This is a genomic window from Pauljensenia sp. UMB6358 (assembly GCF_030216865.1).
Classification (GTDB): domain Bacteria; phylum Actinomycetota; class Actinomycetes; order Actinomycetales; family Actinomycetaceae; genus Pauljensenia; species Pauljensenia turicensis_A.
The window spans coordinates 1-57,671 of record NZ_JASOMS010000005.1; the positions used below are offsets into that span (position 1 = coordinate 1).

The 57,671-nt window shown below is 58.1% G+C and carries 52 protein-coding genes and 3 tRNA genes (1 of these 55 running past the window's edge); 17 read left to right on the top strand and 38 right to left on the bottom strand.

All coding sequences use genetic code 11. The features are described 5' to 3' along the window. Positions 1-229: 229 nt before the first annotated feature. The 3 genes from QP381_RS04635 to QP381_RS04645 all read right to left on the bottom strand — a co-directional run bounded on the left by QP381_RS04635 (position 230) and on the right by QP381_RS04645 (position 2,985). On the bottom strand, positions 230-1,678 hold the full coding sequence (locus tag QP381_RS04635) for an NCS2 family permease (RefSeq protein WP_285067991.1): 1,449 nt from the start codon (positions 1,676-1,678) through the stop codon (positions 230-232). Positions 1,679-1,754: 76 nt separating this feature from the next. Beyond that, positions 1,755-2,615 carry a DUF3027 domain-containing protein gene (locus QP381_RS04640; protein ID WP_285067992.1) on the bottom strand — a complete coding sequence of 287 codons (861 nt, stop codon included), beginning with the start codon at positions 2,613-2,615 and terminating at the stop codon, positions 1,755-1,757. After that, positions 2,608-2,985 carry a cold-shock protein gene (locus QP381_RS04645; RefSeq protein ID WP_285067993.1) on the bottom strand — a complete coding sequence of 126 codons (378 nt, stop codon included), beginning with the start codon at positions 2,983-2,985 and terminating at the stop codon, positions 2,608-2,610. The genes QP381_RS04640 and QP381_RS04645 overlap by 8 nt, the downstream gene beginning before the upstream one ends. Before the next feature lie 164 nt (positions 2,986-3,149). On the opposite strand from QP381_RS04645, the gene QP381_RS04650 reads away from it, so the two are divergent. Together QP381_RS04650 and QP381_RS04655 are read left to right on the top strand one after the other, a co-directional pair. Beyond that, positions 3,150-5,207, top strand: coding sequence for a TPM domain-containing protein (locus QP381_RS04650; protein WP_285067994.1), 2,058 nt, complete (start codon positions 3,150-3,152; stop codon positions 5,205-5,207). 172 nt (positions 5,208-5,379) lie between these two features. Beyond that, positions 5,380-6,096 carry a PspA/IM30 family protein gene (locus QP381_RS04655; RefSeq protein WP_006680841.1) on the top strand — a complete coding sequence of 239 codons (717 nt, stop codon included), beginning with the start codon at positions 5,380-5,382 and terminating at the stop codon, positions 6,094-6,096. Between the two features lie 170 nt (positions 6,097-6,266). Here QP381_RS04655 and QP381_RS04660 read toward each other — a convergent pair whose 3' ends face one another. The 3 genes from QP381_RS04660 to QP381_RS04670 form a co-directional block, all read right to left on the bottom strand. Further along, entirely contained in the window at positions 6,267-6,845 is a 579-nt protein-coding gene (locus QP381_RS04660; RefSeq protein ID WP_006680840.1) for an NYN domain-containing protein, read from the bottom strand. A gap of 107 nt (positions 6,846-6,952) precedes the next feature. Further along, the gene (glpK, locus tag QP381_RS04665) at positions 6,953-8,479 is read right to left on the bottom strand and encodes a glycerol kinase GlpK (RefSeq protein WP_006680839.1); all 1,527 of its coding nucleotides are present in this window, start codon (positions 8,477-8,479) and stop codon (positions 6,953-6,955) included. Between the two features lie 107 nt (positions 8,480-8,586). Next, the gene (locus tag QP381_RS04670; RefSeq protein ID WP_285067995.1) at positions 8,587-9,369 is read right to left on the bottom strand and encodes an MIP/aquaporin family protein; all 783 of its coding nucleotides are present in this window, start codon (positions 9,367-9,369) and stop codon (positions 8,587-8,589) included. Between the two features lie 433 nt (positions 9,370-9,802). Here QP381_RS04670 and QP381_RS04675 point away from each other — a divergent pair, with 433 nt between their 5' ends. Further along, the gene (locus tag QP381_RS04675) at positions 9,803-10,753 is read left to right on the top strand and encodes a sugar-binding transcriptional regulator (RefSeq protein WP_040318513.1); all 951 of its coding nucleotides are present in this window, start codon (positions 9,803-9,805) and stop codon (positions 10,751-10,753) included. 171 nt (positions 10,754-10,924) lie between these two features. On the opposite strand, the gene QP381_RS04680 is transcribed toward QP381_RS04675, so the two are convergent. The 6 genes from QP381_RS04680 to QP381_RS04705 all read right to left on the bottom strand — a co-directional run bounded on the left by QP381_RS04680 (position 10,925) and on the right by QP381_RS04705 (position 17,391). Continuing rightward, the gene (locus tag QP381_RS04680; protein ID WP_285067996.1) at positions 10,925-12,517 is read right to left on the bottom strand and encodes a lysine--tRNA ligase; all 1,593 of its coding nucleotides are present in this window, start codon (positions 12,515-12,517) and stop codon (positions 10,925-10,927) included. A 190-nt stretch (positions 12,518-12,707) separates the two neighbouring features. Then, complete coding sequence (gene panD / locus QP381_RS04685) at positions 12,708-13,130, bottom strand: aspartate 1-decarboxylase (RefSeq protein WP_442953402.1); 423 nt, start codon at positions 13,128-13,130, stop codon at positions 12,708-12,710. 4 nt (positions 13,131-13,134) lie between these two features. Next, complete coding sequence (panC, locus tag QP381_RS04690; protein ID WP_285067998.1) at positions 13,135-14,067, bottom strand: pantoate--beta-alanine ligase; 933 nt, start codon at positions 14,065-14,067, stop codon at positions 13,135-13,137. Positions 14,068-14,181: 114 nt separating this feature from the next. Then, positions 14,182-15,093 (bottom strand): Rossmann-like and DUF2520 domain-containing protein, encoded by a 912-nt coding sequence (locus QP381_RS04695; RefSeq protein ID WP_103632694.1) that lies wholly within the window; start codon positions 15,091-15,093, stop codon positions 14,182-14,184. A 145-nt stretch (positions 15,094-15,238) separates the two neighbouring features. After that, a complete protein-coding gene (locus QP381_RS04700; RefSeq protein WP_006680832.1) occupies positions 15,239-16,912 on the bottom strand; it encodes a PH domain-containing protein in 1,674 nt (557 codons plus the stop codon). Continuing rightward, positions 16,909-17,391 (bottom strand): PH domain-containing protein, encoded by a 483-nt coding sequence (locus QP381_RS04705; RefSeq protein ID WP_006680831.1) that lies wholly within the window; start codon positions 17,389-17,391, stop codon positions 16,909-16,911. The genes QP381_RS04700 and QP381_RS04705 overlap by 4 nt, the downstream gene beginning before the upstream one ends. Before the next feature lie 177 nt (positions 17,392-17,568). Here QP381_RS04705 and QP381_RS04710 point away from each other — a divergent pair, with 177 nt between their 5' ends. From QP381_RS04710 to QP381_RS04725, 4 genes are all read left to right on the top strand, one after another. Then, positions 17,569-18,279, top strand: a complete 711-nt coding sequence (locus tag QP381_RS04710) for a response regulator transcription factor (protein WP_040318511.1) — start codon at positions 17,569-17,571, stop codon at positions 18,277-18,279. A 7-nt stretch (positions 18,280-18,286) separates the two neighbouring features. Next, positions 18,287-19,819 (top strand): sensor histidine kinase, encoded by a 1,533-nt coding sequence (locus QP381_RS04715; RefSeq protein ID WP_285067999.1) that lies wholly within the window; start codon positions 18,287-18,289, stop codon positions 19,817-19,819. 167 nt (positions 19,820-19,986) lie between these two features. Further along, complete coding sequence (locus QP381_RS04720; protein ID WP_219585637.1) at positions 19,987-20,943, top strand: HD domain-containing protein; 957 nt, start codon at positions 19,987-19,989, stop codon at positions 20,941-20,943. A gap of 141 nt (positions 20,944-21,084) precedes the next feature. Next, positions 21,085-21,378, top strand: coding sequence for a WXG100 family type VII secretion target (locus QP381_RS04725; protein ID WP_006680827.1), 294 nt, complete (start codon positions 21,085-21,087; stop codon positions 21,376-21,378). Positions 21,379-21,594: 216 nt separating this feature from the next. Here QP381_RS04725 and groL read toward each other — a convergent pair whose 3' ends face one another. Both groL and QP381_RS04735 read right to left on the bottom strand, forming a co-directional pair. After that, entirely contained in the window at positions 21,595-23,220 is a 1,626-nt protein-coding gene (groL, locus tag QP381_RS04730) for a chaperonin GroEL (RefSeq protein WP_040318364.1), read from the bottom strand. A gap of 278 nt (positions 23,221-23,498) precedes the next feature. Further along, positions 23,499-24,101, bottom strand: a complete 603-nt coding sequence (locus QP381_RS04735) for a LytR C-terminal domain-containing protein (RefSeq protein WP_285068000.1) — start codon at positions 24,099-24,101, stop codon at positions 23,499-23,501. Between the two features lie 117 nt (positions 24,102-24,218). Between QP381_RS04735 and QP381_RS04740 the strand changes: the two genes are divergently transcribed. From QP381_RS04740 to QP381_RS04775, 8 genes are all read left to right on the top strand, one after another. Further along, the gene (locus QP381_RS04740; protein WP_006680824.1) at positions 24,219-24,920 is read left to right on the top strand and encodes a uracil-DNA glycosylase; all 702 of its coding nucleotides are present in this window, start codon (positions 24,219-24,221) and stop codon (positions 24,918-24,920) included. A 115-nt stretch (positions 24,921-25,035) separates the two neighbouring features. Beyond that, positions 25,036-25,842 carry a phosphate ABC transporter substrate-binding protein gene (locus QP381_RS04745; protein ID WP_006680823.1) on the top strand — a complete coding sequence of 269 codons (807 nt, stop codon included), beginning with the start codon at positions 25,036-25,038 and terminating at the stop codon, positions 25,840-25,842. Next, entirely contained in the window at positions 25,839-26,705 is an 867-nt protein-coding gene (gene pstC / locus QP381_RS04750) for a phosphate ABC transporter permease subunit PstC (protein ID WP_006680822.1), read from the top strand. Before QP381_RS04745 ends, pstC begins: the two co-directional genes overlap by 4 nt. Positions 26,706-26,709: 4 nt before the next feature. Further along, positions 26,710-27,567, top strand: a complete 858-nt coding sequence (gene pstA / locus QP381_RS04755) for a phosphate ABC transporter permease PstA (RefSeq protein ID WP_006680821.1) — start codon at positions 26,710-26,712, stop codon at positions 27,565-27,567. Continuing rightward, complete coding sequence (gene pstB, locus QP381_RS04760; RefSeq protein WP_006680820.1) at positions 27,564-28,319, top strand: phosphate ABC transporter ATP-binding protein PstB; 756 nt, start codon at positions 27,564-27,566, stop codon at positions 28,317-28,319. The genes pstA and pstB overlap by 4 nt, the downstream gene beginning before the upstream one ends. Positions 28,320-28,328: 9 nt before the next feature. Next, the gene (phoU, locus tag QP381_RS04765; protein WP_006680819.1) at positions 28,329-28,976 is read left to right on the top strand and encodes a phosphate signaling complex protein PhoU; all 648 of its coding nucleotides are present in this window, start codon (positions 28,329-28,331) and stop codon (positions 28,974-28,976) included. Next, positions 28,977-29,651 (top strand): response regulator transcription factor, encoded by a 675-nt coding sequence (locus QP381_RS04770; protein ID WP_006680818.1) that lies wholly within the window; start codon positions 28,977-28,979, stop codon positions 29,649-29,651. Then, a complete protein-coding gene (locus QP381_RS04775) occupies positions 29,633-31,312 on the top strand; it encodes a sensor histidine kinase (RefSeq protein WP_006680817.1) in 1,680 nt (559 codons plus the stop codon). The genes QP381_RS04770 and QP381_RS04775 overlap by 19 nt, the downstream gene beginning before the upstream one ends. 112 nt (positions 31,313-31,424) lie before the next feature. On the opposite strand, the gene rpmG is transcribed toward QP381_RS04775, so the two are convergent. From rpmG to QP381_RS04795, 4 genes are all read right to left on the bottom strand, one after another. Then, positions 31,425-31,595 carry a 50S ribosomal protein L33 gene (gene rpmG / locus QP381_RS04780; RefSeq protein ID WP_006680816.1) on the bottom strand — a complete coding sequence of 57 codons (171 nt, stop codon included), beginning with the start codon at positions 31,593-31,595 and terminating at the stop codon, positions 31,425-31,427. A 49-nt stretch (positions 31,596-31,644) separates the two neighbouring features. Further along, a tRNA-Met gene (locus QP381_RS04785) sits at positions 31,645-31,721 on the bottom strand. Between the two features lie 28 nt (positions 31,722-31,749). Then, positions 31,750-31,822: transfer RNA gene (locus QP381_RS04790), tRNA-Thr, on the bottom strand. A 91-nt stretch (positions 31,823-31,913) separates the two neighbouring features. Beyond that, positions 31,914-31,997, bottom strand: a tRNA-Tyr gene (locus QP381_RS04795). A gap of 122 nt (positions 31,998-32,119) precedes the next feature. Between QP381_RS04795 and QP381_RS04800 the strand changes: the two genes are divergently transcribed. Next, positions 32,120-32,623 (top strand): YajQ family cyclic di-GMP-binding protein, encoded by a 504-nt coding sequence (locus QP381_RS04800; RefSeq protein WP_006680815.1) that lies wholly within the window; start codon positions 32,120-32,122, stop codon positions 32,621-32,623. Positions 32,624-32,774: 151 nt separating this feature from the next. Here the strand turns inward: QP381_RS04800 and htpX are convergent, their stop codons facing one another. From htpX to QP381_RS04895, 19 genes are all read right to left on the bottom strand, one after another. Beyond that, on the bottom strand, positions 32,775-33,650 hold the full coding sequence (htpX, locus tag QP381_RS04805; RefSeq protein ID WP_006680814.1) for a zinc metalloprotease HtpX: 876 nt from the start codon (positions 33,648-33,650) through the stop codon (positions 32,775-32,777). A 167-nt stretch (positions 33,651-33,817) separates the two neighbouring features. Then, positions 33,818-35,317, bottom strand: coding sequence for an FAD-dependent oxidoreductase (locus QP381_RS04810; protein ID WP_285068001.1), 1,500 nt, complete (start codon positions 35,315-35,317; stop codon positions 33,818-33,820). 352 nt (positions 35,318-35,669) lie between these two features. Then, entirely contained in the window at positions 35,670-36,677 is a 1,008-nt protein-coding gene (locus QP381_RS04815; protein WP_285068002.1) for a polyprenyl synthetase family protein, read from the bottom strand. Next, positions 36,674-38,242, bottom strand: coding sequence for an NADH-quinone oxidoreductase subunit NuoN (nuoN, locus tag QP381_RS04820; RefSeq protein WP_006680811.1), 1,569 nt, complete (start codon positions 38,240-38,242; stop codon positions 36,674-36,676). Before nuoN ends, QP381_RS04815 begins: the two co-directional genes overlap by 4 nt. After that, positions 38,239-39,783, bottom strand: a complete 1,545-nt coding sequence (locus tag QP381_RS04825) for a complex I subunit 4 family protein (protein ID WP_285068031.1) — start codon at positions 39,781-39,783, stop codon at positions 38,239-38,241. Before QP381_RS04825 ends, nuoN begins: the two co-directional genes overlap by 4 nt. A 24-nt stretch (positions 39,784-39,807) precedes the next feature. Continuing rightward, the gene (gene nuoL / locus QP381_RS04830) at positions 39,808-41,793 is read right to left on the bottom strand and encodes an NADH-quinone oxidoreductase subunit L (RefSeq protein ID WP_285068003.1); all 1,986 of its coding nucleotides are present in this window, start codon (positions 41,791-41,793) and stop codon (positions 39,808-39,810) included. Between the two features lie 14 nt (positions 41,794-41,807). After that, positions 41,808-42,107 (bottom strand): NADH-quinone oxidoreductase subunit NuoK, encoded by a 300-nt coding sequence (gene nuoK / locus QP381_RS04835; protein WP_006680808.1) that lies wholly within the window; start codon positions 42,105-42,107, stop codon positions 41,808-41,810. Continuing rightward, the gene (locus QP381_RS04840) at positions 42,104-43,081 is read right to left on the bottom strand and encodes an NADH-quinone oxidoreductase subunit J (RefSeq protein ID WP_006680807.1); all 978 of its coding nucleotides are present in this window, start codon (positions 43,079-43,081) and stop codon (positions 42,104-42,106) included. The genes nuoK and QP381_RS04840 overlap by 4 nt, the downstream gene beginning before the upstream one ends. Then, positions 43,078-43,740: an NADH-quinone oxidoreductase subunit NuoI gene (gene nuoI, locus QP381_RS04845; protein WP_006680806.1), complete on the bottom strand. Its 663-nt coding sequence runs from the start codon at positions 43,738-43,740 to the stop codon at positions 43,078-43,080. Before nuoI ends, QP381_RS04840 begins: the two co-directional genes overlap by 4 nt. Then, on the bottom strand, positions 43,733-45,043 hold the full coding sequence (gene nuoH, locus QP381_RS04850) for an NADH-quinone oxidoreductase subunit NuoH (RefSeq protein ID WP_179370154.1): 1,311 nt from the start codon (positions 45,041-45,043) through the stop codon (positions 43,733-43,735). The genes nuoI and nuoH overlap by 8 nt, the downstream gene beginning before the upstream one ends. Then, a complete protein-coding gene (locus tag QP381_RS04855) occupies positions 45,040-47,604 on the bottom strand; it encodes an NADH-quinone oxidoreductase subunit G (protein ID WP_285068004.1) in 2,565 nt (854 codons plus the stop codon). The genes nuoH and QP381_RS04855 overlap by 4 nt, the downstream gene beginning before the upstream one ends. Next, positions 47,601-48,902: an NADH-quinone oxidoreductase subunit NuoF gene (nuoF, locus tag QP381_RS04860; protein ID WP_103632680.1), complete on the bottom strand. Its 1,302-nt coding sequence runs from the start codon at positions 48,900-48,902 to the stop codon at positions 47,601-47,603. Before nuoF ends, QP381_RS04855 begins: the two co-directional genes overlap by 4 nt. Continuing rightward, on the bottom strand, positions 48,899-49,600 hold the full coding sequence (gene nuoE / locus QP381_RS04865; protein WP_006680802.1) for an NADH-quinone oxidoreductase subunit NuoE: 702 nt from the start codon (positions 49,598-49,600) through the stop codon (positions 48,899-48,901). Before nuoE ends, nuoF begins: the two co-directional genes overlap by 4 nt. Then, entirely contained in the window at positions 49,597-50,946 is a 1,350-nt protein-coding gene (locus QP381_RS04870) for an NADH-quinone oxidoreductase subunit D (RefSeq protein WP_006680801.1), read from the bottom strand. Before QP381_RS04870 ends, nuoE begins: the two co-directional genes overlap by 4 nt. Beyond that, the gene (locus QP381_RS04875) at positions 50,946-51,662 is read right to left on the bottom strand and encodes an NADH-quinone oxidoreductase subunit C (RefSeq protein WP_006680800.1); all 717 of its coding nucleotides are present in this window, start codon (positions 51,660-51,662) and stop codon (positions 50,946-50,948) included. Before QP381_RS04875 ends, QP381_RS04870 begins: the two co-directional genes overlap by 1 nt. Then, positions 51,659-52,213, bottom strand: coding sequence for an NADH-quinone oxidoreductase subunit B (locus QP381_RS04880; protein WP_006680799.1), 555 nt, complete (start codon positions 52,211-52,213; stop codon positions 51,659-51,661). Before QP381_RS04880 ends, QP381_RS04875 begins: the two co-directional genes overlap by 4 nt. A 17-nt stretch (positions 52,214-52,230) precedes the next feature. Continuing rightward, positions 52,231-52,590: an NADH-quinone oxidoreductase subunit A gene (gene ndhC / locus QP381_RS04885; protein WP_006680798.1), complete on the bottom strand. Its 360-nt coding sequence runs from the start codon at positions 52,588-52,590 to the stop codon at positions 52,231-52,233. Between the two features lie 34 nt (positions 52,591-52,624). Next, positions 52,625-53,905, bottom strand: a complete 1,281-nt coding sequence (locus QP381_RS04890; RefSeq protein ID WP_006680797.1) for a geranylgeranyl reductase family protein — start codon at positions 53,903-53,905, stop codon at positions 52,625-52,627. A 248-nt stretch (positions 53,906-54,153) separates the two neighbouring features. After that, positions 54,154-54,873 carry a class I SAM-dependent methyltransferase gene (locus QP381_RS04895; RefSeq protein WP_285068005.1) on the bottom strand — a complete coding sequence of 240 codons (720 nt, stop codon included), beginning with the start codon at positions 54,871-54,873 and terminating at the stop codon, positions 54,154-54,156. 229 nt (positions 54,874-55,102) lie between these two features. On the opposite strand from QP381_RS04895, the gene QP381_RS04900 reads away from it, so the two are divergent. After that, a complete protein-coding gene (locus QP381_RS04900; RefSeq protein WP_285068006.1) occupies positions 55,103-56,356 on the top strand; it encodes an isochorismate synthase in 1,254 nt (417 codons plus the stop codon). 427 nt (positions 56,357-56,783) lie between these two features. Here the strand turns inward: QP381_RS04900 and QP381_RS04905 are convergent, their stop codons facing one another. Beyond that, on the bottom strand, positions 56,784-57,671 hold the 3' portion of the coding sequence (locus QP381_RS04905) for an InlB B-repeat-containing protein (protein ID WP_285068007.1). It continues 3,408 nt past the right edge of the window; 888 of the gene's 4,296 nt are visible here — the last part of the coding sequence; the start codon falls outside the window, past its right edge; it ends in the stop codon at positions 56,784-56,786.

The following is a 57,671-nucleotide window of genomic DNA, read 5'->3' on the forward strand; positions in this document are numbered from 1 at the left end:
GGGCCGTTGGAGCATCACTGCATCGACGGCCCCGCTGGCTTATCACGCACCGACGAACGCCCTCGCGACCTCGAGGAATGAACTGCTCCCCTTTAGTTGGACTGAGAAATCAGACACCGACTAATGGGGAGCAGTTCAATGCACCGTGGGGTCTTTCCATTCGGACGATTGGTGATCAGTCAAGCAGAGCATCACACCTCTGCGCATCACACGATCTGTTGCGAGGAGATCAGACTCCCAGCAGAGCCTGGATCGGCCCAAGCAGGAAGTAGACGACGAAGAGGATCGAAGCCAGCCACATGAGCGGGTGGACCTTCTTCGCACGGCCAAGAACAACCTGGATGACGGTGTGAGTAATGAAGCCAACGCCGATACCGACGGAGACGGAGTAGCCGAAGGGCATGAAGGCGATGGTCATGAACGACGGAAGAGCGATTTCCGGGGCCTGCCAATCGATCTCGGTAACCTGGGTCATCATCAGGAAACCAACGAAGACCAGAGCGGTCGAAGCGGCTTCGGTGGGGACGAGCTCCATGAGCGGTGCAAGGAAGGTCGAGAGAAGGAAGAGGATACCGGTGACGACAGATGCAAGACCTGTGCGCGCGCCTTCAGCGACACCCGCTGCGGACTCAACGTAGGAGGTGTTCGAGGAAACGCCACCGAAACCACCGGCGGCGGCGGCGAGGGAGTCGATCACCAGGATTTCACGAGTCTTCGGTGGGTTGCCCTGTTCGTCGAGCAGATTGCCTTGGGCGCCGACGGCGACCATGGTACCCATCGTGTCGAAGAAGTCAGCCAGCATGAGCGAGAAGATCAGCAAGGCGACGGAAACAATGCCTACCTTACCGAATGCGCCGAACATGTCGACCTTGCCGAGCGTGTTGAACACGGGGACGGCAACAGGTGAACCGTCGAGAGCCGGAATGGTCTGGCCCCAACCGGTAGCGTTCTCATCCGATTTCATACCAAGGTGAAGAACGGCTTCGACGATGACGGCCAGAATCGTCGAAGAGACGATCGAGATGAAGACGGCACCCTTGACCTGACGGATGTAGAGGACGAAGGTCAGGAACAGGCCGAAGACGAAGACCAGGGTCGGCCAGCCCTGCAGGGAGCCGTTGATGCCCAGCTGAACCGGGGTGGCGCCTGCACGGACGATACCGGCGTCAACCAGACCGATAAGAGTGATGAAGAGGCCTAGACCAACGGTCAGAGCGGTCTTCAGCTGATGAGGAACAGCCTTGAACACTGCCTCACGGAAGCCGGTGAGAACCAGGAGCAGGATGATGATGCCTTCCCATGCGACAAGACCCATGGCCTCTGCATAGCTCAGGCCCATGCCTATAACCATGGTGAAAGCAACGACGGCATTGAGGCCCAGACCGGCAGCAAGTGCCAGCGGATAGTTGGCGACAACACCCATGAGGATGGTCATAACGCCTGCAACAAGCGCGGTACCTGCCGCAACACCCTGGGCAGTAATAGAGCCATCCTCCGGCAGTGCTGCCCCGAGGATGGCTGGATTCACGACAAGAATGTAGGCCATGGCGAAGAACGTGACGACACCGCCACGAATTTCCTGACCGATCGAAGATCCGCGTTCGCTGATCTTGAAGAACGAATCAATTGAACCTTTGGCCGCTGATTGGGATGAAGCGGCAGTCTGTTGTGTGCTCACGAACTCATCGTGCCAACGTGCGAAACTTACAGGCAAGAATCGTGTCGGGCGCCACAACACAATGTGGACACCGTGCCTACGGGGTCACATTCGCAGGCATTTTCTCGGTGTCCAGTGCACCGTCGTCAATACGCGACGGGCGAACCGACCACTGGGTTCCCTGCTTGGCAACATCAGTTTCCGAGTGCGCGCCGCAGGTGTGATCGAGGCTGACCACGCGACCATCATCGGGAGCCCATTCGTTGGCGCATACACCGAACACCGTGCGCATCGAACCCGACAGTTTCACCAAGAAACCACAGGTTGAGCACGAGTTACGTGGCGGGCGAGATGACTTCGGTCCCTGCTCAGACTTGTACCAGCGATCAACGGCAGCACTACGGCCTTCTTCGGACAGGACGCGCTTGCGACCCAAGCCGATTTCCTTCAGCTCCGGGTAGTCAATGTCCTCGCCGACATCTTGGAAGGACTGCTCAAGGCGGGCATCTTCTGCCTGGTAGGGGAGGATATCGTCGCGCGACAGATCGCCTGGACGCAGGCGGTCTTCCCACGGGATCCACTGCGGAGCAAGCAACGCACCATCGCGAGGAAGCATGTCGACCTCACACACGGTCGCGTGACGCGAACGCGGAATGCGCGCAACCGTCACTGCCCACGCCCAACCGACATAGCCGTCGTCGGTGGAAGCGAAATAGTGGGTTCCGATGCGCTCTGAGTCCATGACGAACCCAAGGTGTTCACCGATGGGACGCGGGTGGGCAACAGCCTTCGCGGATTCACGAGCAACGTCGACTGCTTGGGCAAGAACCGCGTCCTTCTTCGGGGTACGCACCGCTCCCTTATGCGTTGAAGGCGAGCGCGACGAAGTTTTCACCGTTGTGTCAGTGGCGGGCGTCTGGGGTGCAGGCACAGTATCGCCAGCGTGTGTGTCAGGCATCGAAATCCTCGGCTACTGCTTTAAGAACCTTCGCGATCTGAGGCGCGTTCTCGGGGTACTTTCCGCGACGCAAGCTGGTCGAGGAAGCATCGAGCAGTTTGATGAGGTCCTCAATCACGGGGACCATGGCTTCAGGCTTGCGGTGGCGCGCCGCCGCAAGCGACTTCTTTGGGGCCAGGATGCGAACAGTCAGTGCCTGTGGACCCTTGCGTCCGTCAGCGACACCGTACTCGACGCGCGTCCCCGGCTTCACCGTTTCAATTCCTTCGGGGAGCGCAGAAACGTGCAGGAATACTTCCATACCGTCGTCACCACCGATGAAGCCGAAGCCACGATCAGCATCGAAGAACTTCACCTTGCCAGTAGGCATGTTGCTCCCCTTTCCTTTAGGAATCATTCGTTTTCATTCGTCCTGTCATTCTAATGCGCCCGCCACCTTAATGCGCTACATGCTTTCAACGCCAAATGAATACGGGGCGGGTAACATCGAATTATTGAACGCTTGCAGGTCGGCTCAAAGGTCAGGAGATCCCCATGTCGTTCCGTTCCGCTGTTTCGCATGCGTGCGCCAGCGCCGTTGTCGGTATCGCCCTGATTGCAAGCCTTGGCGCGCCAGCACTTGCCACATCCCCTGTCACTATTTCAACGTCGGTGACCGACCCCTCGGGTTGGCTCAGTGACTCTCACGTTTCGGAAATATCCTCTTCCGCGGACGAGGCCGGGGCTGCTGGTTTGCAGGTTTATTTCGTGACGGTTCCCGATTTTTCGGGTGCTGAGCCAATTGAATGGTGCAAGACTTCGGGTTTGAACTCCGGATTGTCACATCAGTCGATCATCTACGCGATTGCCTATGAAGAGCGCATGTTCGCAACGTGTGGCAACGCTGATCAGCAACTTGTCACCGATTCGGATATCACTCGCGCAACGTCGGCCGCAAAGAAAGTTCTTGCCACATCGAATCCTCTGGACGCTGATACGACGACGGATGCAGCAACAACCTTTATTTCAACGCTGACATCAACCGTGACAGGTCAAACCTCGTCCTCTTCTTCACACTCTTCGTCGACCGACGCTCCTTCCTCCGGGAAGTTGGGATTCAGGTGGATCCGCACCGTTGTCATCCTTGTCGTTATCGGTGGACTGATTGTGTTCTTCGTGAAGCGCAACACGGCGAAGGGCACTTCAACCCCCGCTCCGAAGGCAACCGCTGACCGCCCTTGGGCACCCGGCGATCAGCTTCCGTCATTGACCGAGGATCAGGTACTGGCCCTGACCAACCAATCTTCGACTCTGCTCCTTCAGGCAGACGAACTGGTACGTTCGGCCGCCGATGAGCTTGATTTCGCGCGCGCTCAGTTCGGTGAAACGAAGACCGACGCATATGTGAAGGCACTTTCTGCCGCTCAAGCGGGCATCGCGAAGGCATTTACTGCCCAGCAAACGATGAACGAGGCCCCCGATTCTCGTTCGCGTACCGAGGCTGCGCTTACGCTGCAACATGAGTTGAACCAGGTCATGCCAGCTTTGGTTGAGCAACAGAAGGCATTCAGCCAGCTTCGCGATGAAGAGGCAAGCGTTCCCATGCAGGCCACGGACGTGAAGACGCGCATTTCTGAGGCAATCGCAGCGTTGCCCAGCGTGGAAGCTGAACTCACCGCCCTTCAGACGCTGTACTCGTCCACGACCGTTGCCTCGTTGACGGACAATCCTCAGCAGGCACGCGCTCTCCTTGATTCAGCGTCGGTCGCCGCGAACCAAGCAACCTCCCTCGCAACCTCTGATCCGTCAGCAGCATTGGTGCAACTCGATATTGCTCGCCGAGCACTCGCGATGGCGGGACACCAGACCGAGGCAATCATGAGCGCCAAGCACGATCTCGCTGCCGCGAACGAGGTTCTGACGAAGGCAATTGCTTCGATCACCTCGGATCTTTCCGACGTGACGACCCTGAAGGCAGACTCAGCAGCGTTCGCACCGCTTGTTGCCGAAGCACAGAAGGCTGTAGCCGAGGCTCAAAGCGCACGCACAGGAAGTGGTGACCCGCTGGCTGCGCTGGAAAACCTACGTTTGGCCGAATCTCAGCTGGACGCCGCGCTTGAACCACTTCGTTCTCAGGCTGACGCAAGAGAACGCAAGGTCCAGGCAGCACGGAACGCCGTGTCCGACGCTCAAGCCCAGTACGCGCGAGCTGACTCTTACATTCAGGGACGCCGGGGCGTCATCCCGTTGGACGTCCGTTCCAAACTCGCTGAGGCTAAGGCTGAACTCGATCAGGCTGTTGCACTTGTCCAAACTGACCCCGATCAGGCAACGACCCTGGCGAAGAGCGCGCGTAGCGCGGCCCTTACCGTGCTGTCAACCCCGATAAACGATCCCTCATACAGGCAGGCTGATCAGTTCAAACACCACACGAATAGAAGCGGTGGAATCTTCACCGATAACACCGGCCTTGGCAATGCCCTGCTGTGGTCTGTCCTGATGGATGTCGGTCGTAGCCTCGGGCAAGGAGGAAGCTCCGGTGGCGGATTCTCTGGCGGAGGCTTCGGCGGAAGCGGTGGCGGATTCGGTGGCGGCAGCTCCGGCTCCTTCTGATCTGAACATATGGCTGGTGCCTTGCAGGAATGCCCTGCAGGGCACCAGCCATCTCGGCTCCACCTTCACACCGAACGGATATGCAGTCCGTTCACAGGAAGTATTCGGTGTCACACTCTAAAATGGAGGTGACGCGATAATCGCGCAATCCATCCAGCGAAGGACAGGAACAATGGCAGAAAAGCAGTCCATCATCGGTCGCATTTCCCAGCTCGCAAAAGCAAACATCAATGCCCTCTTGGATCGCGCTGAAGATCCGGCAAAGATGCTTGACCAGCTGATCCGCGACTACACGAACTCCATCGCAGAAGCCGAAACCGCAGTCGCCCAGACTGTCGGCAACCTGCGTCTGGCAGAAAAAGACCACGAAGAAGACGTTGCCGCAGCAGCTGACTGGGGTCGCAAGGCTCTGGCCGCTTCGCAGAAGGCAGACGAAATGCGTGCAGGCGGCGATGCTGCAGGCGCTGACAAGTGGGACAAGCTCGCCAAGGCAGCGATCGGCAAGCAGATCACCTTTGAAGGCGAAGCCAAGGACGCAGAACCAATCATCGCCTCACAGACCGAGGTTGTTGAGAAGCTCAAGACCGGCCTTGCTCAGATGAAGGACAAGCTCGAAGAACTCAAGTCCAAGCGCGATCAGCTGGTGGCACGGCAGAAGACCGCAGAGGCACAGACCAAGGTCAATGACGCTGTCGCATCTATCAACGTGCTCGATCCGACGTCAGAGCTCGCACGCTACGAAGAGCGTGTCCGTCGCGCCGAAGCACTGGCACAGGGGCAGGCAGAGGTCGCGGCCTCGTCCCTCGACGCACAGTTTAAAGAACTCGAAACCGACGCCTCCGAGATTGAAATCGAAGCGCGCCTGGCAGAGCTCAAGAACAAGGACTGATCGCTCAGCTCGAACGTCATTGCGACCAGCGAGTAGCTGAATCAAACAGAAGTGGTGTGGGGCAGTGCCCCGCACCACTTCTGTTTGAGGTTTGACGAACTATCCGGCACCTGATCGCCTCAGGCACAGGCATACTGACGCACAGGCCCCGAACAGCCCGGCTGGCGGTTTTACAGGTAGTCGAACGGGTTGAAGTCGTCGACGTCGATGATGCTCAGTCGCGGTAGAGTTACCTGGAATGCGTGCAGATCGTATTCGAGGTCAAGGATCTCCAAGCCCTTGGCTTCCAGCTCATGGAAAGCGGTCGACAGGAATTCGCGGAAGCAGAGGATCGCGACACGACGTCCCTGATCCAGCAGACGCTCAACTTGAGGAGCGAAATCAGCGTCATGGCTGGCAAGAATGACCGAGCCCGAGTCCAGCTCTGAGATCGCATCCATCGTGCGCTGCAAACCAAGGTCAACGACCTTCACGTCGGCAGGACCCGAAAGCGGGATCACCGAGTAGTTCATGGCGATGAGTGCTTGAACGAATCCCATCGGTAGCGAACCGGAAGAACCGTTGAGGAAGAAGAGGCCCTTCGCTTCACTTCCCCAGTGTTCTTCGGCGCGTTCAAGGACTCGATTCCAGCGCGGGCGTTCTTCTTGATTCGGACGACGATCCAACACTGACATACCAAGAGTGGCATCGATATTTTCGCCGTCAACGATCAAGTAGGTTTTTTCTTCGTTAAATGAATAGTTATCCATAGGGTCAAGAGTAAAAGATTATTACGCGAAAAGGGCGTTGCTCGACACCTATCGTGCCGAGCAACGCCCTATCGAGTGGAAACTACCTACTCACGTGCGTGAGCAGATCACTTCACGTCTTCGTCAACCCAGTCGAAGGTGCGGGTAACAGCCTTCTTCCAGAGGCGGTAGGTGCGATCGCGCTCTGCGGTGTCCATGGACGGCTTCCAACGCTTGTCTTCCTGCCAGTTGGCAATGACATCGTCTGTGCCATTCCAGAAGCCGACTGCGATACCGGCTGCGTAGGCAACACCCAGAGCGGTCGTCTCTGCAACGACCGGACGGATGACGTCCACGCCGGAGATGTCAGCCTGGAACTGCATGAGCAGATCGTCAGCCGTCATACCACCGTCAACCTTGAGTTCCTTCAGCGGGACGCCTGCATCGGCGTTCATTGCATCAATGAGCTCTGCGGACTGGAATGCGGTCGACTCTTCGACTGCGCGGGCAATGTGGCCCTTGTTCACGTAGCGGGTCAGGCCAACGATCGCACCGCGAGCGTCGTCCTTCCAGTACGGTGCGAACAGACCGGAGAATGCCGGGACGAAGTACACGCCACCATTGTCTTCAACGGTCTGAGCGAGCTTTCCGATCTCGGAGGACTTCTCGATCATCCCGAGGTTGTCACGCAGCCACTGAACCAGCGAGCCTGCAACTGCCACGGAGCCTTCGAGCGCGTAGACCGGCTTGGCGTCGCCAAGCTTGTACAGCACGGTCGTCAGCAGACCGTTGGTTGAGAAGACGGGCTCTTCGCCCGTGTTCATCAGGGTGAAGCAACCGGTGCCGTAAGTGTTCTTCGCGGTGCCCTTTTCGAAGCAGGCCTGACCGAAGGTTGCAGCCTGCTGGTCACCAAGGATGCCGGAGATCGGAACGCCTGCGAGCAGACCATTCGGGCGACCGGTGCCGTAGGTGTCTGCGGACGCCTTGATCTCGGGGAGCATTGCCGGCGGGATGCGGAAGTCGGCGCAGATGTCTTCGCGCCACTTGAGCTCACGAACGTCCATCAGCAGGGTACGGGATGCGTTGGTCACGTCGGTTGCGTGGACGCCACCGTTAACGCCACCGGTCAGGTTCCAGAGAACCCAGGTGTCCGGGGTGCCGAAAAGCAGGTCGCCTGCCTCTGCCTTCTCACGTGCTCCCTCAACGTTGTCGAGGATCCAGGTAATGCGAGGTGCGGACGGGTAGGTTGAGATGTTCTCGCCGGTGATCTGGCGGTAACGTTCGGTACCCAGCGGGTCGCCTGCTGCGACGCCACGGACGATTTCCGAAGTACGGGCGTCCTGCCAGACGATTGCGTTGTAGACGGGCTCGCCGGTGTTCTTGTCCCACACGATGGTGGTTTCACGCTGGTTAGTGATGCCAACAGCAGCAAGTTGGGTGGCGTTGATTTCTGCCTTCTGAAGCGCCTCGGCGACGACGGTGCGAACCGATTCCCAAATCTCTACGGGATCGTGCTCAACCCAGCCCGGGTTCGGGAAGATCTGGGTGAATTCCTTCTGACCAACCGAGACGATTTCGCCGGAGTGGTTGAAGACGATCGCACGGGAGGACGTGGTGCCCTGGTCAATCGCGAGAACGAATTTTTCATTAGACATGACTGATGTCCCTTCTGTTCACTTCTTTGTGTTTCAGATAGAAACGTGGGGTCCCAGACGAGTCCGCCTGGGACCCCACGCAAGGTTAGAGTGCCAAAGCTCTAGGTTCAGGCCAAGCCGGAGCCGAATGCAACGAGTGTTGCGACGATGGCGCCGATGATCGGGCCGACGACCGGGACCCAGGAGTAGCCCCAGTCGGAGCCACCCTTACCCTTGATCGGGAGAATTGCGTGAGCAATACGCGGGCCGAGGTCACGGGCCGGGTTGATCGCGTATCCGGTGGGGCCACCGAGCGAGTTACCGATGACGACGATGATCAGTGCAACGCCGAGCGGGCCAATCGCGGTTTCGGTGTAGCCGGAGACGAAGACCCAGAGGATCAGGACGAAGGTGCCGATGGCCTCAGTGAGGGTGTTCCAGAATCCGTTGCGAATCTCGGGAGCGGTCGAGAAGACACCGAGCTTGAGGGCCGGGTTGAGATCTTCATCGAAGTGCTGCTTGAAGGTTAGCCAGCAGAGGACTGCACCAACGAATGCACCGAGGAATTGAGCTGCTAAGTAGATGCCAACGTTTGCTGCAGTGACGGCAACGCCGGGGGCCAGTTCGACGGAGGAATCCATCATGTGGCCGACGGCCTTAGCAATGGTGACTGCAGGGTTCAGGTGGCCGCCCGAGTCGTATGCGACGTAGACGCCTGCGAGAACTGCGAGGCCCCATCCCCAGTTAATCATGAGCCAACCGCCACCGTTGCCCTTGGACTTGGGCAGGAGGTTGGTAGCAACGACGCCACCACCGAGGAGGAGAAGGACTGCTGTACCGAGGAACTCAGACATGAAGATATGTCCGGCAGTGAGTTCATGCGGCGCAAGAGGAAGAAGTGTTGCGAGCATTTTTCCAATCTTTCTTCGATGCTTCGTTGCATCGAATTGTCGGGCGGTTTCCCACCCGCAGGGTTCCTTTAGCGAGACAGGACTGATCACGCCAAGTGTGAAAAGTCTACCGCGTCACATACGAATTCTTTTTCAAGACTCCGCTTGTTTCGCAGGACCGCTCGTGAGCACTTTGCGGTCGCAGAACAAACCCGCGCTGACCTGTGATGTCTTCACGTGGACACCACACAGTATGACAGCGTTTGCACATCGAACCTGACCCCATGCACAACCGTGCATCTAAGGGGACACTTACCGCTCCAATGTGTGCACGCTCACCAAATCGCACAGTCTCCCAAAGGATTGGACATTCAACAGTTAGACCTGCACGCCTGTGCATGGCAGACTATGACTCGTGACGATTCGTGACGAACAGGCTCATGAAGCCGCATCAATGTATTACCTCCAAGGTCAGACCATGGAGACGATCGCACGCCACCTTGGCGTATCACGCTCCTCGGTCTCTCGTTTGCTGTCCTACGCGCGCGACACCGGCTTGGTTCGCATCTCAGTGAGCGCCGCTCCAGGACACAAAGGAACCCTTGCCGGTCAAATTTCTGAAATCTTCGGCGTACAGACGTCCGTTGTTCCGGTCCATGACGTCCACACCGAAGTCAACCGACTTCATAACGTCTCGCTTGTCGCGGCGGAACGTCTGGTCGACATGCTCAAACCCGGTGTCACCCTTGGCATCGCATGGGGCAACACGACCTCAGAGATCACCCGCTGTATGCCACGCGTCAACTTCCCCGGATCGACCGTCGTCCAGCTCAACGGGGCCGCGACCGCTACCGAGTCCGGCATGCCGTACGCAGACGCGATTATTTCCCGCGCAGCGCGCGCAATGGGCGGACGCATGGTCCACTTCCCCGTTCCCACGTTCTTCGACTACGCAGAGACAAAGAAGCAGCTCTGGCGCGAGCGCTCGGTTCAGACCGTGTTGAAGACGATTGACGACTGCGATATCGCTCTGTTCGGCGTCGGCTCACTTTCGGCACGCCTGCCCTCCCACGTTTATTCGGGTGGCTTCCTGGACACTGAAGAAATCGCAATGGCCCAGAAGGACGGCGTTGTTGGCGACGTCTGCACCGTCCTCCTACGCGAAGACGGCTCAACAGACATGGAACTCAACAGCCGAGCTTCCGGCCCCAGCCCAGAGACTCTCCGCAAGATCCCGCGTCGCCTCTGCGTCGTAGCTGGCGCCTCGAAGGCGCTCCCGCTACTTGGTGCGCTGCGCGCACACGTCGCCACCGACCTCGTCCTTGACGATGGCGTGGCACGCGAACTGCTTGATCTGGTTCGCACTCGCGCGGCGCAGGCGCGTGGCCTCGCCCCTAGGCGCTAAGCCAGATCGCACCCAGCCAAAAACCAAAGAAAAGTGGAGCTCACAACAATCGTGAACTCCACTTTTCTTTATCCAAGCAGACACCACACTCCGGTTGACAAGGACGTGTTCTAGGCGATCTGCGCACGAAGCCCATCAATGACAACGTTCAAGAGGCCGGTCCGGGAATGCTCAGAGCTTCTTGACCAGCGGGAACGTGATGGTCTCACGGATACCCTGACCGGTCAGAGCCATCAGCAGACGGTCAAGGCCCATACCCATGCCACCTGCCGGTGGCATACCGTACTCCATGGCCATCAGGAAGTCTTCGTCCAAGACCATTGCTTCCGGGTCACCCTTTGCCGCAACAAGCGCCTGCGCTTCGAAACGCTCGCGCTGGATGACCGGGTCGACGAGTTCGGAGTAGGCTGTCGCCAGTTCGAAGCCTCGGACGTACAGGTCCCACTTCTCGACGATGCCCGGCTTGGAACGGTGTCCGCGGGTCAGCGGGCTGGAGTCTTCGGGGTAGTCGCGCACGAAGGTCGGCGCATACAGCTTGTCACCTACGGCGACTTCGAAGATAACCTCTGCGACCTTACCGGGACCCCAGTGGTCAGCAACGTCTTCACCGAGTTCTTCGGCGATCTTCACCAGTTCGTCCAGCGGAGTATTCACCGTGAACTCACGACCAAGAGCGTCAGCCGTGGCCTCGAACATCGAGATTTCTTTCCACGAACCCGAAAGGTCGTAGGACGAACCGTCAGGCAGGGTGACGACCTCGGTGCCCAGGGCGTCGCGTGCCGCCTTCTGGATGAACTCACGGGTGCGACGAGCCATCGTGTCGTAGGAACCGTAGGCTTCGTATGCCTCGAGCATCGTAAATTCGGGGCTGTGCGAAGAGTCCGCGCCCTCATTACGGAAGTTGCGGTTGATTTCGAAGACCTTGTCGACGCCGCCGACAACCGCACGCTTGAGGAACAGCTCGGGCGCAATGCGCAGGAACAGCTCGGTGTCGTAGGCGTTCATGTGAGTCGAAAACGGGCGTGCGGCCGCGCCACCGTGCAGGTTCTGCAGCATCGGCGTTTCGATCTCGATAAAGCCAGCGTCATCGAAGTAGTTGCGCAGCGACTTCACAACATTGGCGCGCGTACGCACCATGTCGCGGGCGGCCGGGCGAACAATCATGTCGAGGTAGCGGCGACGAACACGCAGGTCCTCAGACAGGGACATTTCGGTGCCGTCTTCTCCGGTGTAGGTCTTCGGTAGCGGGCGGATCGCCTTTGCAGCGATCTGCCATGCGGGGACCGGGTCGCCTTCGTTGATGCCGGGCGTGAACAGGTCGGCGGGCGCGGTGCCAGGGCATGCCATGATCGACAGTTCGCCACGACGCGAGGAAATGACGCGACCGTGCACGAACAGGTGGTCACCAAGGTCCACGTCGGTCTTGTACTGAGCCAGCGAATCCAAACCGACCTCTGCGGCCGACAGCATGACCTGAATACGGTTGCCGGCGCCATCCATCAGGGTTGCGAAGCAGAGCTTGCCACCGTTGCGAGCAAGCATCACGCGACCGGCAATACCGACCTCATCCTGAGTTTCTTCGCCGGTTTCAAGGTGAGCGTACTTTTCACGAACATCGGCGATCGAAGTGGTAATCGCCAGGACGACCGGGTAGGCCTGGCCTCCTTCGGCAAGCAGGCGCTCGCGCTTTTCTTGGCGGACACGCACCTGTTCGGGGGCGTCGTCGTTTTCCGGGGCAGCTGGGTTTGTATTCACGTCAGTCACCCTGCCAGTTTAACGGCATCACCGCACCCATTTCGCATAGGGAACGCGAGTGGGTGCAGTGCCACATCGCACAACGTCAGTTCGCGGATTATTCCACCTTGGCACTCGTATCGACGAGGCCGGGCACTTCAACGTATGTCTATGCCACCGTTGCCCGTTTTAAAAAGAGACGCGGGGAGGGACAGAGGCACTACGTGCCGGACGACTTCAGGCCGAGTTCGCGAGCGCGATCAGAGTCTTCTGGAACCGTCCCCGCTGAGGACCCAACCTCGACAATATGGTTGTCAGCGTCAACGAATGCGACGGCGGGCTCCCAGCCTTTCACCATGGATTCTGGAACCTGGCAGTAGGCCATGATGATGACCAGATCGCCGAGGTTCACGAGGTGCGCAGCGGCGCCGTTGAGCTGGATGACACCGGAGCCTCGCGGACCGGCGATCGTGTAGGTGGACAGGCGATTGCCATTGTTCACGTCTGCAACGTCGACTCGTTGCCCGGGCGCAATGTTCGCCGCGTCCAGCAGCTCCGCATCGATGGTGATCGAACCGACGTAGTGCAGGTCAGCACCCGTGACGGTGGCGCGGTGGATCTTGCCCTGGATCATCGAGCGCATGATTTCACTCACCGGCATTCCCCTGTTCGACGGGCGCCACAAACGGCATATTGTCGATCAGGCGCGTGGCGCCAACCTTGGCTGCGAGCAGCAGACGATATTCGCGCTCCCCCGCCTGATTCAAGGTCGCGGGCCGCAAGGAATCAGCCGACGTCAGTTCTGCCGATCCGTAGGCGCCCAGGATATCGAAGGTTCCATCATCGACCAGCGCAATGTAATCAATGTCGATACCGCCGGTCGCCTCGACGTGGCCTCGTATGACGTCAATAATCTGGGTGGCAGGTGCGCCCGCACGACCCGCTTCAACACCCAGCGTCAAGCTCTGGTTGAGAGCACGAGCGCGGACACGCTCTTCGTCGGACAGGTAGCGGTTGCGACTGGACAGGGCAACGCCGTCGGCGTCACGCACAATCGGAACGCCGATCACGGTCACCGGCACGTCGAGCTGGCGGAACACATGGCGCAACATCGCAAGTTGCTGAGCATCCTTTTCGCCGAACAGTGCAACATCTGGGCAAACGAGACCCATGACCTTCGTGCACACCAGCGCAACCCCACCGAAGTGGCTCGGGCGAGTCTTGCCTTCTAGGACGCGAGCAATCGGACCGGGATCAATCGAAACGGTGACGGGCTCGGGGTAGGCATCTTCGGGGCTCGGCGCCCACACGACATCCGCGCCCACGGTTTCAAGCGCGTCCATGTCCGCTTCGAGCGTGCGCGGGTAGACGTCATAGTCCTCACCCGGAGCAAACTGCGTGGGGTTCACGAAAATCGTGACGATGACGTGGTCACCGTGCGCCTTCGCCTGTTTGACCAGCTCCAAATGCCCCGAATGCAGGGCGCCCATCGTCATCACCAGAGCACGCGAGCCGGTCAATGGCTTCAGCGCTGCGGCAAGTTCTTCACGCGTATGAGTGAGCACTGGTCGTTTCGTCATACTTCCATTGTCGTAGTAGGCAGACTCATATGCGACCTCTAAGGGCGAGTATTCCCCCACGTTTCTGACTGACGCACTGCCAATTCTGCGCCAACACGACGCGGACAACCAGCGTCAGAGCCCGCCTTCCATCAACGCCGTTTTAATCGAGTCGCACGCTCGATCACTCAGGTGGCCTCGTCGATAGAGGATGTCGGTCGCCTGATGCGCACGCGCGCGGTAGATATCCGCGAAATCACCCCCAGCATCACGATCACCGTCGGATGCGAGCAGGCCAGCCAGCGCTTTCACATGTTCAGCAATGACCTGCGTATCGCCGTTCGCAATCGGAGCCGCAAAAGCCCGCTCAATTTCAGACAGCGCTTTTTCTGCCGTTCCAGCCAGAAGCGAAGAAGCGAAGAGGGCGGGGTCCTCAATCCCAGCACGTTCAAGACCAGCCAACGACTGGACGACCGCCGTCACGATCCCAAGCGTGCCAAGCGTGAGCGCCGCGTGGACTGCCGGGCGAGCATCTTCGTCGACAACGATGGGTTCACCACCCATTTCCACAACCAGCGCCTGCGCGATCGGCAAGAAAGGTGCGGGCGCGCTGACAGCAAACGGAGTACCCGACAGACGCGGAATATCAAGGCTCATACCCGTGAATGTCATAACGGGGTAAATCGCGGTCGGAATCGCGCCATTCGCCTGCGCGGGCGCCAGAATCCCGGTTCCAAACGGACCGGCCAGATGACAGACGATCTGCCCCATTTTCCACGCGCCCATGTCGGCAAGGCCCTTGACCAGAGGCTCGATTTCTCCGTCGGGAACGGCCAGAATCACCAAGCCCGATGCGGCAATTACCTCGGTTTCATCCATGATCGCCACGCCCGGGAGCATCATCTCCGCACGCTCACGCTCAGCGTCCGTGTGCGCGACGACGCCGGCGATTCGATGCCCCACGGAACGTAGAGCGGAAGCGATGACAGGACCGACCGTCCCCATGCCGATGAGTCCGACGTCAAGCCTGCCTGGTTGCTCACTCACAATGTGCCGCCTTGAGTAGATGGTGTGCGCGGGCGCGCGTCTTCAACGGTAGTCGATATTCGCCCGCCGTTATTCGATCGACGAGGCCGCGCTCGATTCATCGGCTTCCAGCTGAACATCGGCGCGATCACAATCGAAGTTATCTTCACCTACGGTCAACGCTGCTTTCACACGAGGGGTCATCCTGTGGCGCGTAGACGCTCTGATCATCCTGACGGGCGTCAAGACCCTTCGTGACGCGCAGCATCCAGTGTTCCGCGGGCTCGCTGGCACGCTTCAGCTGAGACTTCGCACGGAGCTCTTCAAGCAAGGCAACGCCGGCTTCCTCATCAATGTGGCCTGCCAACTCTGGGGCACTACCTGGAACGATGGAAGCATTCACATCAACCAGCTGGCGCCTTTTCTCCCACGGACCTTGAATGATCGCCAGGGATTGAATCCGTTCCACGGGTATGAAACCGGTCTGCCAGGTCAGCCAGCCCTTGCGGATCACAAAGCACGTATCCGTCAGCGCGACTGCGCGACGCTTGTAAGAGAACCAATCAAACAGGCGCGCACGCATCGGAACGGGAAGGAATCCTTGCCCTTCGCGCGTTCCATTCAAAGCAGCTTCGATGAAAGCAACGGGGTCAGTCACACCCAAGTCACGGATCACCAGCCACAGAGCAAGCTCCGCGTCAGCGCGAGTGCCCACCGGCAAAAGAACGTCAGCGGAACGCTGAGACTTATCACTATCGGTTTTGCCACCGTAGCCAGCCTGCGTGATCTTCACGCGATACCAGCCGAAGCGACGCCAAAGCCACGGCTGTTGAACAAGAACAGCGTGGACACGACGTGGCGGAATCGTCTGATTACGGGTTTCCAGAAGACCCGAACGAGTGCGAATACCATCCGGGGAAACAGCTGCAGTGAAGTTAAATTCGCCTGCGAAACGACTCCAGATTGCAGCGACGGCAGCAATAATACCTGCAAAACCAGAGAAGATACCCGCCGTCCCCTCAATTCCGACTTTGATCAGCAAAACAACCGACATGACCAAGATGGCAAGCACAACCAGGATCGCAATGATCATGCCCATATTCGTCACCAGCGAAGCAACAAGCCTGCCCACAGGAACCGTGTACAGAACTCGTTCGGGAGCGACCACCGGACGCTGAGGAACCGAGGCACCGGCCTGTTCCGATGACGGTGTCTGATCGATGGAGCCGGCCTCGTCCCCCGATCCGATGGCGGAATCAGACTGAGGCGCATCCTCCACAGAAGCGGAAGTTGGCGAAGAGTAGACGCCGGCAGCGCGCGCCAAGATTTCAGCGCGCACATCATCCAATTCCTGTGTTTTAAGGAAACCGAATTCGACATTCGACTGTCCGCCACCGGCAACCTCAATGTTGATCTTGCCTAAGCCGAAAATACGCCCCAGCAACGGATGATGAATATCGACCGCCTGAATGCGATCCAGGCGAGCGTGCTTCAACGTTTTCACGAAGATGCCAGCGCGGTAATACACGCCTTCGTCGACAACGGCGAAAGACGTGAACTTCCACGAGAAGTACGAAAACAGCGCGATCGCAAGAAAAATCAAGAAGGCCGAACCGACAATGACACCAACGACCAGCGAGAGCGTCTGATGGCGAACAAAATCAGAATTCGCAATATCGGCAACCGTGTCGAAATTCTGATAGGTGACAACCGCAAGCAGAGCCACGATCGCCTTCCACGCATGGATAATCGGAGATGCCGGGTGCAGTTTGCGCCACTGCTCGTCGGAGACACCGCCCTGCGTGGCGCGCAAAGGGGCGGATTCATTCGATTTATTCACAGGCCAGCCAATTCCGCCGTGCCACGCTCGGCAAGCATGTCGCGAAGGCGAGCGGCTTCAGCAACCGGAACACCGTTCAACGTCGCATCCGTCGATGCGGACGCCGTATGAATCTTCAGCTCTGCGATGCCGTAGTGGCGAGCAATTGGACCTTCAGAGAGTTCCACATACTGAATACGACCGTAAGGAATCAACGTCAGACGACGGAACATAATGCCCTTGCGGATCAAAAAATCGTCATCGCCCGTGCCAAATGCCATCGCGCGAACCTGACGGTGAATAATCGCCAGCGACCAGACCATCATGATGACAACAACCGCGAATCCGATCCACCACCACTTCGAAACGAGAACCGCGAGCGCGACTCCGCCGGCGAGCAGAGGCAGGAACGTCAGAATCGTCGTGATGATGCGGACCTGGGCAAGCTTGGGCGATACGGAGTGGAACTCCACATCGGGTGGGCTCATTGGATCGAGCATCGCTGGTCCTTTCGGGGTTCCCTCATGTGTGTTCTTGGAGTTCTATCGTGCCATATACACAGGTCGTTGATAAGTGCTGAGTAAATGGTGTGGCACAGAAACGGGCTTTTATACGCACACATGCGACTCTCGCAAACCATTCAGGAAACATTCAGAAATATCAGTCACACTATGGATATGACACGCACAGGCACTGAGGAAGAAGCTCGCCTGCTCGTCGTTGACGACGAGCCGAATATTCGCGACCTTCTGGCATCATCACTTCGTTTTGCCGGATTCGATGTCCTGACCGCGGAAGATGGCCACTCCGCCTACCGTATCGCCATGGACGAGGCCCCTGACCTGATCGTTTTGGACGTCATGTTGCCAGACATGGACGGATTCACCGTGACCCGTCGCCTGCGCGAAGCAGGAGCGACAGTCCCCGTTCTATTCCTGACCGCACGCGACGATATGCGCGACAAGATCCAGGGTCTGACTGTCGGTGGCGACGACTACGTTACTAAGCCCTTTGGCCTTGAAGAGGTCGTTGCCCGTATCCGCGCCATCTTGCGACGCACCATCGGCTCCGACGAAGACGATGGCAAGCTCCGCGTCGGCGACCTGATCATTGACGAGGATGCGCACGAGGTCAGCCGTGCGGGCGTCGAAATCGACCTGTCCCCCACAGAGTTCAAGCTTCTTCGCTACCTGGTGATCAATGAGGGACGCGTCGTGTCGAAGATGCAGATCTTGGATCACGTGTGGGAATACGACTGGGGTGGAGAAGTTGCGATCGTCGAATCGTATATCTCCTACCTGCGTCGCAAGTTGGCAGTCGAAGGTGCGGGCGGCGAACTGATCCACACCAAGCGCGGTGTCGGATACATCCTGCGCGCCGACGACTGAGGAATACATGAGTAGCTCCTCGGGACCGCTTGGCCACCTGCGTACTTTTTGGGAACGTCGTCCCCTCTCTACTCAGCTGGTCACCCTGATTACAACCCTGTTGGCTCTGGGGCTGATCATGTCTGGAACGGTCATGGTAGGCCTCCTGCAACGCCATCTGGTGTCTCAGATTGACGAACAGTTGCGCGTCACGGCGAGCTCTTTCATTCGAGGCGAAAACACGTCGATTAAAGACGGCACCTCGGGTCTACCAACCCTGTATTACATTCACGCACGCTCCATAAGCGGCGACGATACGACCTACTACTACCCGGGAACGTTGGAAACATCGGGAACACCCGTGATCCCGGATCTGCTTGCAACTGCGCAGATTTCGGAAACCTCCGACGAGATCACTAACCCCATTACCGTGCCCTCGACTAAACTGGGCTCCAACTGGCGCGCGGTCGCTTTCCCGTTCTATGCGTCCTCCACGGCAAACACGCCCCTGGGCACCATGACGATCGCTCTTCCTCTGACAGACGTTCAACGCACCCTGCGCACCACGGGCACCTACTTCTCGATCGCCGGTGTTGTCATCGTCTTCGTCGGCGCATTCCTGGGCCACACTTTGGTTCGCCGTTCCCTGCTTCCCCTGAGAGAAATCGAATCGACCGCGGGCAAGATTGCGGCCGGCGACCTCACACAACGCGTTCCTTCCCAACCGGGAAGCACCGAAGTCGGATCTCTGTCCCTGTCGCTCAACGCGATGCTGACCCAGGTTGAGCAATCATTCCACGCTCGACAAGTGTCAGAACAGAAGATCCGTCGCTTCGTGTCTGATGCATCCCACGAACTACGCACGCCACTAGCCGCGATCTCCGGCTACTGCGAGCTCTACTCCATGGGTGGCGTTCCCGATGAACGCGTCGACGAAGTCATGGGACGCATCCAATCAGAATCAACGCGCATGGCCTCACTGGTCGAAGACCTGCTGACCCTGGCTCGCTTGGACGAGGGACGCCCCCTTGAAATCACCGATATCGACTTGGTGAAACTTGCCGGTAACGCCGTATTTGACCTGCAGGCACTGGACCCCACTCGTTCCGTTGCCCTGACGTCTCTCAGCGGACACAAACCACCCATGACACTGGTGACGCAAGCCGACCGCGATCGCATATCGCAGGTATTCACCAACCTCATTGGCAATATCGTCCGTTATACCCCCGCGGGCTCACCCGTCGAAATCGCACTCGGCAAAACAGGAGACACGGCCATCGTCGAATTCCGCGACCACGGTCCCGGCATCGCAGAAGCAGACCAATCGCGAGTCTTCGAACGCTTCTACCGCGCCGACACGTCACGTGCTCGCACACAGGGAGGCTCCGGCCTTGGTCTTGCCATCATTGCCGGCATCATCAATGCCCACCGCGGCAACGCCACACTGAGCAAAACTAAAGGAGGCGGACTGACCGCCCGCATCGAACTCCCGCTCCTCTACTCCCCCGCGGACACGAACCCGGACACACCCGCCATCAGCCCCACCGACGTAGAAAAGTAGCATCCAGACCGGTAGGCCCCACGCACCCAGCGCGCCTGTCACGCGCTTCTTTCACTTCGAGAACGCACAGGCCTCCTCAATCCACAATGAGACGTAGGCCACCGGAAATGCCTTATTCCTATCCCCTGAGTATGATTTCGGCATATCCCTAAAACAGGAGTGAGCGTATGGGTGCTGGAGCACCACAATGGCTTATCAGCTCGTTTACTGACGCCATGATTGAACTCGGCACAACCGCCTCGGTTGACCGACTAACTCAAGAAGCGCACGCACTTGTCGAAGAATGGTCCGACGAGCGCCTGGCTCTGCATAACCTGCATCATCTGATTAACGTTCTTACGCGCATCGATGAGCTCTCTGCAACCACACACGACCCAGACGTCCTCCGCGTCGCCGCATGGTACAGAGGGGCAACCCTCAACCGTTGCATCGCGGTGAAACTCAAGGGCATCGACCCGCAGGCGACCGTCAACGAGTGCGTCGCCAACACCGCCGAGCACATGGAATCGCTCGGCGTCAGCGAAGACGTGACAAACCGTATCGGTGAACTCATCGGATACCTCGCCAAGCACCGCGCACCGCGTGACGATGTGGACGCCCAGGTACTGGTGGATGCCGACCTCGCACTGCTGGCCGGAAGCCCACAGGAATACAAGAAGTACCGCGAGAAGCTACGCAACGAACTCGCCGACCTGGAAGAAACTCCCTTCCTCAAAGCACGCCGCGCACTGATTATCAAGCTCCTGTCCTACGACCCGCTCTACCAGTCACCACTGGGAAGCGCGTGGGAAGACGCCGCCCGTTTCAACCTGGAAGTCGAACTAGCAAAAATCAACTCCGCACTCTGCCAGTGCGGTGACAACAATGACGATGCCGACGACACGGATGATTCCGACGACGCCCCCGAAGAGGATCTCACCACAACCGGCACCATCATCTTAAAGCGACGCCATCTGAAGAAGAACGTTGCTACGGTCGAAACTCCGGCAGATGAACTCACGATGACCGGCACCCTGCCGAAGGTCGTCATTCCTACAGAGCCTATCGCTCCAGAAGACGATGAAACAACGTCGTCCCTTGAAAGCGCGATCGAAGCAATGGATCTGCCGGCAAACCCGGCATAAGCCAGACTTATCCACATTGTGTACGGGTGAGACTTATCCACAATTGAGCGCTCGCCCGGTTTCTGCTTCGTCCTTTCTTTCCTAGCGTGGGCGTACGCACCATTTTTCAATGTGCGTCACCACGATTGGAAAGGGATTCTCATGGCAGTTTTCACCGTCGATTCTTCGCAAATCTCAGCGAGCGCTATGCGCGTCAGTGTCCTCAGCAACGAAATCCGTTCGCAGATTCAGACGATGCTCGCAGACCTACAGGCCTTGGAAGGCTCATGGACAGGCGCTGCGCAAGCAAATTTTCAGACATGCGTCGCTTCCTGGCAAGCCACACAAGCGCAGGTCGAAGCATCTTTGGACACGATCGGATCTCATATGCAAATTGCAGCCCAAAGCTACGAAGACGCCGAGGCCGCGAGCGCAGGCCTTTTTGTGGGCGCATAAGCCATATTTCACGCTCTCACGTAGCGTCTGATGGGGTTGTCTACTGGCGTTTGCTCCAGGTGCCAACATCAGACGCCTGAGTAATGCCGACGGTTCCACAGACACGCCTGATACCACTTGCTCGACTGGTCTGAAGAGACAGTCGGGGCCGACCCTCATCTCAGGGTCGGCCCCGGTTGTTTTCAGCTACGCGAGACGCGCGCGAGCATCAGTGGCTCAGTACATGCCACCCATGCCAGCGTCTTCGCCACCGGCCGGTGCCGGCGGTTCAGGCTTGTCGGCTACGACAGCTTCGGTGGTCAGGAACATGCCTGCAATCGAAGCAGCGTTCTGCAGAGCAGAGCGGGTGACCTTCACCGGGTCAGAGATGCCGGCTGCCATCAGGTCGCCATATTCGCCGGTTGCTGCGTTCAGGCCGTGACCCGGTTCCATTGCTGCGACACGGTCTGCGACAACGCCACCTTCGAAGCCAGCGTTCTCAGCGATCTGCTTGAGCGGAGCGGAGATTGCGACGCGGACGATGTTCACGCCGGTTGCTTCATCGCCGGGCAGGCCTTCGAGGGTTGCCAGTGCGCGGTCAGCGGCCTGGATCAGAGCAACGCCACCACCGGCGACGAGGCCCTCTTCGGAGGCTGCGCGAGCATTACGCACTGCGTCTTCGATGCGGTGCTTACGTTCCTTGAGTTCGACCTCGGTTGCAGCGCCGGACTTGATGACGGCAACGCCACCGGAGAGCTTGGCGAGGCGTTCCTGGAGCTTCTCGCGGTCGTAGTCGGAGTCGGTGTTGTCGATCTCCTGGCGGATCTGACGGACGCGAGCGTCGATCATTTCCTTTTCGCCAGCGCCTTCGACGATGGTGGTTTCGTCCTTGGAGACTACGACCTTGCGTGCGCGACCAAGCAGTTCAAGATCCGCGTTTTCAAGGGAAAGGCCAACGGTTTCGGAGATGACCTGGCCACCGGTCAGGATTGCCATGTCCTGGAGCATTGCCTTGCGACGGTCACCGAAGCCCGGTGCCTTGACGGCGATGGACTTGAAGGTGCCACGGATCTTGTTGACGACGAGGGTTGCCAGAGCTTCGCCCTCGACATCTTCGGCGACGATCAGCAGGGGCTTGCCGGTCTGCATGACCTTCTCGAGAACGGGGACGATGTCCTTGACGTTCGAGATCTTCGAGTCCATAAGGAGTACGTAGGCGTCCTCGAGGACGGCTTCCTGGCGCTCGGTGTCAGTGACGAAGTAGGCGGACAGGAAGCCCTTGTCGAAACGCATACCTTCGGTGGTTTCGAGGGTGGTATCGAAGGAGTTGGTTTCTTCGACGGTAACGACGCCTTCTGCGCCGACCTTCTCGAATGCCTGAGCGATCAGCTGGCCGATGGCCAGATCGTTAGCGGAGATCGAAGCGGTTGCTGCGATCTGCTCGCTCGTTTCGACAGGCTTGGAGTCGTTGTGGAGCTGTTCGACGATAGCGGAGACAGCCTGGTCGATACCGCGCTTGAGAGCGATCGGGTTCGAGCCGGCTGCAACGTTACGGAGGCCTTCACGGACGAGCGCCTGAGCGAGAACGGTTGCGGTGGTCGTGCCGTCACCCGCAACGTCGTCGGTCTTCTTAGCAACTTCTTTCACCAGTTCGGCGCCAATGCGCTCGAACGGATCCTCAAGGTCGATTTCCTTTGCGACAGAGACGCCGTCCTTGGTGATGGTGGGGGCGCCCCACTTCTTGTCGAGAACAACGTTGCGACCCTTGGGGCCGAGGGTGACCTTGACAGTATCAGCGAGGAGGTTCAGGCCACGTTCCATGCCGCGACGTGCGTCCTCGTCGAAGTGAATGATCTTTGCCATTGGTGTGTATTTCCTTCCGCGGTGCGGATTGGGGATGGTGCCCGCGACGGACGGAACGCTGTTCATCTGGCCTTTCCAGATGCCGAACGCCCCTCACCTTCCCGCTGGTTTTATCACTCTGCCGTGGCGAGTGCTAACTCAAGTTTGGCACTCTCCCCTTTCGAGTGCAAGACGAGGCAAACGGGGTTCGCTGTGGGCGCAAACAGCAAAGTGGCCAGTCGATTTTCGACTGGCCACTCCTGCTAGTGTCGCGTTCGCGCCTAGAGCGCGAAGCGAGACTACCTCAACAGAACGACAATATCTGAATCGCCGATGTTATTCGACTGCTGAACGTTCGTGATGCCAACAGCTTCGGCAACTGCTCGCGCGCTGGCTTCCAAGTTCGGATCCTGGTAGTAAACGGTTGAATCCTGGGTCGTCCAACCGGTTGCGTTGCCCGTCGCTGCACCGGCAAAGCCTGCTGCGGTGAGCTCTTCGGCGGTCTGAGCTGCCAAACCGTTTCGGCCGGTACCGTTCAGCACTGAAATCTTCACGTTGGTGTCAACGATGGGTTCGTTCGCCGGGGCGGGCGTTGATTCCGGTTCGGTTACCGGTTCCGACCGAGCAGATTCAGCCTGTTCAGCGGGAGCAGACTGGGTGGTTTCAGGTGTCGACTGAGCCGACTGCGCTTCGGATTGCCCTGAAGAGGCGACAGTCGTATTCGACGAGGTCGGCCTGTTCGTCAGAAGGCTACTTGCTCCCCAAGCCAGTAGGGGAACAACGATCAGAATGACCAGGAATGGCCAGACTGACTTCCACTTCGACGGCTGAGGGCGGTGCATACCGACAGGCATATCTTCGCCGGCAACATCAAATTCATCACGAGGGTTAACTGAACTCACCCTTTTAGCCTAACGTCACGCACGTTTCGATGCCGAAGAAGACGCCGGCGCGCCGAGGCCTCGCCACGTATCACAATCAGATAAACGTCGCGGCTTCGATCGCACTAATCTGAGCATATGAATGACGTTGCTCCTCAACCGCTTATCAATCTCATCGATCCCGGGTGGGCTGAAGCCTTGGCGCCCGTTGAAGACAAGATTCATGAGTTGGGAGTAATGCTCCGCAAAGAAATCAAAGCCGGGCACAACTATCTGCCCGCCGGTACGGATGTACTGCGAGCGTTCACCTACCCATTTAACGACGTGAAAGTACTGATCGTCGGTCAAGATCCATATCCCACGCCCGGGCACGCGATGGGGCTCAGTTTCTCCGTCACTCCGGGGACACCGATTCCGCGGTCCCTCGTCAATATTTTCACCGAACTGGAGTCGGACCTAGGCCTCCCGCGACCGACATCCGGTGACTTGACGCCGTGGGCGCGCGAGGGAGTCTGTCTGCTCAACAGAGTGCTCACGGTTCGCCCGGGTGCCCCAGGCTCGCACCAGAAACGCGGGTGGGAGGAGGTCACCGAATGCGCGATCGATGCTCTTGTTGCCCGCACAGATGACGAGGGCACACCACAACCGCTGGTGGCAATCCTCTGGGGCCGACCGGCACAGACGCTGGAACCGCGACTGAACCGCTTCCCGATCATCAAGTCGGTGCACCCATCCCCTTTGTCAGCACGTCGCGGGTTTTTTGGTTCGAGGCCTTTCTCGAAGGCAAATGACCTTCTTCGGGCTCAAGGAGCAACGCCAATCAATTGGCAACTCCCCTAAAACATCGGCACGGGGAAAATTTACATAGAGTTGACATTCTTCATCTTTGCCCCTTACATCCGTCTTTCAGACTTGAGCGTGGTCATCATCGATCACGTTGAAGGAGAAAGACCTGATGAAGAAAATCATCACAACTCTCGCTGCCGGAACCCTACTGCCCCTTGCACTCGCCGCATGCGCTCCCAACCAAGGAAGTGGCGTTTCCACCGAAGGCTCAACATCCATGGAAAAGCTCATCGGGAGCCTCGGCGAATCATTCACTAACGAAACCGGCATCGCATTCACCTACAACCCGACGGGTTCTGGATCCGGAATCCAAGCGGTCAAAGACGGACGAACCGACATTGGCTTGTCATCGCGAAGCCTCAAGGACGAAGAAAAAGCCCTTGGACTGAAAGAAACGCTTCTTGCACGCGAAGCAATCGCCGTTGTTGTCAATCCCAACAACCCCATCACTGACCTGAGCGTCGAACAAATTGCCGACATCTACACCGGCAACATCACCAACTGGTCTGAGATCGGTGGAAACAATGAGGAGATCGTTCTTATCGGCCGTGAAGCCGGATCCGGAACCCGAGACGGCTTCGAATCCATCACTCAAACTGAAGATCAGAACAAATACCGTCAAGAGCTCACCTCGACGGGCGACGTCATCACCGCCGTATCGCAAAACCCTGCAGCAATCGGATACGCAGCTGAAGCTTCCGTCAACGACTCCGTCCACGCTCTGAGCGTGGACGGAGTCCAGCCCACCGAAGAAAACACCCAAAACGGAACCTACGTCATTCAGCGCCCCTTCGTTCTTGTCACGAAGGAAGGAAGCGCTCTTTCTGAGAACGCACAAAAGTTCTTTGACTTCGCCACGTCGGAAAACGCCTACGAGCTGATCCTGTCTAGCGGAGCGGTTCCGGCACACTCATGAAATACGCCCGCAACCTTGAAAAGGTCCTCCACGGCCTTTTCCTCGTATTAGGGACAATCAGTGTTCTCTCGGTCATCCTCATTACCGTCTTCCTCATTGTCTCCGGCCTACCAGCTATCCACTCGATTGGCGTCATTCCTTTCCTTTTCGGAACCCAGTGGGCCTCGACCTCAACTCCGCCCCTCTACGGGATTGCGCCGTTTATTCTCTCCAGCATTTACGGCACTGCCGGAGCCATCCTTCTGGGCGTTCCGCTGGGATTCTTCACCGCGGTATTTCTTGCAAAGATCGCTCCCTTACGACTGCGACGAAGCGTAGAAACAATCGTCAACCTGCTTGCCGGAGTGCCATCCGTTGTCTTCGGCTTGGTCGGCATGATCGTGCTCGTCCCCTTCATCCGTGCGACATTCAGCGTGCCGGACGGCGCGACACTCCTCGCAGCGATCATCGTGCTGGCAGTCATGATCCTGCCCTCGATCATCAAAATGTCGATCACCGCGCTCGACGCAGTGCCTCGTGAACTGGAAGAGGCCTCACTGGCCCTAGGCGCCACACCTCTGGAAACTATCTTCCGCGTATCCGTTCCGACAGCAAAAAGCGGAATCGCAACATCGATCGTTCTTGGTATCGGACGAGCCATCGGGGAAGCCATGGCCGTCATGATGGTCGCCGGAAATGCGCCAAATATGCCGAATTCACTGTTCCAATCCGTACGGTTCCTGACAACGGCAGTCGCTTCTGAAATGTCATATTCCGCCGGACTCCAACGCCAAGCTCTGTTTTCGATCGCGCTGGTTCTATTCCTGTTCATTCTGGCAATCAACCTCTCGTTGAACGTCATGGTGAAAAAAGAAAAGAAGTAAACGCATGCGGAACACACGACCACGCCTGTCCCGGCGCATCTACGCCATCGCTGTTTCAACGGCGATGTACCTGAGTACCGCACTCACCGTCACCTTGGCCATCAGCCTGATGATCTACGTCCTTGCGCAAGGAATCCCCCACATCACATGGGAAATGCTCTCAACCGCGCCCAGTTACATTGGCAAGCGAGTCGGCATTCTTCCCGACATTTTGAACACCCTGTATATCGTTCTTGCGACCCTCGCTTTTGTCATCCCGCTGGGAGTCGGAGCCGCGATCTATTTGAACGAGTACGCAACGAACAAGCGGATCGTTCAGACCATCGAATACGCCACAGAAACTCTCGCCGGAATCCCGTCGATCATCTTTGGTCTTGTCGGAATGCTCCTGTTCTCAAACACGATCGGAACCTCCCTCCTGGCAGGCGCTCTCACCCTGGTCATTATGAATCTTCCGACCGTCATCCGGAGCACTCAAGAATCCCTGAAATCCGTGCCACAAAGCTATCGCGAAGGCGCATTCGGATTGGGAGCAGGAAAGTGGCGGACAATCCGCACGGTCGTTCTTCCTCAGGCCATCGACGGCGTCATCACCGGTTGCATCCTATCTGTCGGAAGAATTCTGGGCGAGTCCGCGGCTCTGCTCTTCACGGCGGGTTTCGCTCACACAGTGCACGGGTTCTTCGACTCCCTCCATTCTCCCGGCGCGACTCTTTCCGTCAGTCTCTACGTCTACGCCAAAGAAAACGGCGATTTCACAGTCGCTTTCGCACTTGGAGCGCTATTACTGATCCTCCCCCTGATTATCAACGGTATCGCGACGCAAACAGGTCGCTATTTCGAAAGGAAACGAGCTGTATGAATCCGATTATGAGTGCAAGCGACCTCTGCCTCTGGTACGGCGAACATCAAGCCTTGAAAAACGTTAGCCTCGACATCCCCGAAAACACTGTCACCGCACTCATCGGCCCATCCGGTTGCGGAAAATCAACATTCCTTAAGACCCTCAATCGGATGAACGACCTTGTTCCCACCGTGCGTATCAACGGAGAGGTCCGCTACGACGGCAACGACATCTTTGACAGGGACGTTGACGTCAACGATCTACGACGTGAAATCGGGATGGTCTTCCAGAAACCGAATCCGTTTCCAATGAGCATCTACGACAACGTCGCTTACGGTCCGCGAACACACGGCATCCGTAAGAAGAAGGACCTTGATCTAATCGTCGAACAAGCACTCACCAGAGCCGCAATCTGGGAAGAGGTAAAGGACCGTCTTCACAAAAACGCTCTGGGATTGTCGGGAGGCCAACAGCAACGCCTCTGCATTGCTCGAGCGCTCGCTGTGGAGCCTCGTATCGTCCTCATGGACGAACCCACCAGCGCACTGGATCCGATCTCAACGGCACGCGTCGAAGACCTCGTCGGCGAGCTGAAAGAGGACTACACGATCGTCATCGTCACGCACAACCTTCAGCAAGCCGCACGTATCTCCGACTACACCGCATTCTTCCTCCTGGGTGAGCTCATCGAAGTTGGCAGAACGCACGAGGTCTTTGATCGCCCTCAACATGAACGCACAGAATCCTACATCACCGGCCGCTTCGGATAAGGAATCCCAATGAGAATCAAATTTGAACGCCACCTGAACACACTGACCAGCGAACTCATCACCATGGGGTCACTATGTGAAGAAGCAATATTGGGAGCTGAAAAGGCTCTCGCGTTGGGCAATATCGAGTCGATCCAGTACGTCCAAGAACTCTCCGAAGAAATCCGGCAAACAGAGCGCACAATCGAACGCAGGTGTCTTGCCCTTGTTCTGCACGAACAACCTGTTGCGAAAGACCTGCATCTTGTCTCGGCCGCGTTAAAGATGATCACCGACATGAAACGAATTGGCGATCAAGCACAAGAGATCACCGAAATCGTCGCCTTCTTTAACGGACGGCACCTGCCTGACATTGATACGACCAGCATGATGGCTGAAGCAACACGTTCCATGCTCTCCAACGCGATCCAGGCGTTCGTTGCCCGCGATGTCGATAAAGCGCTGGGTGTTGTGGCCGATGACGACATCGTAGATTCCTATTTCAATCAGATGAAATCAAATATCATTCACATGATTGCGAACGGTTCGACCGACGGAGAGCTTGCGCTCGATTTATTGATCATTGCAAAGTATTTTGAACGTATCGGCGATCACGCCACGAACATTGCGGAGTGGATTGTTTTCTCCGTCACGGGACAACACGAGGATGAAATCTAATTGATTTGGTGTGTCGAAGACGATGCCAGCACTCGAGATATCGAAGTGCATACTCTGCGCGCTACCGGCTTCGAAGCTCGCAGTTTCGACGATGGCACGTCGTTTTGGGAAGCCCTGCAGAAAGAACGTCCCCAGCTGGTCGTTCTTGACGTCATGCTTCCTGGCATCGATGGCATTGAGTTACTCCGTCGTATGCGCGCATCATCCACGCTCAAAGATTTACCCGTCATCATGGCAACCGCAAAGGGCCAAGAGTTCGACAAGATTAAGACTCTTGACATGGGAGCCGACGATTATCTGGTGAAGCCGTTCTCCGTGCTCGAACTCGTTTCACGAGTGAAAGCTGTTTTACGTCGCACAGAACCAGACCGTCTTGCGGATGTCTTCACCCACGGTGATCTCGTCGTGAACTTCGATGAGTATACAGTCTTTATCGGCGACGAACGCATCTTCCTAACTGCGAAAGAATTCGCTCTATTGCGACTGCTTCTTTCACGCCCGGGAACGGCATTCACACGCGAGCAAATCTTCTGGGACGTGTGGGAAACCGACTATATCGGTGATAGCAGAACCCTGGATATGCACATTCGCACACTCAGAGGAAAACTTGGACCGTACGCATCAAAGATCGAAACTTTGAGGAACGTAGGGTATCGGTGGGTAAGCAAAGACTGACAACTCGTGTTTTCCGTTCGATTTTGGGAGCGTCTGCGACGGTTCTCCTGGTATCTTTCTGCGTCATTTCAGCCACCCTGTGGCACTACTTCACGTCGATTCAAGACCACCAGTTACGCGACGAATTAGAGTGCGCGGTCCATGGCGTCCAGGTATCTGGAGAAAACTACCTGCAAGACTTTAAGCCGGGAGTCTACCGATTGACGTGGGTCGATGCCGACGGCAGTGTCATCTACGACAGCGAGGCGGCTCCGGCTACGCTGAAGAACCATTTTGACCGTGAAGAGATCGCTGAGGCACGCGCGAATGGGCATGGTTCAAGCTCTCGTTATTCGTCGACGCTGACTGAGCAAACCCTCTACGAAGCCGAACGCCTTCCCGACGGCACCATTCTTCGCATTTCAATAAGCAGGGCAACCGTCGTGTCCCTTGCTATTGGAGCGATCGTCCCGGTACTGGCAGTAATCCTGAGTGCCATGCTCATCTCAGCTTTTGTTGCTCATCGAATATCCCGGCGAATTATTGAGCCACTCAACAGCATCGATCTGGATCAGCCACTGTTGAACGATACCTACGTTGAGCTGACTCCGACGCTAGAGCGTATCGACGCTCAGCACAATGAGTTGAAGACTCAACTTGCGACCGTTCGCAGGCGGAGCGATGAGTTCACGTTGATCACAAGCAATATTCGCGAGGGCCTCATCCTTCTGGACGAAAACTATCGCGTACTATCCATCAATCCAGCAGCTCAGCGATTGTTTAACACGGATACCACCTGCGTCGGTACCAACTTGCGGACCATTCATCACGGGCATGCGTTGTGGGATGGCATCGAACGCGGAAAAAAGATTGGTTTCTCTTCACTCCGTTTGCCTATAGGTGATCGAGAATTCCAGTTTGATTGCAGCAGGATCGATTCTGATGGTCAGCCCGTTGGGGTGGTGATTCTGGCGTTCGATGTGACAGTTCAAGCAACACACGAAAAAATTCGCCGTGAATTTACCGCGAATGTGTCGCACGAATTGAAAACGCCTTTGCAGGGCATTATTGGCTCAGCTGAACTGATCGAGAGCGGTTTTGTTGACGGGGAGGATTTGCCTCGTTTTGTTGGGCATATTCGCCATGAGTCATCGCGTCTTGTTGATCTTATTGATGACGTCATCCAGCTTTCTCACCTAGATGAAGGAGTCGATGCTCCAAAGGAGCCGGTGTCACTTCTAGCTGTGTGTCGCGAAGTCGTTGATACGCTTCAGCCTTCAGCGCAGGCGAAGAATATTCGCTTTGCACTTGAAGGAAACGACGGCATGATCCTCGCAATTCGTCGATTGATCTACGAAATCGTATTCAATCTTGCCGATAACGCCCTGAAGTACTCACACCCGTCATCGACGGTCACCATCGGTGTTACTACGACCGATCAAACGGTTGAGCTCAATGTTCGCGACGAGGGAATCGGCATTGCCCCCGAAGAGCAGGAGCGTATTTTTGAGCGATTCTACCGCGTCGATAAGAGCCATTCGAAAGAGTCTGGTGGAACCGGGTTGGGCCTGTCGATTGTTAAGCACGCGGTCAACTACCACAATGCTCAGATCGCGTTGGACAGCGACCTCGGTCAGGGAACAACCGTCGCGGTCACGTTCGAGCGAGCACAACTCCCCTAGCCATTCCCACCGGCGTACCTTCGAGGCCGGTTCAACGCGACCTGAATCTGAGCAGAATCTGGGCAAACAAAAATCCCCGAAGCACGTGCTTCGGGGATTATTTACTGCTTACTCAGCGAGTCTCGCGGTGCGCAGTGGACTTGCGGCAACGCGGGCAGTACTTCGCGAGTTCCAGACGATCCGGCGTGTTACGACGGTTCTTCTTGGTGATGTAGTTGCGCTCCTTGCACTCCGAGCAGGCCAGAGTGATCTTGGGGCGAACATCCTGAGACTTGCTTGCCACGGTGTGTCCTCTTTTGCTTCAGTAGTTTGTCGGCGCGCGACCTGATATCTGGTAGCGGGGGCGGGGCTCGAACCCGCGACCTCACGATTATGAGTCGTGCGCTCTGACCAGCTGAGCTACCCCGCCGCAATGGCGCGACCCTCGTCGCTACCTGAGCCCCGAAAGGGAATCGAACCCTTGACCTTCTCCTTACCATGGAGACGCTCTGCCGACTGAGCTATCGGGGCAACGCGAAAGAGCCTATCTCAGTTCCAATTGCTTTAGCAATCTGTCAGTCTGAGAATGACCTCACACGATGGATCTTGGATACATCCAAGATGGTGGCGGGGGAGGGATTCGAACCCCCGTAGCTTACGCGGCTGATTTACAGTCAGCTCCCTTTGGCCGCTCGGGTACCCCGCCGTGCACCAATTTTTTCGGTGCCGTGGAAGAATAACAGATAAATTATCCTCAACGCCAATCGGCGGACCGCTGGTCGGACTCACCTGCCCACGAACCGCGCATTTACAAGGAAGGGAAAGCCCATGGCAGATTCCTCGTTCGATATCGTTTCCAAGTTGGATCGTCAGGAAGTTGATAACGCAGTGAACCAAGCTGCGAAGGAAATTTCGACGCGTTACGACTTCCGTAACGTTAATGCAGCGATCAAGTTGAGCGGTGACGCGATTGAAATGGAAGCGAATTCCGCCGATCGAGTCCTTGCAATCCTTGATGTTCTGCAGACAAAGCTGATTCGTCGCGGCATTTCTTTGAAGAGCCTGGACTATAAGGATCGCGAGCCGAAGCCGTCGGGCAAGATCTACAAGTTGGTCACTCCCCTGCGTGAAGGTATTGCTCAGGATGCTGCGAAGAAGATCGCGAAGCTCATCCGTGATGAGGGCCCGAAGGGTGTGAAAGCCCAGATTCAGGGTGACGAACTTCGCGTTTCTTCGAAGTCTCGTGATGACCTTCAAGCTGTGATTGCACTGTTGAAGGGCCCGGCCGGCGAGAACATTGATGTCGCGTTACAGTTCGTGAACTACCGCTGATTTTTCGATTCACGAGGCCGGGCGGGGTGGAAGCGAATGCTCCCACCCCGCCCGCCTTATACAGTCCATGTGACGACTTTCACCCAAGTGTGATGCACGTTGGGCGAGCAGATGCGACCTCGTTCCGCCCGTTGCGCAAACAGGAAGAGGGTCAGTAGCCGGCCATTTTTTCGAGGCGCGCGCAACGCTCATCCATTGACGGGTGCGTTGAGAACAGATTGCGCACCTTGCCGAAGGGATTGGCGATCATCATGGCAGCAACGGATTGGTTGGCCGGAGTTTGTTCCATTGGACGGTGTGCCGTGACCTGCTCCAGCTTGCGCAATGCGGAGGCTAAGGCCAGAGGATCTCCAGTCAGTTTCGATCCGTCCTCGTCCGCGTCGAACTCGCGGGTGCGCGACAGGGAGAACTGAATGAGGGTCGCAGCAAACGGCGCCAGAAGGGCGATGAGGATCGAACCGATAATGCCCACTCCCCCGCCTTCGCCATCACGCCTGCTCCCACCACCGAAGAACATGAGGAATTGCGCGACTGATCCGATCAGACCAGCAATACCCGCCGCAACGGACGAGGTCAGGATGTCACGATTGTAGACGTGCATCAGTTCATGCCCCAGGACGCCACGTAGCTCGCGCTCGCCCAATATTTCAAGGATGCCTTCGGTACAACACACGGCTGCATGGTTCGGGTCGCGCCCCGTTGCGAACGCATTCGGAGTCATAGTCGGAGCGACCCAAATGGAAGGCACCGGCTGATTTGCACGCGCAGCCAGCTCTTCAACAATTCGATACAGGTCAGGCCGTTCTTCCCGCGTCACCTGATAAGCGTTCATTGATCGCAGTGCAATTGTTGCCGAGTTCCAGTAGGACACTGCGGTCTGAACCAATCCAATACCCGCAAAGATCCAAATCCAGATTGATCGACCGGTTGAACCGGCAATCAAACCACCAATCACCAGTAGAAGCGCCCACATGCCTCCCAGCAGGAACGCCGTCTTCAAGCCGTTGTGATATCTACGCTGCGTCATAGAAACAGAATATGAGAACTGTCTGGGTAAGCCCTGAAAACAATCGGAACACTATCTGAAATCTGCCTCTTATCGCCAACGAGCGCCCTCGCGGGGATCAGCATTGCCCTTGAAACAAGGGGCGGGCAGGCCTGAGAAAAGCACTGCCCGCCCACACAAGGAAAACGTTACTTGCTTCGTCCCGGACCGGTGTAGTCATCGAAACGCTCGGGAGCTGAAGGAACACCCATCTCTCCCATCTGACCAATCAGGTCAGTGGGCTTCGAATCGGAACCTCGTGAAATGTCTGTCATCGCGCGACGGGAAACAACCTTCACGCGCTCACGCACGCCACGACCTTCGGGAAGCTCGCCGTATTCGGAGCCGAGTGCACGCTCGTATTCATCAAGCAGTTCCCAGCCTTCCCAGGTCGTGAATTCGACGCCACGCTCGTTCAGCAGGTTCACCATCGCTTCGTGGCCCACCGCGGACGAGGACGCGTGCAGACGTCCAGCATTCGCATCCTCCACCAAGTGGGAGATCGTCTGCTGAGCATCAGACTTCGTCGAACCAATCAGACCAACCGGACCACGCTTAATCCAACCGGTGGCGTACATGCCTGTCAGAGCCTCGTCCTCGCTCGCCTCCGGCGTCGAAACAACTCGGCCCTCAACGTTCGGGACAACGCCGCGAGCAGTATCGAACGGCAGGCCAGGAATCGGCGACGAGTAGTAGCCGACAGCGCGATAAACCGCCTGCACCGGCCACGTCGTGATGACACCCGTGCCACGCACGTTTCCATCGCCAGTCAGCTCCGTACGCTCGGTACGAATCGCCTTCACATGCCCCTTGTCATCGGCAACAATCTCGGCCGGCGACTGGAACAGGTGAATGTGGATGCGACGGCTTGCCGTGTGTTCATCCTCGTCAGCCATCGCGTAGTTCGTCAGAGTCTTGACAACCTGGCGCTGCTGGTTGGATTCGCGCAGAGCCTGTTCACTGCCCTCATCGAAGTCGAAGTCTTCTTCAGAAACGATGATGTCAACGTCGGGCACCTTGCCCAGTTCGCGCAGTTCCAACGGGGTGAACTTCACCTGTGCGGGACCTCGACGACCGAAAACGTGCACGTCGGTGACGGGATTGTTCTTCAGCCCCTCTGCGACGTTTTCAGGAACCTCGGTGACCATCATGTCTTCGGCGTGCTTCGCCAGAACCCGCGCAACGTCCAACGCAACATTGCCAACACCCACGACCGCGATTTCCTTCGCCTCAAGCGGCCAGGTGCGCGGGTAATCCGGGTTGCCGTCGTACCAGGACACGAAATCGGCTGCACCGTAGGACTCCGGCAGATCAACGCCGGGAATATTCAGCGGAGCATCGCGGTCGGCACCCGTCGCGATAATGACCGCATCGTAGTGTTCGCGCAGATCATCGATCGTGACGTCGCGACCGATTTCAACGTTGCCCAGCAGTCGAATGTCACCGCGCTGCAGGATCTTGTACAAGGCAACAATGATCTGCTTAATACGCGGGTGGTCGGGGGCAACACCGTAGCGGACCAGACCGTAGGGAGCGGGCAGACGCTCGAAGAGGTCGATGTTCACGTCCAACCCAGACTTCGACAAAATATCGGAGGCATAAATACCCGCAGGACCAGCACCAATGACAGCAACGTTGAGCGCAGTCAACCCGTTCTCCCTTCGAAGCCCCACGCGTTTTGATTTACGCAAACAGGACAACTTGAAAATCTATCTGTGTTGATCCTAGTGTCGATCGCGCAAATCTCGCCATTTCGTAACCGGCTTCACCCATTTGGTGGAGAGTTTCACCTTCTCTGATGCTCCGGTTGGGTTCGCGCACGAGGCTCGAACGAACTCTTGGCAGGGAGCGTGGCCTCGTCCCGGCTCCCAGCCAATATCTCACCCACTGTCCTTCTGACGTGCGAAACACGCTCGGGCGAAAGAGAAGAGACTCCCCGTAAAGCACTGTGTGCCCCACAGTCACAGCTACGGGGCACACAGATGAAAACAACTGTCGAAGTCAGACCAAACGATCCACCATCAGGTGAGCAAACGCGATGAGTGCCTGCTTCGGTTCACCATCGGGCAGAGAGTCGAGCACCTCGATCGCACTATCTGACCACTGACGAGCCAGCGCACGCGTTTCCTCCAAGCAATCATGGACACGAATCTTCGCTACCAGGGCACCGAGAGCTTCATCCGACGACAGATCAGCGTCACGTTCAGCCAGAATCTGCTTCCCCGCTTCATCGATCGTGCCCTCAGCAACACGACGACGCAGGAGCAGAATCGGCAGGGTGTCTACACCCTCACGCAGATCAGTACCCGGTGTCTTACCAGACTGATCGGACGCAAGGTCAAGGACGTCGTCAGCGATCTGGAATGCCACACCAATGCGTTCGCCGAACTCAGAGACGATCGCAGCAATGTCATCAGAAGCACCCGACAGACACGCACCAAAGTACGCGGCCGTTGCGACCAGCGAGCCGGTCTTATCCGACAGAACCTTCAAGTAGAAGTCGACGCGGTCGTCTTCTTCAGTCGGACCGAAGGTTTCATTCAGCTGACCGATGCAGAGACGTTCGAAGGTCTTCGCATGGTAGCGAACCATCTCAGGACCAAGCGTCGTGATCAGCATCGACGCCCGCGCAAAAAGCACGTCACCAGCGAGGATCGCACGATTATTGCCCCACACGTGCTGAGCCGACGGAACGCCACGCCTGGTCGGCGCTGAGTCCATAACGTCATCATGATAGAGCGACGCGAGATGCGTCATTTCAACGGCAGTCGCACCGCGAATGACCTCGTCACTGAGCGTGCGTTCCGGGTCACCCAGCTGCGCGCACACCAGCGCGAGGAGGGGGCGAAGTCGCTTCCCACCTGCAAGAGCAAGGTGGCTGGTCAGGTCATCAACGAGGTCACGCGACCCCGTCACTGATTCGTACAGGCGACGCTCGACGACCTCGAGCCCCGGAAGAATTCGGGACTCGAGGTCGGGAACATGGAGATCTGGCGTAGAAACGGTCACGGCAAAAGTATGACGATGTTTGACAGAATCGACAAAACGGGACCGGGGAAGACGCCTAGCACAATCGTCGCAAGTGCCAAGATCAGGACCGCGATGAAGGTCATGCCTTCAGAACGGACAACCACTGAATTCTCAGTCGGCTCGGTGAAGAACATCAGGCGAACCAGGCGGAAGTAGTAGAAGGCCGTCACTGCGGAACACGCCAAAGCAAGCGCCACGAGCCAGCCAAAGCCACCGGCGAACCCATCGGAGAACACGACGAACTTGCCAACGAAACCAGCCGTCAACGGAATGCCAGCAAACGAGAGTAGGAAGACAAGCATGGATGCCGCCATCAGCGGGTTCTTCTTGCCAAGGCCTGCCCAGCGATCCAGAGCCGTTGCCTCGCCACCGGGTTCACCTTCAGCAGTCGCAGAGCGAACCAGAGTGATGACACCGAATGCGCCAACCGTTGCCAGCCCGTATGCCAGCACGTAGTAGAGGACGTGGCCAGCGGAGCCCTGAGCCAGCGAGAAAACACCGATCAGGATGAAGCCTGCGTGCGCGATCGACGAGAAGGCAAGCATACGCTTCACATCGGTCTGAACGATACCGGTGAAGGTGCCAACCAGCATGGTCAGAACGGCAACTGCGATCAGAACCGGAACCAGGTCCCACTGAAGCAGTGCTGCGATCGTCTGGTAGAAGCGCACCATCGCACCGAAGGCCGCCATCTTCACGGCTGCCGCCATGAAGCCGGTAACCGGGGTCGGAGCACCGGTGTACACGTCGGGCGTCCAGGCATGGAACGGAGCGGCACCCACCTTGAACAGCAAGCCGACCATGATCATGAAGACGCCAACAACTGCCAGCCAATCAAGACCGCTCGCGGTCGGGACGACTGCTGCAGCATCGGAGATTTTCAGGGAGCCGGTGAAACCGTAGAGGAGCGCCGAACCCATCAGCAGGAAGCCGGATGCGAATGCACCCAGGATGAAGTACTTCATGCCTGCTTCCTGGCTGAGCTGACGGCGACGACGCGCGGTGGCGGCCAGAATGTAGAGCGGAAGCGACATGACTTCAAGAGCCACGAACAGCATGATGTAGGAATCAGCTGCCGGGAACAACATCATGCCACCCAAGCTGAACAGGGCCAGCGGGAACATTTCCGAACGCTGGTAGTTCTGAGTATCGGAACGCTCTTCATCCTGCGAACCGGGGCGGTCCGAAGGCTGACCGGCGAAAGCGCCGTCACCAACAACAGTGCGATCGGCCATCACCAGGATCGCGAAGAACGCGACGATGGTCAGGACGAACTGGGCACCGATCGTCAGCGGGTCCTCGATGTACTCACCAATGGAAGTGGGCTTGTCAAGAACCGGGAACCACCGCGTAGCGAGCACCGCGCCTGCGGCCAGAGTCGTCAGCAGAGCGACGGCAATGACCAGCGTGCGACGGGTCTTGCGGGGAGCAAATGCTTCGATGAGCACACCCAAGACCGCGCCGCCGAAGACGACGATGATCGGAATGAGCGTCACCCACGCAATCTGCGGAGCGCTAAAGTTTGCTGCTTGCAAGAGATTCAATTCGAGCTCCCTTCAAGAACTGCCGTTGCGGCAGTATCGGCAGTGCCAAGAGCAAGATCTTCACCGATCGGGGTCAGTGCACCGACAAGTGGCGCAGACCAGATACCGAGAACAACCATTGCAATGAGCAGCGGGGCCATCACTGACTTTTCACGAGTGTTCAAGTCAGGCAGTGCCTCCTTGCCGGCGACGGGGCCACCGGTGAAGACACGCTGGTAAGGCATCAAGACGTACACGGCAGCGATGATCACGCCGAGTAGCGCGAAGACCGCCAGCACGATATTCACCTGCCACGTACCCATGAGGACAAGGTATTCAGGAACGAAGCCTGACAGACCGGGCAGTGCGATCGATGCAAGACCGGAAACCAGCCAGAGGCCGGCAAGAACCGGGGTGACGCGCTGCATACCCGAGTATGCGTTCATGTCCTGGGTGCCACCGCGACGCGACAGCCAACCGGAGAGGATAAACATCGCTGCGATCGAAACGCCGTGAGCAACCATGTAGAACATAGCGCCAACCATGGCGACCGACGAGCCGATGAAGATACCCAAAACCATGAAGCCGAAGTGCGACACGGACGTGTAGGACACGAGGCGCATGATGTCGTCCTGACCGTTAGCAGCAAGACCGCCCCAGATGATCGACAGGACTGCCAGTGCGCAGAGGACCCAGCGCGCTTCGAAGGAAGCTTCCGGGAAGAGGCGCAGGCAGAGCGTGATCATGCCGAAGGTACCGATCTTGTCCAGCACGCCAACGAGCAGAACCGACGTGCCCGGACGGGCAACAGCGGCAGTGTCGGGGAGCCAGGTGTGAACCGGAACCATCGGAGCCTTGATTGCGAAGGCGACCATGAAGGACACGAACGCGCCCATCTGCACTGTGCTCGACAGGAGCGGCGCAACCTGGGACAGGGTGTCGAGGCGGAAGAAGGTGTCGGAGTGCTCTGGAGCGAATGCCCAAAGAGCGATCAGACCACCGAGCATGACCAGACCGCCGGCGAGCGAGTAGAGCAGGAACTTCATCGCTGCCGCATGACGCTCGGCAACCGGGCCGACACCGTAACGACCAATCATCAGGAGCAGCGGGATCAGCATCGCTTCGAAGGCAATGTAGAAGACCACCAGGTCACACGCTGCGAAGATGACGACCATGAACGCTTCGAGGAAGAGGACGAGGGCCGCGTACGAGCCCGCATCCGCTTCGCTTTCATCTTCGTTCCAACCGGCGATCAAAACGATCGGAACCAGGATGACAGCAAGAAGGATCATAACCAGGGCCAAGGCGTTGACGCCGAGGGCCCATGAAACGCCCATCTGGGGAATCCACGAGACGGATTCGATGAGCTGATACATAGAAGCCGAACCCCAGTCGAAGCTCATGGCAGCGCCAATAGCAGCACCGAGTTCGAGGAGGGAGACGACCAGAGCAAAGCCCTTGCCTGCGCCCTTACGCAACGCGGGGGTTACTCCAAGCAGGAGCGCACCCAGCGCGGGAAGAGCGACCAGGAGGGTAAGCCATGGGAACGAGGATTCAACCATTGTGTTTTCCATTGTCTAACTCCCTCACAGCCTGAAGCCGAGGACGATCGCGAGGGCAACGACAACGCCCCCGAGGATGTATGACGCGTAGGCGCGGACGAAGCCGTTCTGCGTGATCGCAATCAGGCGACCAACACCAGCCGAACCCTTGGCAACCAGACCAACCGCGCCGTCGATTGCCTTACGGTCACCACCGGTTGCAAGCTTTGCAAGGCCCGCAGCGGGAGCGACGAACAGGGTGGCATTCACGTCATCCTGGTAGAGGTCACGACGTGCAGCCTCGGTCAGAGCATTACCGGCAGGAACGCCAGTCGGAACCTCGCCGGCACCGTACATGCGCCATGCGAGGAAGGCACCGGCAATCACAAGGACGAGGGTCAGGATCTGAATGGCCATCACCGGCATGACCGGTTCGCCATGGTGAACGCCACCGATTGCGGGAGACAACCAGTTGGTGAAGAAGTCACCAATCGACATGAGGCCACCGATGAAGATCGCGCCAATGGCAAGGATGATCATCGGGACGGTCATGAGAGCGTTGGACTCGTGCGGGTGAACCGGCGAGCCTTCCGCTTCAGTCGTCCACCGCGGCCTGCCGTGGAAGGTCATGAAGAACAGACGCGACATGTAGAACGCGGTGATACCGGCACCGATCAGAGCAACCAGGCCGTAGACCCAGCCGATCCACGGTGCTTCGATCGAACCGAAGGTGTGCGCCGCGAAGGCTGCTTCAATGATCTTGTCCTTCGACCAGAAGCCGGAGAACGGCGGAACACCGAGGATTGCCAGCCAGCCCATCATGAACGTGACCCACGTAATCTTCATGACGGTACGCAGGGCACCGAAGCGACGCATATTCACTTGGTCAGCCATGCCATGCATGACTGAGCCGGCTCCAAGGAACATAAGTGCCTTGAAGAAGCCGTGGGTGAACAGGTGGAAGATTGCGAATGCCCAGCCGATCGGACCGAGGCCCGCACCCAGCATCATGTAGCCGATCTGCGACATGGTCGAGGCCGCGAGGACCTTCTTCATGTCATCCTTTGCGGAACCGACGATCGCTCCGAAGAGCAGCGTGATTGCACCGATAATGGCGACTGCAGTTGCTGCCGCGGGAGCTGCAACGTAGACGGCACCGGAACGAACAACCAAGTAGACGCCAGCGGTGACCATGGTTGCCGCGTGAATAAGAGCGGAAACCGGGGTCGGGCCTGCCATTGCGTCACCAAGCCATGCCTGCAACGGGAACTGCGCGGACTTACCACAGGCAGCAACCAGGAGGAAGATGCCGATGGCGGTTGCTTGAGCAACCGGGATCGTAGCGACACCCTCGGTCACATCCTCGAAGCGGACGGACGAGAAGTTTGCGACCATGACCATCATTGCGGCGAGCATACCCATGTCACCGACACGGTTCATGACGAACGCCTTCTTTGCAGCGCCAGCATTCGCCGGAACGTGGTTCCAGAAGCCGATCAGCAGGTACGAGGCCAAGCCCACGCCTTCCCAGCCGACGAAGAGGACGGCGTAGGAGTCAGCCAGAACCAGGGTCAGCATTGCTGCGATGAACAGGTTCAGGTAGGCGAAGAAGCGGCGACGATCCTTGTCATGTTCCATGTAGGCGATTGCGTACACGTGAATGAGGGAGCCAACGAAGGTCACCAGCATCACGAAGGTCAGCGACAGCGGATCAACCAGCAGACCGAAGTCCACACTGAAATCCCCCGCGGGGATCCAGGTGAACAGGGTGTGTGCCATGCGGTGTGCTCCCCCATCAGCTCCCAGGACCTGGGCGACGATGACGGCACCGACGATAAAGGATACCCACGAGGCGCAGGTGGCCAGCAGGTGACCCCAGCGGTCAGAAGAACGACCCAGCAACAGCAGGATCGCTGCGCTTGCCAGCGGAATTGCAATCATCAGCCATGCCAGTGACGCTGCGCCGGTGGCAGGAACGATTACCTCAGCAAGGCCGTCGTTCATCGCGTGAAGAGCGAAGGATGTTGTCATTCTGTTTTCCTCCCTCAGTTCTTCAGCAGGTTGATATCGTCAACGCTCGTTGTCGACCGTGACTTGAAGATGGACACGATGATCGCCAGACCGACCACGACTTCAGCGGCCGCGACGATCATGACGAAGAACGCCATAATTTCACCGTTCACATCGCCGAAGATTCGCGCGAAGGTGACGAACACCAGGTTCGCGGAGTTCAGCATGAGCTCAACGCCCATCAGGGAAATGATGGCGGAGCGACGAACCAGAACGGTAACAGCGCCGATTGAGAAGAGCACTCCCGCAAGCAGGAGGTACCAAGCCAGACTCACTTCTCCTCCTCTTCCTTGGTTTGTGCGGGTGCTTCAGCGTCAGCCACACCGGCGGGACCGACCGGCTGATCAAGGCCGGTGGGCGCTGCCGGGCCAGGCATACCCCACGAGCCCGAACGCTCGACGGTCTGCGATGCAAACTGTGCAAACGGCGAGTCGATGGTATCGCCGGTACGGGCGAGCATGAGCGACTGTGCGACGTCGTGGTCGACCTGATCGATAGAACGTTCCAAGCCACGAACACGAATCACGCGCGGGACGGATTCTTCGACCGGGCCGAGGGTTTCACCGGAGATGGCCGGGACGTCAGCAGCGTTGCTGTGTGCGTAGACGCCAGGTGCCGGAAGCTGACCGATGCGTCGGCCGGATTCGGCAAATGCGCGCATCTTGGCCTTTGCGGTTTCTTCCTGCGAAATCTTCGGGCCGAGGTTGTCGGAGTGCGTCAGTAGCATTGCGCCGATTGCGGCGGTGATGAGCAGTGCGCCCGCAACCTCCATCGTCAGCCAGTGCTGCGAGAAGAGCGTCGTTGCGAGGGATTCGATCGGCTCATTCGAGTACGGGTCAGCGGGGACGAGGCCCTTTGCGTCAGCCGTGAACTTCGTGTGGCCGAGGGTGGCAGCGATGATCACTGCAAGGCCAAGCCCCGCGATGACTGCTGCAATAATCGAACCGCGTGACTGCGTTGCGTAGTCATCGGTGGCACCGATGCCAATCATCATGATGACGAACAGGAAGAGCATCATGATTGCGCCGGTGTAGACGACGATCTGCACAACACCGAGGAACGGTGCCTGTTGCGTCAAGTAGAGAACTGCAAGCCCCAGCATGACGCCGACCATCGAGATAGCGGCGTATGCGGCCTTTTTAAAGAACAGGACACCCAGTGCGCACACCACCATGACGATTGCGGTGCATGCGAACAGCACGGCTTCGCCGGTAGATGCCATCTCGGGCCATGTACCCAGTAGATTCATCGGACTTCCTCCTTTGCCACCACGCGCGCGTTGGCAAGGCTCGGATCCTCAGGACGGTGTTCCTTCACCCAATCAATCTGGGACTGGGTGGCACCACTGACCGCACCGCGGTAGTAATCGCCATCGTTCAGCCCCTCGACCATCGGGTGAGGCGGAGCGAGCATTCCATCGGAAAGAGGAACAAGCAGATCCTGCTTTTCGTAAATATCATCTGCGCGAGTGTAGGTGGCGAGCTCGAAGTCATTGCTCATCGTCAGAGCACGAGTCGGGCAAGCTTCGATGCACATACCGCAGAAGATACAACGCAAGTAGTTGATCTGGTAGACGTTGCCGAAACGCTCGCCGGGGCTGTACTGCGCCTCGGGAGTATTCGATGCTGCTTCAACGAGGATAGCGTCAGCGGGGCATGCCCACGCGCAAAGCTCGCAGCCAATGCACTTTTCCAAACCATCTGCGTAGCGGTTCAGCTGGTGACGACCGTGGAAACGAGGCATGACGCGCGCGGGTTCGCGCGGGTACTGCTCGGTGACGGTCGGACGGAAGAAAGACGAGATGGTGACGCCGTAGCCGGCGATCGGAGCAAAGAATTCGCCGATCGGCCCCTTCGGGTCATGCTCGAAGCGCATTTCCTCATTCTTCGAATCGTTCTTCTTACTCATCGGTGTCCTCCTTCGAGGCAGTCGCCACGACCGGCGCACGGCCGGCGCGCGGGGACTCAACCGGACTCTGACCGGGAAGTGGCGGGATCGGGAAGCCATCAGCGAAGCCGGTGTATTCCATATCTGCAGGCTTGGGGGCCGGTTCAGGCTCGCCCTTATCCGTGACCCACATAATCAGCATGATGATTGCGAAGAGGATGACAATCGATACGCCAAGGACTGGCAGGGAAACCTCAACCCATTCGGTGATGCCACGAACGACGGCGACGGCAACCAGCCAGACCAGAGCGATCGGCATCAGCCACTTCCAGCCGAAGCTCATGAACTGGTCGTAACGGAAGCGGAGCAGCGTTGCACGGGTCCAGATGAGGAGGAACATGAAGAACCACATCTTGAGGAAGAACCAGAGCATACCGAACCAGCCGTCGTTGATGACCGGTACGTGCGACAGTGGCCACGGCGCGTGCCACCCACCGAAGAACATCGTGGTGGCAACCGCGGAAACGTTGAGCATGTTCACGTATTCGGATAGGTAGTACCAGCCGAACTTCATGGACGAGTATTCGGTCATGTGACCGGCGACGAGTTCACCTTCAGCTTCGGGGAGGTCGAAGGGCAGACGGTTGACTTCACCGGTAGCCGAGATGCAGTAGACAACGAACGCTGGGATCAGCGCAAATGCCCACCAGACCTGGCCTTGAGAAGCAACGATCTGCGAGGTCGACATCGTGCCCGACATGAGGAACACGGAAACAAGCGCCATACCCATTGCGAGTTCGTATGAAATCACCTGGGCGGACGAACGAACCGCACCGTAGAGCGGAAGCGTCGAACGGGTTGACCAACCGCCGAGGACAACGCCGTACAGGCCAAGCGAGGTGATTGCCAGGATGTAGAGCGTTGCGACCGGCATATCAGCCAGCTGAAGCGGGCTGGAGTGGCCGAACAGGTTAACGTTCGGACCCATCGGAATCACAGCAAAGACGCTGAACGCGCTGAATGCTGCGATGGCCGGAGCGATGAAGTACAAGAACTTATCGGCTCCGCGAGTCCACATGTCTTCCTTGAACAGAAGCTTGCCTGCATCCGCGATTGCCTGGAGCAAACCGAGCGGGCCGGCCACGTTCGGACCCGGACGGGTCTGCATGCGGCCGAGGCCACGACGCTCAACCCAGAGGGCAAGAAGAACGTTCAGGATCAGGTAAACGATGATGAAGACGGCCTTGATGAGCGTCAGCCACCATGTTTCCTGCGAGAAATCTGCTGCGGTGTAATCAGGCACCGCACTGAGCAAGAGTTTCACCGGGCCACCTCCCCAGTAGCGCTGAGAGCCACGAGGCAACCTGCGTCACCCAGCGACTGATGGACTGAAGAACCCTGCGAGCATTCGGGAACCCACACGACGTTGTCGGGAAGGTCCGCGATTTGCGCGGGCAATGTGATGGAACCGCGTTCAGTGGAAAGCGTCAGGGCTTCACCTGCATTCACGCCGGCACCTGTCAGCGTTGCCTGCGAAGCGAATGCGATCACGCGACGAGCAGAACCAGCGAGCCACGGCGCACCATCTTGCAGACGGCCGGCATCAAGCATCGGCTTGTGCGTTGCGAGAACTGCCTGACCAGCACCAACTGCTTGAGGAGCCTGCGGGGCAACCGGCATGAACTCGGCACGAGCGCCGTCCCAGGTACTGATGGCGTTGACCTCGTCGTATAGGTCGGTCAGCGTCAGAATGCCAAGATCCTCGCCAAATTCCTCGGCCAGCTTGACCAGAACATCGCGGTCGGTCAGCGAACGAGCGGAAACAGCCTGACCGTAGGGGCGCAGACGACCTTCCCAGTTGATCGACGTGCCGTTCTTTTCCAACTGTGGAGCAACCGGAAGAACAACGTCGGCCAGCTCGGTGATCTCAGAGGAACGAACCTCAAGGCTCACCAGGAACGGAACCGTTTCAAAAGCGCGAAGCGCAAGAGCCGGATCGGTGAAGTCGCGGTAGTCAACGCCACCGACGACCAGTGCCTGAACCGAGCCTTCGAGGGCACCTGCAAGCTGAGCGTCAGCATCCAGGCCCGCGCCCTTCGGATAGGACTTCCAGCCGAGTGAAGCCTGCGCGGCCTCGTCGCCCAGTTGACGACCGAAGGGCAACACGCCCGGTAGCAGGCCGGCTTCGACTGCGGCGCGATCACCGTTACGGCGAGGCACCCACTGCAAACGAGCACCCGTACGCTCAGCCAATTCGACAACCGCGGAAAGCAGGCCCGGGATGCGAGCTGCGCGCTCACCTACCAAGATGACGCCACCGTTCAGTGCGGCTGCAAGCTCTGCGTTCTGTTTGCCCTCAGCAATCGAAGCAACAACCTCAGGCTCGGTGCCAGGAGCGGCACGCAACAGAGTCGCGCTCATCTTCGCACTACCGTTCGTGGTGAACGGAGCAACCGTCGCAACCTTCACGCCACCCTTACGAACACCCTTGCGCAGGCGCAGGAAGATCGCGCCCGCTTCATCTTCAGGTTCGAGGCCGACCAGCAGGACTTGCCCCGCATTTTCAAGGTCGGTGTAGGTGACGCCAAGACCAGTACCAGCAACCTTCGAAGCCAAGAACGAGGTCTCTTCAGCGGAAATCGTGCGAACGCGAGCGTCGATCGAATCGGAGCCGATGACGGTGCGAGCGAACTTGCTCCATGCCCAGGCATCTTCGAAACTCAGGCGACCGCCGGGCAGGAAGCCCGTCTGATCCGCAGCTTCGAGACCCTTACGGACACGGTCAAGAGCATCCGACCACGAGGTCGGAACCAGTATGCCGTCTTCGCGAACCAGCGGGGTGACCAGGCGATCCTGCTTGTCCCACTCGAAAGCGAAGCGATCCTTATCGGTGATCCACTCTTCGTTGACCTCCGGATCGTTGCCGGCCATACGACGGACAACCTCACCGCGACGGATATCGACGCGGAGTGCAGAACCGGAAGCATCATGCTCGGCGACCGACGCGGTCGACACGAGGTCGAACGGGCGGGCGCGGAAGCGGTACGAGGAAGCGGTCAGTGCACCAACCGGGCAGATTTGAATGATGTTGCCCGAGAAGTAGGACGCAAACTGGCGACCGGTCTGATCAAGATCAGCTTCGGTCAGGTCACCAGAGTTTGCCGAACCAATGATGCCCGCATCACCGTAGGGACCGGAGATTCCGGCGTTACCCAGGTTCTTCGGCTTCGGGTTGTGGAAGTCCAGAGCAGTCGTGTCGAACGCGCCGATCTGTTCTGCCATGAAGTAGTGGTCGTCGGTCGGAGCCGTACCACCACCGCGACCCTGCAGGTCGATGAACACGTCGCCGGAGATTTCCTTACCGAAGCGCACGCAACGCTGGCAGAGAATACAACGATCGCGGTCGAGCAGGATTTGGCTGGTCAGACGCAACGGCTTGCGGTAGGTGCGCTTCGCATCGGCGAAACGGGACTTTGCGCGACCATCGGTCATTGCCTGGTTCTGCAGGGGGCACTCGCCACCCTTATCGCAGATCGGACAGTCCAGCGGGTGGTTGATCAGCAGGAACTCCATCACGCCATGCTGTGCCTTCTTGGCGACCTCGGATGTGAACTGAGTCTTGACGACCATTCCGGGAGTGACGGTCTGTGCGCATGACGGCTGAGGCTTCGGCATGAAACGAAGCTCGCCGGTGTTGCGATCGGGCATACCGACCTCGACCAAACACTGACGGCACGCAGCAACCGGTGCCAGAAGCGGATGGTCGCAGAAGCGCGGAATACGAATTCCGGCCTGCTCTGCTGCACGAATAACAAGCGTGCCCTGCGGGACGGCGACAGTGACATCATCAATGACGACATCAACCATGTTGGGAGCGTCGCTCATCGGACACCTCCTCTGGCGTAGATGGCGGATGCCTCGTAGGGGAAGAGCTCATTGGCCGGAGTAGTCAGACCGGCTTCGAACTCTTCGCGGAATCGCTGAATACCCGACTTGACCGGCGTTGCAGCAGCATCGCCAAGGGCGCAGAAGCTACGGCCGGCAATGTTGTTCGCGATCTCGCCCAGCAGGTCAACGTCTCCGGGAAGCCCCTGGCCCTTTTCGAGGCGGTACATGATCTGCTTGAGCCAGTACGTACCTTCACGGCAGGGCGTGCACTTACCGCAGGATTCGTGCTGGTAGAACTCGATCCAGCGAGTGACCACGCGAACCACCGACACGGTCTCGTCAAAGACCTGCAGGGCTCGGGTACCGAGCATCGAACCTGCAGCGCCGACCGACTCGTAGTCGAGCGGGGTATCAAGTTCAGCTTCGGTGAAGATCGGGGTGGAGGAGCCACCGGGAGTCCAGAACTTCAGCTGATGACCATCACGGATACCGCCGGCCATCTCGATCAGTTCACGCATCGTGATACCGAACGGAGCCTCGAACTGACCCGGATTGTTCACGTGGCCGGAAACGGAGAAGATGCCGTGCCCCTTCGACTTTTCCGTGCCCATCGATGCGTACCATTCCGGCGAATTGCGGAAGACACCAACGACCTGAGAGATCGACTCAACGTTGTTCACAACGGTCGGGCGGGCGTACAGACCTGCGACTGCCGGGAACGGTGGCTTCAAACGCGGGTGGCCACGACGGCCCTCGAGCGAATCGAGGAGCGCTGTTTCCTCACCGCAAATATAGGCGCCAGCACCAGCGTGAGCGGTGATCTTCAGATCGCCGAGCAGACCGGCATCGGTTGCCTCTTTAATAGCGTTCAGCAGACGACGGTATACGTGGACGACCTCACCACGCAGGTAAACGAACGCGTGCCTGCAGTTGATGGCGCGACTGGTAATCGCGATGCCTTCAACCAGAACATGCGGGTTCGCCATGATGGTCGGGATGTCCTTGCACGTACCCGGCTCGGACTCGTCAGCGTTGACAACGAGGTAGCGAGGCTTGCCGTCATCTGGTGGAAGGAAAGACCACTTGAGGCCCGTCGGGAAGCCTGCGCCACCACGACCGCGAAGACCGGAGTCCTTCACGATCTGGACGATGTCGCCCGCTTCAAGAGTGTTGGCCTTCTTCAGACCCTCGTAGCCACCGCGCTTCAGGTACGAAGCGAGAGTCCACGACTGGTCTTCACCCCAACCGTTCGTAACGATCGGCGTGAGGGGCCCAGGAGCTACAAATGTTGTCATGCCTGTTCGCCTCCCTGCTCACCTTCGGTGCCAGCAACAGCAACCGGCTCGGTCCACCCATTTTCCGCGGCGAGCTTGCAACCCAGCAGGGACGGCTCACCGGCGGACGGACCTTCGTTTTCATGGCCATCAAGGAAGCCTGCGAGTGTGTGCTCAACTTCCTTGAAGGTCGGGGCAACCGCAGCGCCACGCGTCGGGTGGACGGGGCGACCAGCTTCGAGGTCATCGACCAGAGCAAGTGCCGATTCGGGCGTCTGATTGTCGAAGAACTCCCAGTTGACCATGACAACCGGCGCATAATCGCAGGCCGCGTTGCATTCGATGCGCTCAAGGGTGATGCGACCAGATTCGTTGGTTTCGTCGCTTCCCACACCAACGTGCTCAGAAACAGCATCCCAAATCGCGTCGCCACCCATAACTGCGCAGAGCGCGTTCGTGCACACACCAACCAAGTAGTCACCGTTGGGGTGACGCTTGTACTGCGTGTAGAACGTTGCAACGGCACTGACCTCTGGACGCGACAAGCCCAGAATGTCGGCGACCAGGGCGATACCGTCGGGGCTGACGTAGCCGTCTTCGGACTGCACCAGGTGCAGCATCGGAAGAAGAGCCGAACGTGCGTGCCCTGTCGGGTAACGGCCAATAATTTCTGCGGATTCAGCCCTCAGGCGGGCTTCAACTTCCTGCGTGTAGCTCATCGGTCAACGCCTCCCAGCACCGGGTCGATGGCAGCAAGTGCAACGACGACGTCGGCCAGCTGGCCACCTTCGGTCATCATTGCCATGGCTTGAAGGTTTGCGAACGAGGGGTCACGGAAGTGGGCGCGGAACGGGCGGGTGCCCCCGTCAGAAACGAGGTGAACACCGATGATGCCCTTTGCGTGCTCAACCTGCTGGTACACCTGACCAGCGGGGACCTTGAAACCTTCGGTCACAAGCTTGAAGTGGTGGATCAGGGATTCCATCGAGGAGCCCATGATCTCGGAGATGTGCTGCAACGAGTTGCCCTGACCGTCGGTTGCCACCGACAGCTGTGCGGGCCACGCAATCGCCGGATCCGCGACCATCACGGGAGCACCTTCGCACTTCTCAAGACGATCGAGGACCTGGTAGATGATGCGCAGAGACTCGTAGCACTCGTCGAAACGAACCATGACACGGTTGTAGACGTCTGACTTGTCGCGCGTCGGAATGTCGAACTCGAACTGTTCGTAACCACAGTAGGGCTGGGACTTACGAAGGTCGAGTGGCAAGCCAGCGGCGCGGACGCCCGGGCCGGTCGTGCCAAGAGCCATCAGAGCGGACAGTGGCATGACGGCCACGTCGCACAGACGCTTCTTGAAGATCGGGTTCTGCTTCGTCAGGTCTTCGAGCTCGCCGATATCGCGACGAGCCTTCGGAAGAAGCTCACGGATGTAGTCAACGGTGCCTTCGCCAATGTCCTGTGCGACACCACCGGGGCGGATGTACGCATTGTTCATACGCAGGCCGGTGATGCGTTCAAAGATGCGGAGGATCTCTTCACGACCGCGGAATGCGATCGTCATGATCGTCGTTGCACCCATTTCGTTACCGGTCGAACCGATAGCGACGAGATGCGAGGCAATGCGGCAGAGCTCCATCATCATGATGCGAATCAGGTTCGCGCGCTCCGGAATGTCATCCGTGATGCCCAGGAGCTTTTCAACGCCGAGGCAGTAGACGGCTTCCTGGAAGATCGGGGCAACGTAGTCCATACGGGTACAGAGCGTCACGCCCTGCGTCCACGTACGGTATTCCATCGTCTTCTCAATGCCGGTATGAAGGTAGCCGGTGTCAACGCGGGTTTCGCGAACAGTTTCACCGTCGAGTTCGAGGATCAGACGCAGAACGCCATGGGTTGCCGGGTGAACCGGGCCAAGGTTAACGACGATGCGCTCGGAGGAAATCTTTTCGATTTCGTTCAGAACGTCCTTCCAGTCGCCACCCTGAGTCATGACCTCGGGAACTTCGTCCATATTCAGCGGGGCTGAAGAAGCCGCCGCGTGGAAGTGTGGTGTGCTCATCAGTTGTATGACCTCCGCGTGTCTGCAGGCGGAACTGTTGCGCCCTTGTATTCAACGGGGACGCCACCAAGCGGGTAATCCTTGCGCTGGGGGTGTCCTACCCAGTCGTCAGGCAGTGCGGTACGAGTCAGCGACGGGTGACCGTCGAAGATGATGCCGATGAGATCCCAGGTTTCACGTTCCTGCCAGTCGTTTGCCGGGTAGACAGAAACGATGGAGGGAATGTGCGGGTCACCATCGGGGCACGTGACCTCAAGACGAATGTTGCGGTTGTAGGTGATCGACATCAGCGGGTAGATCGCGTGGAGTTCGCGACCCTCGTCTGACGGGTAGTGAACACCGTTCGTGCCAAGGCAGAGCTCGAAACGAAGATCTGCATCGTCACGCAGGTACTTTGCAACGCGAGCAATATGATCGCGGACGATGAAGATTGTCAGTTCACCGCGGTCGACAACAACCTTTTCGATGACCTCTTCAACCTTCAGACCGTCGGCTTCGATCAGTTCTTCAAGAATGTCGACTGTGTTGTCGAACCAGCCACCGTAGGGGCGTGGCGTTTCACCGGGAAGGAAAGATTCCTTCACCAGGCCGGAAAATCCGGTCGTATCGGGGAACATGCCTTCGCGACGCGTCATCAGTTCGGGTGCACCGAACGCACGCTGTGGGGCTTTGGCTACGACTTGGGAGTCGTCCGGGGTGACGATTTCGTCACTCATGCGAGGAGTCCCTTCATCTGGTGGGTGGGCGTTGCAGCGAGAGCTGCCTGTTCAGCCTTGCGGGCAATTTCCTGACGGTGAACGCCGAGCGGTTCCTTACCAATCTGCTCACGCAGTGTCAGAACCGCGTGAATCAGGGCCTCGGGACGGGGCGGGCACCCAGGCAGGTAGACGTCGACGGGAACGATGTGATCGCATCCCTGAACGACGGCGTAGTTGTTGAACATGCCGCCCGATGATGCGCATGCACCCATCGAAATAACCCATTTGGGTTCCGGCATAGAGTCGTAGACACGACGAATAACGGGAGCCATCTTGTGGCTGACACGACCTGAAACGATCATCATGTCCGAGTGACGCGGCGATGCGCGGAAAACTTCCAGACCGAAGCGGGACATATCGAATCGAGGTGTGCCGGCTGCCATCATTTCAATAGCACAACATGCCAGACCCATGGTGACCGGCCATTGGCTGTACTTGCGTGCAAGGCCGAGAACCTTCTCGATGCTTGTCAGCGCAACGCCAGCGGGCAGGCTTTCTTCAAGACCCATTTATCTGCTCCTGTCCCTCAGTAATCCAGGCCACCGCGTCGCCACTCGTACACGTATGGCACGGTGATGAGCGCGATGAACGTCAGCATTGCAATAAGCCCGAACAGGCCGAGCTGGCTGAAGCTCACTGCCCACGGGTACATGAAGACGACTTCAATGTCGAAGATGATGAACGTCATGGCGACCAGGTAGTAACGAACCGGGAAGCGACCTTCGTGAAGGTGCCCCGAGGTCGGTTCAATGCCACATTCGTAGTTGTCAGCTTTGGTCTTAGACTTCTTCGTCGGGCCGAGAATCGCCGATGCGCCAAGGCCACCAAGTGCCAGCACGAGTGCAGCCGCAGCCATAATCAGCAACGGAAAATAGGGATTCGTCATCGTTCCTCCCGGGGTTGAAAGAAGTGAAGGGCGTTCATACGGACGGCACCATCTTTGTCAACATTGTGATGAGGCGGTCATCAAAGTCGCCGCCCTTACGTTCATAGCCGTCAGAAAGTAGCTTGTGAACGAAAGTCATAAGTCGCGGAATTGGCAGACCCCTGTTGGTGCAGAGCTGCATGATTCGCGGATTTTCAATGAGAGCCACGAAGACTCGGCCCAGCTGGTAGTAGCCACCGTATTCTTCGCGGAGAAGTTCGGGATATTCGCTCATGGCGCGGTCGATGCCTGCCGACGTGGTGCGCGAGAAGGCTTGGGCGATGCACGAGGCAGCGAAGCGACCCGCCTTCAGAGCCGGTGCGATACCTTCGCCATTAAACGGAGACACCATGCCACCTGCGTCACCAACGAGTACGAGGCCCGACACGTAGTGTGGCTTGCGATTGAAGCTCATCGGGAGGGCAGCTGAGCGGAGCGGGCCGATCTGATTTTCAGGGGTGAATCCCCATTCCTCAGGCACGTTCGCGATCCACTGTTCGAAGACCTTCTTGTAGGGAAGCTGCGTCGCATTGGCTGTAGAGGCAACAGAGCCCAAACCAACGTTGACGATTCCGTCGCCCATGGGAAAGACCCAGCCGTAACCGGGAAGCAGGTCCGATTGCCCGGGCACGCCCGACCAGAGTTCCAGCTGGGATTCCATGTAGTCTTCGTTGCCACGAGGCGACTTGAAGTAGGCGCGCGCCGCAACACCCATGGGGCGCTTGATCGCCTTTTCGATGCCGAGAGAGGTAGCGAGCCTGGCAGAAACACCACCGCAGTCGACAACCATCTTGGCGCGCATTTCCAAGGCCTCGGCATCTTTACCGCGCCCCTTCTTTGCCTTCACACCGCACACGCGACCCATTGGACTGGTCAGTGCGCCGGTGACGGTAATTCCCTCCATCAGACGGGCGCCCGCATGCACTGCATGCTGGATCAGATCGTGGTCCAGCTGCATGCGTGCGCGCGTCATCCCATAGCCCGGAAGCGACTTCTGATCAGGCCAGTCAAGGGAAATCGTGTGTCCTCCGCCGACGACGGTCAGCCCTCGGTTTCGGTTCCACGTGGAGATGTCCATGCCCATCGCGATCAATTCGTGGACGGCCGCGGGAGTCAGGCCGTCACCGCAAATCTTGTCGCGCGGAAACTCTGCTTTTTCAAGGACGAGGACGTCAATCCCTAGCTTTGCCAGGTGATATGCGGTGGAGGAACCCGCAGGTCCGGCACCGACGATAATGACGTCGGCATCCGTTACGCCAGTAAGGTCATTGACCACTGGTAGCCCTCCCAAAAAAGTGAGCGCAGCTGTACGGGCTGCGCAGATGTGCAAGTCGGAGCGGTGTGCACTGCACCGCGATCCGAATTGAAAGCGTAGCCTGTTGCGCCAACGAGTGCGCCCGTTCTTCAAGAAAGGCGGATTTTCGGGAAAAGTGAAATGCGAGCGTTAACAAAGATGCATTCAATTCGGAAAAAGAAGACGTACCTAATTCGGTACGCCTTCCTCCTCATTGATCTGTGGTGCCCTTAGGACAACGGCTTCACAGCTCGGTGCAGTGCCGCGATTCCGCCAGTAAGGTTTCGATACTGGACATCGGCCCAGCCGTTCGCGGCGATCATTCGAGCAACATCTTGCTGATCCGGCCAATCACGAATCGACTCGATCAGATAGTCATAGGCGACATCATTCGACGACATTACTTTCGCCATCACCGGCATCACGGTGGACTGGTAGAAGTTGTAGAGCCTACGGAAAACCGCGTTCGGCGGGGTTGAAAACTCGCAGACAACCAGGCGGCCTCGTGGACGAACAACTCGCGCCATCTCACGTAGCGCGCGAGCCGGATCTGGGATATTACGCAGCCCCCACGAAATCGTCACCGCATCAAAGGACCCATCTTCGAACTGCAGGTCAAGCGCATTACCCTGGACGAACTCAATGTCGGGGTGACGCTGGCGACCAACCTCGATCATGCCTTCGGACAGGTCGCAAGCCACAACCTCCGCCCCGCCCTTCGCCAAGGCTGCCGACGAAGCGCCCGTGCCCGCAGCAAGGTCAAGGATCCTCTCCCCCGGTGCCGGCTTCACCGCGTTGCGCAACGCGACCATCCACACGTGATCCATACCGCCTGTCATCAGCGCATCCATAAGGTCATAGCGCTCGGCAACACGGTCGAACATCGATGCGACGTCGGTGGTTGATTTCGTGAGGTCAGCGCGCAGTGCGCCCGAAGGTTCATTCTCCATACCCCTATCTTCCCACGTCGGCCCCTCGTGTCATACCTGCACCCATATCGCACTGCTCGTTCACACTTCGCGCATCCCCGCTCCCGCGCCCACATCGCACTGCCCGTTCACACTTCGCGCATCCCCGCGCCCGTCCTCACCAGTAAGACGCCCGCATTGGTTCACCCTCACACCCACACCCAGGTGAGGCGCACACACCCCAGCAAAGTCGCACGGGTAAGATTGACCCATGCCCACCGAGCTTTCCGTTCCCACTTTGCGTGTGCGTGCAGCCTCACTTCAAGGCACCCGCTGGGAAAACACGCCGCTGCTTGAACTGATCCCCGACGGCGTTTCGCCTTTCGTGTGGTTCGGATGGCGTCAATCAATGGTCGGCTGGGGCACCGCCGCCGAATGGTCATCCAACACCCCGTCCGCTATTTCCGATTCGGCATCGTGGTGGGACCAGGTGCGCCGTGCCGCAATCGGCGAGGCCGACCACACTGGCCTCAGCCTTCCCCTTGCTTTTGGGTCCTACGGTTTCGCTTCCCCCTCTGTTTCATACCTGAGCATCCCCGAATTCGTGATCGTGGCGACCAACAAGGAACGCTGGGCTGTTTCAATGTCCTGCTCGGATACTGCTCGTGATCCACTTGAGGTGCTCGCCCAGCTCCGCCCCAGTTTTAAGGACAGCGAACTGACCGGGCCGGACGGCCTCGTGACCGATACCGGCAGGATGACGCAAGCCGAATGGGCGTCCAGCGTCAAAGAACTCGCGGGGCGCCTCCAGGCTGGGGATGCCGCGAAGGCCGTCATGGCGCGCGACATGCTCGTACGGGCTGAAACCGCGATTGACCAGCGGTATCTTCTTGCTCGACTCAATAGGCTCTACCCGCAGACCTGGCGTTTCGCCGTCCATGACCTTGTGGGCGCCACTCCTGAAATGCTCGCGTCCGTGCACGTTTCTCAGCTACGTTCGCGAGTCTTGGCTGGAACTGCGCCTGCCGGCCACACCGATGAATTGCTCGCATCCGCGAAGGATCGTCGCGAACACACTTTGGCGGTTGATTCCGTTGTTTCAGCGCTCGCTCCCCTCGCATCTGAAGTCAACGCACCCGATGACCCCTTCATTTTGGAGCTCCCGAACGTCGTCCACTTTGCTTCCGACATTCACGCCACTTTGGCAGATGCGAACCTGTTGGATGCAGTCGCCGCTTTACATCCGACCGCAGCAGTCTGCGGGACACCGCGCCTCGAGGCGCTTGAGCTGCTGAAAGTTCACGAGCAAACCGCGCGCGGACGCTATTCCGGACCAGTCGGTTGGATCGACGCCGACGGCGAGGGTGAATTCTGCATTGCCCTCCGCTGTGGCCTTGTTGAAGACGACGGGCATACACTGCGCATTTTTGCAGGTGGCGGAATTATGCCGGATTCTGATCCTGAGATTGAGCTTGCAGAAACGCGCCAGAAGATGGCGCCACTGCTGGAGGCACTCAGCTTGTGAGGGCATCTCTGGCCGGCTGACTTTGTCGCTTGGCGGGTAGAGCGTCGCGTCAGATGCAACTGGTGCCAGGGTCAGGATCGTGGCACGGCACCAACTACACCCAACGCGACACAAACACACAATTCAGGGCAAAAGTGTCGCGTCAGGTGCAGTTCGGAGCACAAAACCCGCCTCCTCACCGCACCAGCTACACCCAACGCGACAAATCCGAGCTTTTAGACACACATCTGTCGCACCAAGTGCAGTCGGCGCACTTGCAGCAGAAGAGAGACCCCTAGACCGCTCCAAAATCAACGGTTGATAGACAGTAAGACCCTGGCTTCTACAGGCACATAATGTGTCCGCAGAAGCCAGGGTCTTGTTCCGTCTGACAGACGCTTCAGCTACTGGTACAGCACGCTATACCGAATAACGCTCTGCCAGTCGATCAGTTGAACTCCTTGCGAGTACGTCGTTGGGACGCCACCATGGTGCCACCTGCAACAAGGAAAGCTAGCGACACGTACAAAGACAGCCCAATGTGCGCAGCACCCGTCTTCGCGACTTTTGCAGGCGATGGCGGCTTGACATCGATAACTGCAGGATCTTTCGTGACCTTCAAGGTGAGCTGAACTGCCGAGCTGTCAGTTCCCTCAAGGATCTTGTCGCGCCCGCCTTCCTTCTGGACAGAAACCCATTCCATCGAGAACGATGCCGAACGACTACCTTCAACTGTCGCCAACGCCTTCATGTATCCAGAAACCTCGCCACTCACGGTGATGTTCTGGTCAAGTGGCGCGGTGTCTGGCACCTTGAAGCCAGCCACTGTCAGAATCAAGCTCGACTTCGTGTCATCATGAATTGCTTGACGCAAAGCCTTGTACGTTGGGTAGTCGCCCTTAAGCTTCATCGAAAGAGTGACGACACCATCTGCATACGCCACATCCGAGATCTCAAAAGCATCCGTTCCGGTCAGGGCGTAGCTTGTCTTGTCCTTCGGCCAGACTGCTCGAAGTTCTTCAGGAACGCTAATGCGAGTCGTGAATTCACTCTCGATCTGCTTCACCATCACTCGATCGAAGTGCTCCGCGGGCACGTTGTTGCTCTTTTCGATCTCTTCCATCTTCTTCTGAATCACGCTGACATCAAGGTCGGCCGAGAAGTTCAATTCGCTTCCGCGCTTGGTCATGTGGATAGCTGAATTCTCGGTATCACCATTGACCAGAATGTCGGCGGGCAACAGCGCCTGCTCCGGAGTGATGACTGTGAAACGAATGGACTTGTCCGAAGCATCGGCCACAGCATCCCTGCCGTCAGGCCACTGTTCCGCACCCCA

Bases quoted from the DNA above. Each gene is read 5' to 3' on its own strand.
- QP381_RS04875 (WP_006680800.1), bottom strand. From the start codon at position 51,662: ATGAGTGACGAAATCGTCACCCCGGACGACTCCCAAGTCGTAGCCAAA.
- QP381_RS04745 (WP_006680823.1), top strand. From the start codon at position 25,036: ATGAAGAAAATCATCACAACTCTCGCTGCCGGAACCCTACTGCCCCTT.
- QP381_RS04705 (WP_006680831.1), bottom strand. From the start codon at position 17,391: ATGCTCGATCCAATGAGCCCACCCGATGTGGAGTTCCACTCCGTATCG.
- QP381_RS04710 (WP_040318511.1), top strand. From the start codon at position 17,569: ATGACACGCACAGGCACTGAGGAAGAAGCTCGCCTGCTCGTCGTTGAC.
- phoU (WP_006680819.1), top strand. From the start codon at position 28,329: ATGAGAATCAAATTTGAACGCCACCTGAACACACTGACCAGCGAACTC.
- QP381_RS04640 (WP_285067992.1), bottom strand. From the start codon at position 2,615: ATGCCTGACACACACGCTGGCGATACTGTGCCTGCACCCCAGACGCCC.
- panC (WP_285067998.1), bottom strand. From the start codon at position 14,067: ATGACGAAACGACCAGTGCTCACTCATACGCGTGAAGAACTTGCCGCA.
- nuoF (WP_103632680.1), bottom strand. From the start codon at position 48,902: ATGACAACATTTGTAGCTCCTGGGCCCCTCACGCCGATCGTTACGAAC.
- nuoE (WP_006680802.1), bottom strand. From the start codon at position 49,600: ATGAGCTACACGCAGGAAGTTGAAGCCCGCCTGAGGGCTGAATCCGCA.
- nuoI (WP_006680806.1), bottom strand. From the start codon at position 43,740: ATGAGTAAGAAGAACGATTCGAAGAATGAGGAAATGCGCTTCGAGCAT.
- QP381_RS04900 (WP_285068006.1), top strand. From the start codon at position 55,103: ATGCCCACCGAGCTTTCCGTTCCCACTTTGCGTGTGCGTGCAGCCTCA.
- QP381_RS04800 (WP_006680815.1), top strand. From the start codon at position 32,120: ATGGCAGATTCCTCGTTCGATATCGTTTCCAAGTTGGATCGTCAGGAA.
- QP381_RS04675 (WP_040318513.1), top strand. From the start codon at position 9,803: ATGTATTACCTCCAAGGTCAGACCATGGAGACGATCGCACGCCACCTT.
- panD (WP_442953402.1), bottom strand. From the start codon at position 13,130: ATGCGCTCGATGATCCAGGGCAAGATCCACCGCGCCACCGTCACGGGT.
- ndhC (WP_006680798.1), bottom strand. From the start codon at position 52,590: ATGACGAATCCCTATTTTCCGTTGCTGATTATGGCTGCGGCTGCACTC.
- htpX (WP_006680814.1), bottom strand. From the start codon at position 33,650: ATGACGCAGCGTAGATATCACAACGGCTTGAAGACGGCGTTCCTGCTG.
- QP381_RS04660 (WP_006680840.1), bottom strand. From the start codon at position 6,845: ATGGATAACTATTCATTTAACGAAGAAAAAACCTACTTGATCGTTGAC.
- pstA (WP_006680821.1), top strand. From the start codon at position 26,710: ATGCGGAACACACGACCACGCCTGTCCCGGCGCATCTACGCCATCGCT.
- groL (WP_040318364.1), bottom strand. From the start codon at position 23,220: ATGGCAAAGATCATTCACTTCGACGAGGACGCACGTCGCGGCATGGAA.
- QP381_RS04895 (WP_285068005.1), bottom strand. From the start codon at position 54,873: ATGGAGAATGAACCTTCGGGCGCACTGCGCGCTGACCTCACGAAATCA.
- QP381_RS04715 (WP_285067999.1), top strand. From the start codon at position 18,287: ATGAGTAGCTCCTCGGGACCGCTTGGCCACCTGCGTACTTTTTGGGAA.
- QP381_RS04855 (WP_285068004.1), bottom strand. From the start codon at position 47,604: ATGAGCGACGCTCCCAACATGGTTGATGTCGTCATTGATGATGTCACT.
- pstB (WP_006680820.1), top strand. From the start codon at position 27,564: ATGAATCCGATTATGAGTGCAAGCGACCTCTGCCTCTGGTACGGCGAA.
- QP381_RS04840 (WP_006680807.1), bottom strand. From the start codon at position 43,081: ATGAATCTACTGGGTACATGGCCCGAGATGGCATCTACCGGCGAAGCC.
- QP381_RS04880 (WP_006680799.1), bottom strand. From the start codon at position 52,213: ATGGGTCTTGAAGAAAGCCTGCCCGCTGGCGTTGCGCTGACAAGCATC.
- pstC (WP_006680822.1), top strand. From the start codon at position 25,839: ATGAAATACGCCCGCAACCTTGAAAAGGTCCTCCACGGCCTTTTCCTC.
- QP381_RS04740 (WP_006680824.1), top strand. From the start codon at position 24,219: ATGAATGACGTTGCTCCTCAACCGCTTATCAATCTCATCGATCCCGGG.
- QP381_RS04870 (WP_006680801.1), bottom strand. From the start codon at position 50,946: ATGAGCACACCACACTTCCACGCGGCGGCTTCTTCAGCCCCGCTGAAT.
- QP381_RS04720 (WP_219585637.1), top strand. From the start codon at position 19,987: ATGGGTGCTGGAGCACCACAATGGCTTATCAGCTCGTTTACTGACGCC.
- QP381_RS04725 (WP_006680827.1), top strand. From the start codon at position 21,085: ATGGCAGTTTTCACCGTCGATTCTTCGCAAATCTCAGCGAGCGCTATG.
- glpK (WP_006680839.1), bottom strand. From the start codon at position 8,479: ATGTCTAATGAAAAATTCGTTCTCGCGATTGACCAGGGCACCACGTCC.
- QP381_RS04650 (WP_285067994.1), top strand. From the start codon at position 3,150: ATGTCGTTCCGTTCCGCTGTTTCGCATGCGTGCGCCAGCGCCGTTGTC.
- QP381_RS04670 (WP_285067995.1), bottom strand. From the start codon at position 9,369: ATGCTCGCAACACTTCTTCCTCTTGCGCCGCATGAACTCACTGCCGGA.
- QP381_RS04645 (WP_285067993.1), bottom strand. From the start codon at position 2,985: ATGCCTACTGGCAAGGTGAAGTTCTTCGATGCTGATCGTGGCTTCGGC.
- nuoL (WP_285068003.1), bottom strand. From the start codon at position 41,793: ATGACAACATCCTTCGCTCTTCACGCGATGAACGACGGCCTTGCTGAG.
- QP381_RS04655 (WP_006680841.1), top strand. From the start codon at position 5,380: ATGGCAGAAAAGCAGTCCATCATCGGTCGCATTTCCCAGCTCGCAAAA.
- QP381_RS04825 (WP_285068031.1), bottom strand. From the start codon at position 39,783: ATGGTTGAATCCTCGTTCCCATGGCTTACCCTCCTGGTCGCTCTTCCC.